Below are 56,610 nucleotides of genomic sequence, written 5' to 3'. Positions count from 1 at the left end.
GTACGCGCGTCCGTGCCCGCCTCCGCACCCTCGCCGGTGCCGCCGGCCGGTGCCGGTGCCGGTGCCGGGTTCGGTGTTCGCTGTCCCGGAACGCGCGGCCCGTTCTCACGGTCCATAAGTCCCCCTGCCCGTACCGCTGGTTTCGCCCAAGACAGTCTGCCTTGTCCGGAGGGCGCGCGTCAGCATCGGGTCCGTCGATCCGGAGCGGTGCGCACCGGCCGTCGAAGGGCCGCCCGCACCAGTTTACTGACGGATCGTCAGATCGGCGCTACCGTGAGACGCATGGAGAGCTTCCCCAAGATCATCTCGGTGGACGACCACACCGTGGAGCCCCCGCACGTCTGGCAGGACCGGCTCCCGTCCCGGTATCGCGACTCCGCCCCCCGGATCGTCCGTGCCCCGCTGAAGGAAATGACCTTTCTGGGTGGAAAGTTCGCCCCTGTGATGGGCGCCAAAGGGGACGAAGGCCCCATCGGTGACTGGTGGGTCTACGAGGATCTGCACCGCCCGCTCACCCGGCTCGACACCGCCGTCGGCCACGACCGGGACGAGATACGGCTGGAGATCATCACGTACGAGCAGATGCGGCCGGGCTCGTACAGCGTCCCCGACCGCCTCGCCGACATGGACGTCAACCACGTCCAGTCCGCGCTCTGTTTCCCGACCTTCCCCCGGTTCTGTGGACAGACCTTCACCGAAGCTTCCGATCGTGAACTCGGTCTCCTCGGCGTCCAGGCCTACAACGACTGGATGGTCGAGGAGTGGTGCGGGCCCGAGGCGCGGGGCCGGCTGATCCCGCTGACCCTGATCCCGCTGTGGGACCCCGAGCTCGCCGCCGCCGAGGTGCGGCGCAACGCGGCGCGCGGCGTGCGGGCGGTGGCCTTCTCCGAGATCCCGCCGCATCTCGGGCTCCCCTCGGTCCACACCGACCACTGGGACCCCTTCCTGCGCGCCTGCGACGAGACCGGCACCGTGATCGCGATGCACATCGGCTCGTCCAGCCGCATGCCGTCCACCTCGGCCGACGCGCCGCCGGCGGTCGGCTCCACCATCACCTTCGCCAACTGCTGCTTCTCGATGGTCGACTGGCTGATGAGCGGAAAGTTCGAGCGCTTCCCGAACCTGCGGATCATGTACGCGGAGGGCCAGATCGGCTGGATCCCGTACATCCTCGAACGCGCGGACGTCGTGTGGGAGGAGAACCGCGGCTGGGGCGGGGTCGCCGAGAAGGTGCTGCGGCCGCCGTCGGAGCTGTTCGCCGAACACGTCTACGGCTGCTTCTTCGACGACGCCTTCGGGCTGCGCAACCTCGACGCGATCGGCGTGGGCAACGTGCTGTACGAGACGGACTACCCGCACTCGGACTCCACCTGGCCCAGGTCGAGGGAGGTCGGCGAGGCGCAGATGGGGCACCTGGCGCCGGATGTGGTGGAGCGGATCGTGCGGGGCAACGCGATCGAGCTGCTCGGGCTGACGGAGGACGGCCTCTGGGCGCCGTGAGCGGGGTGGGGGCTCGTCCGGGCCCCGGGCGAGCCCCCGGCCGGCCCCCTCCGTCACCCGGTCGGCCCCCTCCGTCACCCGGTCGGCCCTCTCCGTCACCCGGCCGGTCCGGTACGCCCCGGCTCGCGCGCCCACCGCGCGGCGGTGTGGGCGCGGTCCTCGTCGTCCTGGGAGCCGGCGAGGGCCGCGTACCCCACGGCGTCACGGACGGACCGCTTCTCGGTTTGATGCCGGAGCCCGGCGTCCTCGACCGCTTGCCACTGGCGTGCGCGCTCGAAGTGACCGTCGATGCGTGCCGCGCGCTCCAGCGGCTCCGGCTCCTCGTCCCTGTCGATCCGGGCCACCGTCGCTCAGATCTTGATCACGCGGATGCCGGACCCGCACAGAGCGGCCAGGTCCTCCGGGTCGGAGGTCAGGACCGTCACCGGAGCCGGAGAGGACAGCGCCGTCGCGGCCACGAGGGCGTCGAGGGCGTAGTCGTGGCCGTGCAGGCCGGCGCCCGCCAGGAGTTTGCAGGCCAGGCGGGCGATGGCCTCGCTGGGGGGAATCACGTTCACGCGCGAGATGGCGTAGTCGAAGCGGGCCTGGGGAACCCGGGCGTCCCGGGCCTCGACGAGGGTGACGGAACTGGTCACGACCCGGATGTCCTCGGCCTCGGCCGCCACGAGCCATTCGAGGAGGTCCGTGGAGCGCCGTACCAGCAGGGACAGGCCCTCGCAGTCCAGGACGAGTGTCCCGTTCACGCGGCGTCCGCCGGCCTCGCACTCTGGCCGCGGAGCATCGCGCGCTTCGTCTCGACGGCGGCGGCGTCGGCCGGGCCGAGTTCCGCCTCGGCGTCCTCGATCAGCTCGCGCAGCCGCTCCCGCTCCAGCTGACGCTGGATGAGGGACTCGATGTACGCGGACATGCCGCGCCTGCCGGTGCGCTCCTTGAGCGCGGCGATCGTCCCCTCGTGCAGGGAGACGGAGACGGGTCGGGTCGGGCCCTCGCCGGGGCCGGGCAGCTCGCTCACGGAGTGAATGATAGCAGCCGATTAACAATCCGATTGTTATTTTCCGTCGCTTCTGCCCGACCCCTTGCCTGACGGCGCGCCGGCGGACAGCATGACCCCTCGACCAGAACTGACGGAACGTCAGATAGGGGAGTCCCATGAGTCCCACGGTGGTCTACGGGATCCAGCTGCCCGTCCAGTCCCAGAGCACCCTCTACGCCGAATCCTGGGAGGCCGCCGCCGGCCCCGCCGACCTGCTCGCCGTCGCCCGTACCGCCGACGCCCACGGCTACGACTACGTCGCCTGCTGCGACCACGTCGCCATCCCGCGCCGGCTCGCCGCCGCGATGAGCACCGTCTGGTACGACCCGGTGGCCACGCTCGCGTACCTCGCCGCCGCCACCGAGCGGGTCCGGCTGCTCTCGCACGTCGCCGTCGTGGGGCTGCGCCACCCGCTGGTCACGGCCAAGGCGTACGCGACGCTCGACCATCTTTCCGGGGGCCGGCTCGTCCTCGGGGTCGGGGCCGGGCATGTGCGGGAGGAGTTCGAGGCGGTCGGGGCGGACTTCGCCGGGCGCGGCGGGGTGCTCGACGAGACGATCGACGCGCTGCGGGCGGCCCTCGGGCCCGAGGAGTTCCCGGAGCACGGCGGCGAGCGCTTCGCCTTCCGTGACCTCGGCCAGCGGCCCCGGCCCGCGCAGCCCCGCGTCCCCGTCTGGGTGGGCGGCTCCTCGCCGGCCGCCGTGCGGCGGGCCGCGCTCAAGGGCGACGGCTGGCTGCCGCAGGGCGACCCGCGCGACCGGCTTCCCGCCCAGATCGCGACGCTGCGGCGGCTGCGCGCCGAGGCCGGGATCGAGGCCCCGGTCACGGTCGGCGCGATCACCGAGGCGCTGTACGTCGGCGAGCCCGCCTGGGACACCGGCCGCCGCACTTTGAGCGGCAAGCCGCAGGCCCTCGCCGAGTCCCTGCGCGCCTACGGCGCGATGGGCGTGCAGCAGATCCAGGTGCGCTTCCGCTCCCGGAGCCGTACCGAACTCACCGACCAGATGGCCGCGTTCGCGACCGAGGTCGCCCCCCACCTCTAGGAGGACCGCCGCATGGGCAAGCTGGACGGACGCGTCGTCGTCATCACGGGCGCGGCGCGCGGACAGGGCGAGCAGGAGGCGCGGCTCTTCGCCGCCGAGGGGGCGCGGGTGGTGCTCGGCGACGTCCTGGACGCCCCGGGCGAGGCGCTCGCCAAGGAGCTGGAGGAGGAGCTGGGGGAGGGGCGGGCCGCGTACGTCCACCTCGACGTGACGAGCGAGGCGGACTGGACGGCGGCCGTCGCGGCGGCCAAGGAGCGCTTCGGGCGGATCGACGGCCTGGTGAACAACGCGGGCATCCTGCGCTTCAACGAGCTGGTGTCGACGCCGCTGGCGGAGTTCCAGGCCCTGGTCCAGGTCAACCAGGTCGGCTGCTTCCTGGGCATCAGGACGGTCGCGCCCGAGATCGCGGCGGCCGGCGGCGGCACGATCGTCAACACCGCCTCGTACACGGGCGTCACGGGCATGGCGGGGGTCGGGGCGTACGCGGCGACCAAGCACGCCGTCCTCGGGCTCACCCGGGTCGCGGCGCTGGAGCTGGCGGGGAAGGGCATCCGGGTCAACGCGGTCTGCCCGGGCGCGATCGACACCGCGATGAGCAGTCCGGAGGGCGTGGACCCGGCGGCCACCGCCGAGCTCTACCGCAGCCTCGTGCCGCTGGGCCGGATCGGGCGGCCCGAGGAGGTGGCGGCCCTCGCGCTGTTCCTGACGGGCGGGGAGTCGTCGTACATCACGGGGCAGCCGTTCGTGATCGACGGCGGCTGGCTGGCGGGCGTGAGCCTGTTCTGACGTATAGATCTGACGCATCGTCAGGTATTGACACGACCGGACCGCATCCAAGAATCTGACGACACGTCAGAAACAGGGTGGCAGAAACTCACAAGGGCGGTGAACTTCCTTGGAATTCGGGATCTTCGTACAGGGATACGTCGGCAAGCGCGCCGAGACCGATCCCGAGGCCGAGCACAAGGCACTCATGGAGGAGACCGAGTACGTCATCCAGGCGGACCGGTCGAACTTCAAGTACGCCTGGGCCTCCGAGCACCACTTCCTGGAGGAGTACTCCCACCTCTCCGCCAACGACGTCTACCTCGGCTACCTCGCCCACGCCACCGAGCGCATCCACCTCGGCTCCGGCATCTTCAACCCGCTCGCCCAGGTCAACCACCCGGTGAAGGTGGCCGAGAAGGTCGCCATGCTCGACCATCTCTCCGGCGGCCGCTTCGAGTTCGGCTCCGGCCGCGGCGCCGGCTCCCACGAGATCCTCGGCTTCTTCCCGGGCATCACGGACATGAACCACACCAAGGAGGTGTGGGAGGAGACCATCGCCGAGTTCCCCAAGATGTGGCTCCAGGAGGAGTACGAGGGCTTCCAGGGCAAGCACTGGTCGCTCCCGCCGCGCAAGATCCTGCCCAAGCCGTACGGCAGGTCCCACCCGGCGATGTGGTACGCGGCCGGGTCCCCGTCCTCGTACGCCATGGCGGGGCGGAAGGGGCTCGGCGTCCTCGGCTTCAGCGTGCAGAAGGTCTCCGACATGGAGTGGGTCGTCGAGTCCTACAAGACCGCGGTCAAGGAGGCGAAGGCGGTCGGCGACTTCGTCAACGACAACGTCATGGTGACGTCCACGGCGATCTGCGCCGAGACCCACGACAAGGCCGTCGAGATCGCGGTGGGCGGCGGGCTCAACTACCTCCAGTCGTTGCTGTTCCGCTACCACGACACCTTCCCGCGGCCCGAGGGCATCCCGGAGTGGCCCGAACTCCTCCCCGAGTACTCCGCGGAGATCATCGAACTCCTCATCGCCGAGGAACTGATGATCTGCGGCGACCCGGGCGAGGTGCTGGCCCAGTGCAGGCGGTGGGAGCAGGCGGGGGCGGACCAGCTGTCCTTCGGGCTGCCGATCGGCATCTCCTACGAGGACACGATGAACACGATCAAGCTGATCGGCGAGCACGTGATCCCGCGGATCGACACGGACCCGATCCACCGCACCACCCGCTTCCGGCAGTCCGCGGGGAGCTGACGCACAGCGCGGGGCGGTGTCTTCCCGGACCGCCGTCCCGTATCGGCCCCGGCCGGAGGCCGTTCCGCGGCGGCCCCGGGCCGGGGCGCACCCGTGTACGGACGTGCGGAAGTCCACGTACAGGCACGTACAGGCACGTACAGGCACGTACAGAAAGGGACCGCCATGCTCGACCACCTGATCAAGGGAGCCACCGTCGTGGACGGCACCGGCGCCCCCGCCCGTACCGCCGACGTCGGGATCAAGGACGGGCGCCTCACCTTCCCCGGGCCGGGCGCGGCCGCCCGTACCACCGAGGACGCCGGCGGGCTCGTCCTCGCGCCCGGGTTCGTCGACCCGCACACCCACTACGACGCGCAGTTGTTCTGGGACCCGTACGCCACCCCGTCCATGAACCACGGCGTCACCACCGTCTCCGGCGGCAACTGCGGCTTCACGCTCGCGCCGCTCCACCCGGACCGGCCCGCGGACGCCGACTACACGCGCCGGATGATGTCCAAGGTCGAGGGGATGGCGCTGGCCGCGCTGGAGGAGGGCGTCGACTGGTCGTGGTCGTCCTTCGCCGAGTACCTGGACGCGCTCGAAGGGCGGATCGCGGTCAACGCCGGCTTCATGGTCGGGCACTGCGCCCTGCGCCGCTATGTGATGGGCGCGGACGCGGTCGGCGGGCAGCCCACGGAGGAGCAGCTCGGCGAGATGACCGGCCTCCTCAAGGACGCCATGCGCGCCGGCGCCTGGGGCCTGTCCACCACCCAGTCGTCCACCCACTCCGACGGCGACGGCGCCCCCGTCGCGTCCCGCCACGCCGGCCCCGCCGAACTGATCGCCCTGTCGAAGGCCGTCGGCGAGCACGAGGGCACGCAGATCGAGGCGATCGTCGCCGGCTGTCTCGACCAGTTCTCGGACACCGAGATCGATCTCCTCGTGGAGATGAGCGCCGCCGCGGGCCGCCCCCTCAACTGGAACGTCCTCACCATCGACGCCGCCGTCCCCGAACGCGTCCCGCGCCAGCTCCTCGCCTCCGAGCGGGCCCGCAAGTCCGGCGGCAGGATCGTCGCGCTCACCATGCCGATCCTCACGCCCATGAACATGTCGCTCGGCACCTTCTGCGCCCTCAACCTCATCCCGGGCTGGGGCGAGATCCTCTCCCTCCCCCTCCCCGAGCGGATCGCGAGGCTCCGCGACCCGGCCGTACGGGCCGAGATGCTGCGCCGCGCCGACTCCAGGGAGGCCGGCGTCTTCCGGCGCCTGGCGAACTTCGGCCGGTACGTCATCGGCGACACGTACACCCCCGAGAACGAGGGCCTGACCGGGCGCGTCGTCCGCGACATCGCCGCCGAGCGCGGCCAGGACCCCTTCCAGGCCCTCGTCGAGATCTGCGCCAACGACGACCTGCGCACGGTCCTGTGGCCGATGCCCACCGACAACGACCCGGCGTCCTGGGCGCTGCGCGCCGAGACCTGGAGTCACGAGGACGTGCTGCTCGGCGGCTCCGACGCGGGCGCGCATCTGGACCGGATGTGCGGGGCGCCGTACACGACCCGTTTCCTCGGCGACTGTCTGCGCGGGCGGAAGCTGGTGCCCCTGGAGCAGGCCGTGAAGATGCTGAGCGACGACCCGGCCCGGCTGTTCGGGCTGCGCGAGCGCGGCCGGATCGCCGAGGGCCACCACGCCGACCTGGTGCTCTTCGACCCCGAGCGGATCGACGCGGGCCCGGCGACCCTGGTGCACGACCTGCCGGGCGACAGCCCGCGCCTGGACTCGCGGGCCGTCGGCATCGTGTCGGTGCGGGTCAACGGCGTGGAGACGGTACGGGACGACGAGGTGACGGGCGCGATCCCGGGGCGGGTGCTGCGCTCGGGCCGGGACACGAGGACGGTGAGCACGCGATGAGCATCACGGAGCGGCTGTATATAGGGGGCGAGTGGGTCGAGCCCGACGGCGGGCACTACGAGGTGATCGACCCCGCCACCGAGGAGGTCGTCGGGCTCGCTCCGGAGGCGAGCAGGCGCCAGGTGTACGAGGCCGCCGAGGCCGCCCGTACCGCCTTCGCCGCCTGGTCCCGTACGCGCCCCGAGGAGCGCGCCGCGATCCTCGACCGGGCCGCCGGCCTGATGGCCCGCGACGCCGAGGCGAACACCCTGCTCGCCCGCGCCGAGACCGGCGCCACGACCGCGACGGCCCGCGGCATGCAGGTGGCGGTCGGCGCCTCCCGCTTCCGGCGGTACGCGCGCGGCGCCCTGGAGCCGGTCGAGCAGGCGCTGCCGCCGCAGATCAACGAGGCCGGGCCGATGGGGAGGGCGGGGGTGTTCGGGGCCGTGGCGGTACGGCGCCCGGTGGGGGTGGTCACCTGCATCACCTCGTACAACAACCCCTGGGCGAACCCGGCGGGCAAGATCGCCCCGGCGCTCGCCATGGGCAACACGGTCGTGGTGAAGCCCGCCCCGCAGGACCCGCTGTCCGTCTTCGCGATGACCCGGGCCCTGGCGGAGGCCGGGGTCCCGGCCGGGGTGGTCAACGTGGTCACCGGCTCGGCGCCCGCCGTGGGCGAGGCGGCCGTGGACTCGCCGGCGGTCGACATGGTCTCCTTCACCGGCTCGACGGGCGTCGGCCAGGCGATCGGCGAGGTGTGCGGGCGCGCCCTGAAGCGGCAGCTGATGGAGCTGGGCGGCAAGGGCGCGGCGCTGGTGTTCGACGACGCCGACCTGGACGCGGCCGTGGCGGGCATCGGCACCACCTTCTCCTTCTACAGCGGCCAGATCTGTACGGCCCCGACCCGGGTGATCGCCCAGCGCGGGATCTACGAGCGCCTGGTCGAGAGGCTGGCCGCCTACGCCGGGCAGCTGAAGGTCGGCGATCCGGCGGAGCGCGGCACGGTGGTCGGCCCGGTGATCTCGGCGGCCCACCGCGACCGGGTGGAGGCGTACGTGGAGCTCGGCCGGAAGGAGGGCGCGCGGGTGGTCACGGGCGGCGAGCGGCCTCACCTGGGGCAGGGTTTCTACGTGGCGCCGACGCTGCTCGCCGACTGCACGAGTGAGATGCGGGTGGTCCGGGAGGAGATCTTCGGCCCGGTGGTGGTCGTGGTGCCCTTCGACGACGAGGAGGAGGGTGTCGCACTCGCGAACGACAGCGACTACGGACTGATCGACTACGTCTGGTCCGGGGACGTGGCCTGCGCCTTCCGTGTCGCGGGCCGGCTGCGGGCCGGCGGGGTCGGCGTGAACACGATCGGCCGGAACATGGAGGCGCCGTTCGGCGGCTTCAAGAAGAGCGGTGTGGGGCGGGACGTCGGCTCGTACGCGCTGCACGCGTACAGCGAGCTGCAGGCGGTCGTCTGGCCGGGGTGACGCACGCCACAGGGAAACCGGGAAGCGGGCGATTCTGGGCGCGGCTGCGGTTTCCGCATATCGGACACCCGGTTCCGTCCGGATGCTTGGTCGGTTCAGCTTGTCAGTCGATCTTTCAATCATCGGCATGCGTCCGATTCGACCCGCTCAATGCAAGGCTATGATCGCTCAGGTGAGCGGATTCCGGTCTTCCAGATGTGGAAATCGCAGCATTTAACGTCGAGTTCATGACTCAGGTGGAAGTGCGGCCCCTGGCCGGAGACACGGTGAGGGGCGTCCCGGCGCAGGGCGGCACCGACGGCGTGCGCGGCAAGGGCCTCGGCGGCAACTCCGTCGGCCTGCTCGGCAGCGCCGTCATCGGCATCTCCACCGTCGCCCCCGTCTACTGCCTGACCTCCACGCTCGGCTCCACCGCCGGCGAGGTGGGCCTGCAGATGCCCGCCGTCTTCCTGGCGGGCTTCCTGCCGATGCTGCTCGTCGCATTCGCGTACCGCGAGCTCAACAAGGTCATGCCGGACTGCGGCACCTCCTTCACCTGGACGGTGAAGGCCTTCGGTCCCAAGCTCGGCTGGATGTGCGGCTGGGGCCTGGTGATCGCCACGATCATCGTGCTGTCCAACCTGGCCGGCGTCGCCACTTCGTACTTCTGGCTGCTCGCCGGGGAGATCACCGGCAACCCCGCTGTCGCGGCCCTGGACGACGACAAGGCCGTCCACATCGTCACCTGCCTCGCCCTGATCGCCGCGGCGACCGCGATCAGCTACCGCGGCATGACCGCCACCAAGGGCGTGCAGTACGCCCTCGTCGGCCTCCAGCTCCTCGTCCTCGCCGTCTTCGTCGGGATGGCGCTGTCGAAGGCCGGCTCCTTCGGGGCCCCCGAGACCTCGGTCGACTTCTCCTGGTCCTGGATGAACCCCTTCGCGGTGCAGTCCTTCGCCGCGTTCACCGCCGGGCTCTCGCTGTCGATCTTCATGTACTGGGGCTGGGACACCTGCCTGACCACCAACGAGGAGACCATCGGGAGCGCGAAGACCCCCGGCCGCGCCGCCCTCATCGCCATGGGCGTCCTGGTCGGCTCGTACCTCGCCACCGGCATCGCCGCGCAGATGGTCGTCGGCTCCGGCGGGCAGGGCCTCGGCCTCGCCAACCCGGAGACCTCCGACAACGTCTTCGCCGCCCTGGCCGGCCCCGTCATGGGCCCCGCCCTCGGCATCCTGCTCTTCGTCGCGGTGCTCGCCTCGGCCGCCGCCAGCCTCCAGACCACCTTCATCCCGGTGGCCCGCACGGTCCTGGCCATGTCCGCGTACGAGGCCCTGCCCGCCTCGTACGCCAGGGTCCACCCGCGCTTCAAGACCCCCGGCCGGGCGACGATCGTGGCCGGTGTCGCCACCGGCGCGTTCTACACGGTGATGACGCTGGTCAGCGAGCACGTCCTGGTCGACACGATCTACGCGCTCGGCCTGATGATCTGCTTCTACTACGCCCTGACCGCCTTCGCCTGCGTCCGGTACTTCCGCCGCGAGCTGACCTCGTCCCTCCGGGACCTGGTCTTCAAGGGCCTGTTCCCGCTGCTCGGCGGGCTGCTCCTGTCGGCGGTCTTCGGCAAGACGCTGTACGACATGTGGGACCCGGCCTACGGCTCCGGCTCCGGCTCCGCGGTCCTCGGCGTCGGGTCGGTGTTCGTGATCGGCGTCGGGCTGCTGCTGCTCGGCGTGGTGATCATGCTGGTGATGCGCGCGAAGAGCCCGGCGTTCTTCCGGGGCGAGGTGCTCACCAAGGAGACCCCGTCGCTGGTGGTCGAGGACTGATGGACTCCTCGGCCGTCCGGTGACGGAAACGACGAGGTGGCGGGCCCGTGGGGGGTCCCGCCACCTTCGTCGTCCGTGCCCGTGGCTCAGTGCTGCCCGGGGAGCAGGCCCTCCACCAGCTTGTTGGCGCCCGGCATCTGGTCGGCGGAGGCCGGCTTCGCCTTGGGCATGAGGACGCCGCTCAGCGGCACCACGGAGGGCAGGTTGGCCCCGCCGGTGTCGGCGGCGGCCGTCCCGGCGGCGGCGAGGCCACCGGCCACGGCACCGGTCACGGCGAAGGAGGTCAGGGCGACGGCGGTGAGGATCTTCTTCATGCCGCGTGAACGTGGTTCGGGCGGCTCGGGTTACGCACCGCGGCCCTGTGCCCGACGAGATCCGGGAGTGGGCGCGCGCGGTGTTCGACGAGGTCTTCGCGGAGGCGGACGCGGAGGACGGTGGGCGGCCCGCCGCAGATTGACCGCCGGGTGGGCTACCCGGCCTGCTCCGCAGGTTCCGCGATCAGCGCCGTGCCCACCGTGCGGAAGCCCACGCGGGCGTAGAGGCGGGCCACCGTCGCGTCCGTGGCGGAGAGGAAGACCGTCTCGGCGCCGTGGGCACGGGCGTCGGCGACGAGGGCGGCGGTGACCGCGAGGCCCAGGCCGCGGCGGCGGGCGTCCGGGCGGGTGCCGACGCCGACGACCTCGGTGACCGGGCCCACGGGCTGGTGCTGGCCCGCCGCGAGGGCGGCGCCGGAGGCGTCGAAGGCGGCCGCGAGGCGGGTGAGGCCGGCCTCGATCCGGGCCGCGACCTGGGCGGCCGCACCCGGGGTGGGGGTGGCGCCGAAGGCGGCGTACGGGGCGGCGACCGCGCTCTCCAGGCCCGGGTCGGCCGGGCCGACCATGCGGACGGTGACGTCCGTCGGCGGGGCCGGGACGGTGTCCGCGTCCGCCTCCGCCGTCAGGACCATCAGCGGATGCTCGTGCACCACGAGCCCGCTCGCCTCGACCGCCGCCCGCAGCCCCGGCGTCGTCTCCGCGACCCACTCGAACGCCTCCGGCACCCCCAGCTCCCGCTGCCGTGCCCGCACCTTCTCCACCACCGCCGCCGTCAGCTCGCCGCCGTGCCCGAGCGCGGGCCGCGCGTAGTACGGCCACCCCGCCCCCTCCCGTACGAACAGGGTCAGCGGCCCGAAATCCTCGGCGCGGGCGGCGGACCTGGGCACGGAGTCGTAGTAGCTCTCAAGGCGCTTCAGCATGCGGGCTACCGTACGCAGACCGACAACGGGGGGACACATGAATTCGACGAGCCACACCTGCCCGGGCTGCGGGCGGGACGACCTGGTGCAGGCGGTGCCCGCCGCGTACCTGGCCGGCCGGGACGCGGTCACCAGCCGCGAGCGGAACAGCGACGGGGACATGCGGACGGTGACGCGGCGGGTGACGACCGCACTGTCCGAGGCGCTGGCGCCGATGCCGGAGGCGCCGACGTACGGGCTCGGCTGCCTTGGCGTGTTCGCCGGCCTGGTCGCCGTCGGCACCTTCCTGGGCTGGGTGTTCGCGGGGAGGGCGTTCGAGGAGGTGCCCGACGGGGCGTACGGGTACTTCGGGGGACCGCCGCCCCGTCTCGGCCCCGATCCCGATCTCGCGTTCCTGGGATGGGTCTCGGGGCTCGCCCTGTGCGCCGCCCTCCTCGTGACCGGCGTCCTGGTCCGCCGCCGGGCGGCGTTCGTCCATCAGACCCGCGGCCGCCACCGGGCCGAGGAGCTGTGGTCGCACGGCTGGTACTGCCACCGCTGCGGCACCGTCCACCTCCGGGACGTCCCCGGCGAGGACGTCCGGCCGCTCACGCTGCAGGCCTTCCGGGAGCGCGTGTGGGAGCGGGGCGGCTACGGGGACCTGGCCGCGCACCAGCGTGCCACGGGATGATGGGGGGATGACCGAGATCCTCACGCCCCGCCTGCTGCTGCGTCGCTGGAGCGACGACGACCTCGTGCCGATGGCCGAGATCAACGCCGACCCCGAGGTCATGCAGTGGATCGGCGACGGTTCCGTACGCGACCTGGAGCAGACCGCCGAGGCCATCGAGCAGATCGAGGAGCACTGGGACGAGGAGGGCTTCGGGCTCTTCGCCGTCGAGCTGCTCGGGTCCGGGGAGCTGATCGGGTTCACCGGGCTCGCCGTGCCGGAGTTCCTGCCCGAGGTGCTGCCCGCCGTCGAGATCGGCTGGCGGCTCGGACGGCCCTACTGGGGCCAGGGGTACGCCTCCGAGGCCGCGCACGCGGCCCTGGAGTTCGGGCTCCAGGACCGCGGGCTCGACCGGGTGATCAGCATCGCGCGGATCGGGAACACCCGCTCGGAGAACGTGATGCGCAAGCTCGGCATGGTCCCGGAGCGGGAGACCGTCCACCCGGTGTACGGGCACCCGCTGCGGGTTCACGCCATCGACCTCACCGAGTACCAGGCGTGACCGCTCAGGCGACTCCGGAGGCGTCCAGGAAGACCGGGTTCGTGAAGGCCGCGAGCGCGCCCGGGAACGGCGGCGCCGTCACCGGGTGGCGGACCTCCGCCCGTACATAGGTCGCGTACGCGGCCGTGGTCGTCCACTCCGTGGTGTCCACGCCCTGCGCGGTGTGCAGGACGCCCTGGTCCGTGACCAGGCGGAGGGTCCCGCCGGCGGGCGCGCCGGTGACCCGCAGCCGCGCCGTCACCGGCTCGTCCGCCGGGACGGTGAGGCGCTCGCCGAGCCCGGCCGAGCGCCCGCGCGCGTCCGTCAGCGTGAAGTCCACGGACACCGCCGCCGACTCGGCGACGTACGACCGACCCGCCCGCAGCCCGTCGAGGATCGCCTCCCGGCTCAGCTCGTCGGCCAGGACCACGGTCTGCGGGGTACCGACCCGGTCCGGGTCCCGGTGCGCGTCGCTGTTCCCCATCGCCGGCGTCCAGCGCCCCCGGACGAGGGCCCCGTCCCAGCCCGCCAGGGCGACCTCGTCGTCCGGCGTGTAGGGGCCGTTCCAGACCTCCACCGCGTCCGCGTCGCCGAAGCCGAACTTCCAGGCGCAGCCGATGCAGGTGGCCTGCGGATGCGCGGGCACGACCAGACCGCCCGCCCGGCGGATCTCGCGGGCGAAGCGGCCGAAGCGGTTCTCGCGGGCCCGGTAGCGCCAGTCGACGAAGGTGCCGGGGTCGGTGCCGAGGGCGAGGACGTGCCCGTTGCGGGTGGTGACCTCCTCGCCGAGCAGGATCAGCAGGTCGTCGCCGGCGAGGTCGGCCCACGCGCCGTGCGCGGCATGCGTGTTGTGCTCCGTCGTGGCCAGGAAGTCGAGCCCGGCGGCGCGGGCGAGGGCGGCGACCTCGGCGGGGGTGCGGCGCCCGTCGGAGTACACCGTGTGCAGATGGCAGTCGCCCCGGTACCAGGTCCGGCCCCGGCCCCGCGCCCGCTCGGGCGGGTACACCGGGCGTACGGCGGGCGCGGCCGGCCCGAGGCGGAGGGTGATCGTCACCGTGTACGCGAGCCCCTGCGGCGCCACGGTGTACGGGCCGAGGGCCACGTACCAGGTCCCGGCCCGCAGCGGCCCCGCCACATACCCGGGCGTGGCGTCGTCGGCGCGGACGAAGAACTCCTTGCGGGCGCCGCCCGACCAGCCCCGGAAGCCCTTGCCGCCGAGGTCGGTGCCGCGCTGGTCGAAGAGGCCGATGTCGAGGGCGTTGCCCTGGGTGCCGGCGGGCACGGCGGGCCGCTCGTAGGCGTAGGCGACGTGCAGTTCGCGTACGCCGTGCGGCAGTTCCACGGGGAGGTACACGAAGTCGGGGGAGCCGGGCGGCAGGGTGCCGCGCACGGTGCGGGTGAGGACACCGTCGGTCGCGGGATCGGTGTCGCCGTCGGCGGCATGGGCGAAGCTCACGGTGCCCAACGTAAACGCGGTCGCCGCGCCCGTCATGAGGAGCGCGCGTCGAGTCGTATCCGTCATGCCCATGACTGTCCCGCGGGCGCGTGAACGCCGGAACAACACGAGCGGCACCTCCGTGGGGGAGCGGCGGAATCCGGCCGTACGCAGCTCGCGCCCGCACGCCCCTCGGAATTCCGCGCCCCACCCCCTACCGTGCCCCCCATGCGGATCTCGACCACGATCTTCCTGACCGACGAGACCATCTCCCCCGTACGCCTCGCCCGCGCCCTCGAAGAGCGCGGCTTCGGCGGGCTCTACCTCCCGGAGCACACCCACATCCCCGTCTCCCGGGAGTCCGACTACCCGTTCGGCGGCGAACTGCCCCGCGAGTACGGCCGCACCCTCGACCCCTTCGTGGCGCTCGCCCAGGCCGCCGCCGTCACCGAGGAGCTGCGCCTGGGCACCGGCATCACGCTGGTCGCCGAGCACGACCCGGTCGCCCTCGCCAAGACCGTCGCGAGCCTCGACCACCTCTCCGGCGGGCGCTTCACCCTCGGCGTCGGCTTCGGCTGGAACCGGGAGGAGGCCGCCGACCACGGCGTCGAGTGGGCGACCCGCCGCGAACGGACCCGGGACGCCGTGCACCTGATGCGCGCGCTGTGGGCCGCCGAACCCACGGCGTACGAGGGCGGCTTCGGGCACTCCGTACGGGCCTCGGAGGCCTGGCCGAAGCCGGCGGGCGGCGCGCCGCGCACACTGGTCGGCGGGGCGGCGGGGCCGAAGCTGTTCTCGCACGTCACGGAGTACGCCGACGGCTGGATGCCCATCGGCGGCCGCGGCCTCTCCGCGAACCTGCCCTTGCTGCGGCAGGCCTGGGAGCGTGCGGGCCGCGCCCCGGAGTCACTCCAGGTCGTCCCGTACGCGGTCCACCCGAACCCCGGCAAGCTCGCCCACTACGAGGAGCTGGGGTGCGAGGAGGTGGTCCTCCAGTTGCCGCCGGGCGGCGAGAAGGAGGTGCTGGACGTCCTCGACGCATACGCCCGGTACCTCTGAGGCGCTCGCTCGTATGCTCGGTCCATGACGGATCACCAGGCAGGACGACCCACCGAGAACGCCATGCGTCGTGCCCTCAAGCGGGCACGGGACGGGGTCGCGCTCGATGTCGCCGAGGCCGCCGTGCTGTTGCGGGCGCGGGGGAGCGATCTGGACGACCTGGTCGCCTCCGCCGGGCGGGTGCGGGACGCGGGCCTTGAGGCCGCCGGGCGGCCGGGGGTCATCACGTACTCGAAGAGCGTCTTCATACCGCTCACCCGGCTGTGCCGGGACAAGTGCCACTACTGCACCTTCGTGACCGTGCCGGGCAAGCTGCGCCGCGCCGGGCACGGCATGTTCATGTCGCCGGACGAGGTCCTCGACATCGCCCGGCGCGGCGCCGCGCTCGGCTGCAAGGAAGCCCTCATCACCCTCGGCGACAAGCCCGAGGACCGCTGGCCCGAGGCCCGCGAGTGGCTGGACGCGCACGGCTACGACGACACCATCGCGTACGTACGGGCCATGTCGATCCGCATCCTGGAGGAGACCGGGCTCCTGCCGCACCTCAACCCCGGGGTGCTCTCCTGGACCGACCTCCAGCGGCTCAAGCCCGTCGCGCCCTCGATGGGCATGATGCTGGAGACCACCGCGACCCGCCTGTGGTCCGAGCCCGGCGGCCCGCACCACGGTTCCCCGGACAAGGAACCCGCCGTCCGGCTGCGGGTCCTGGAGGACGCGGGACGTTCCTCCGTCCCCTTCACCTCCGGCCTGCTGCTCGGCATCGGCGAGACGCCGGAGGAGCGCGCCGAGTCGCTGTTCGCGCTGCGCCGGATCGCCCGCGCCTACCACGGCATCCAGGAACTGATCATCCAGAACTTCCGTGCCAAGCCGGACACGGCGATGCGCGGCATGCCGGACGCCGAACTCGACGACCTGGTCGCCACGGTGGCCGTCGCCCGCCTCATCATGGGCCCCGCCGCCTGCCTCCAGGCCCCGCCCAACCTCGTCGACGCCGAGTACGAGCGCCTCATCGCCGCCGGCATCGACGACTGGGGCGGGGTCTCCCCGCTCACCATCGACCACGTCAACCCCGAACGCCCCTGGCCGAAGATCGAGGAGCTCGCCGGGCGCTCGCGCGCCGCCGGCTTCGAGCTGCGCGAACGCCTCTGCGTCTACCCGGAGTTCGTACGGCGCGGCGAGCCGTGGCTGGATCCGCGGATCGTGCCGCACGTGCGGGCCCTCGCCGACCCGGACACCGGCCTCGCCCGCCCCGACGCGCCGGTCCACGGCCTGCCCTGGCAGGAGCCCGACGAGGCGTTCCAGGCCGAGGGCGGAACCGGCCGCACCGACCTGCACCGCACCATCGACACGACCGGCCGCACCGCCGACCGCCGCGAGGACTTCGACCACGTCTACGGGGACTGGGAAGCTCTCCGCGAGGCCGCCGCCCCCGGCATGGTGCCCGACGCCCGCGCGCCCGAGCGCATCGACAGCGACCTGCGGGAAGCGCTCGGCACGGCCGCCGACGACCCGACCCGCCTCACCGACGCACAGGCCCTCACCCTGTTCCACGCCGACGGACCGGCCCTCGACGCCCTGTGCGCGGTCGCGGACGACGTCCGCAGGTCCGCCGTCGGCGACGACGTCACGTACATCGTCACGCGCAACATCAACTTCACCAACGTCTGCTACACCGGCTGCCGCTTCTGCGCCTTCGCCCAGCGCCGCACCGACGCCGACGCCTACACCCTCTCCCTCGACCAGGTCGCCGACCGGGCCGCCCAGGCCTGGGACGTCGGCGCCGTCGAGGTCTGCATGCAGGGCGGCATCCACCCCGACCTGCCCGGCACGGCCTACTTCGACATCGCGAAGGCCGTGAAGGAGCGCGTGCCCGGCATGCATGTGCACGCCTTCTCACCGATGGAGGTCGTCAACGGCGCCGCCCGCACCGGCCTCTCGATCCGCGAGTGGCTGACCGCCGCCAAGGAGGCCGGCCTCGACTCGATCCCGGGCACGGCGGCGGAGATCCTGGACGACGAGGTCCGCTGGGTGCTCACCAAGGGCAAACTGCCCACCGCCACCTGGATCGAGGTCGTCAGCACCGCCCACGAGCTCGGTCTCCGCTCCTCCTCGACCATGATGTACGGGCATGTCGACCAGCCCCGGCACTGGCTCGGCCATCTGCGCACCCTGGCCGGCATCCAGCAACGGACCGGCGGCTTCACGGAGTTCGTGACCCTCCCCTTCATCCACACCAACGCGCCCGTCTACCTGGCCGGCATCTCCCGCCCCGGCCCGACCACCCGCGACAACCGCGCGGTCACCGCCATGGCCCGGCTGCTCCTCTACCCGTACATCCCGAACATCCAGACCAGTTGGGTGAAACTGGGCACGGAGGGCGCCGCCGCGATGCTGCGCTCGGGTGCCAATGACCTCGGCGGCACCCTGATGGAGGAGACCATCTCCCGGATGGCGGGCTCCGGTTACGGCTCGTACCGCTCGATCCGCGACCTGGAGGCCATCGCCGAGGCGGCCGGCCGCCCCGCCAGGCCGCGCACCACGCTGTACGGCGAGGTCCCGGAGGAGCGGCAGCGCACGGCCCGCGCCTCGGACGGGCACCTGCCGGAGCTGCTTCCGCTGCTGCCGGTGCCGCCCTCGGAGTAAACCTGGTCAAAAACGGCCTGAAGGGCGCCAGATCACATAACGTTCCCGCCCCCGAACGCGCGCATCCGGTCTATTACAGTGCTGAGAGTGCCGAACAGACCGGTCGGTAACGCGGGGGAGGGCACGTCGTGACCACCACAGCCGCGGTCGTGTGGGGCCGCACCGAACAGCAGGACTTCCGCTCACGGGTCCGCGGCTGCCTCCTCGGCGGCGCCGTCGGCGACGCGCTCGGCGCCGGGTCCGCTGCCCGCACCCTCGCCGAGCTGCGGGCCGCGCACGGCCCCGAGGGCCTGGCGGAGCCCGCCCCCGCCTACGGGCGCCGGGGCGCCGTCACCGCCGCCACCCAGATGTCCCTGTTCACCGTCGACGGCCTGATCCGCGCCCAGGTCCGCCGCGACACCGGCCACTGGCACCCGCCCAGCGACGTGCACCGGGCGCATCTGCGCTGGGCCGCGACCCAGCGCGAGTGGGGCCCCGACGAGCGGCGCACCGACCTCGGCTGGCTGGCCCGCGAGGAGTGGCTCTACGCCCGCCGGGACCCGGCCAGGGCCTGCCTCACCGGCCTCGGCGACGAGACGCTCGGCACCCTGGACCGGCCCAAGAACCCGCGGGCCGCCGACAGCGGCGCCCTGGTCCGCTCGGCGCCCTTCGGGCTGCTCGTCGGCTGGGAGCCGCAGCTGGTGTGCCAGCTCGCGGTGGAGTGCGCGGCGCAGACGCACGGCGACCCCGCCGCGTATCTCGCGGCCGGCGCGCTCGCGGTCGTCGTGCACGGCCTGGCCCGGGGCGGCAGCGTCGACGCGGCCGTCACCACCGCGCTCGCCCAGCTCGCCCCGCGCCCCGGCCACGAGCCGGTGACCGCGGCACTGCGGGCCGCGCTCGACGCCGTACGCCAGGGGACGCCGGACGCGGAGCGGGTGACCGCGCTCGGGGCGGCCGAGGACCGCGCCGAGGGACAGCTGGCGGCCGCCGTGTACTGCGCGCTCGTCGGCGAGGACGTCCGGCACGGGCTGCGCCTCGCGGTCAACCACGACGGCCCGTCGGCGGCCACCGGCAGCGTCACCGGGGCCCTGCTCGGCGCCCTGCACGGCGAGACGGCCCTCCCGCCGGCCTGGGTGGCCGAACTGGAGGGCCGCGCGACGGTCCTGGCGCTCGCGGACGACTTCGCGATGGAGATGACGCAGGGGGCGGCCCTGCACAACCCGGCCGACCTGTCGTCGGCCTGGCTGACCCGCTACCCGAGGGGCTGACCCGCCCGGTCGCCGGACCCCTGAGTCGGCAGGGCCACGGAACCGTCTCCGCCGCCTCCGCCGTCTCCGCCGCCGATCCGGTCGAGCAGCGCGTCGCGCTCCGGCGTCGCCTCGGGCTTCACGTACCCGATCAGGACGTACAGGACGAGCGAGGTGGCGAGCGGCGCGACGATCTGGATCTGCAGCTCGACGCCGTCCAGGCCGTAGTTGGTGAGCCAGAAGGCGAAGAGGCCGGCCGCCCAGGAGACGAGCGCCGCCGTCGGGCCCGACTTACGGAAGGCGCGCAGCAGGCCGAGCATGAAGGGGATCGCGATCGGCCCCATGAGTCCGGCGACCCACTTGATGACGACGGTGATGATGTCCTTGAAGGTGGGGGAGTTGACCTGGGTGGCGACCGCCATCGACAGGCCGAGGAAGGCGATCGTCGACCAGCGGGCGGCGACCAGGCCGGCCCGCTGGGTCCAGCTCCGGGCCGCCTTGCTCAGCACGGGCGCGATGTCGCGGGTGAAGACGGCCGCGATGGCGTTGGCGTCGGAGGAGCACATGGCCATGGTGTGCGAGAAGAAGCCGACGACGACCAGCCCGAGCAGGCCGTGCGGGAGGAGTTGTACGGTCATCAGCGCGTACGCGTCGGAGGCGTCCGGCTTCGTCGGGTGGACGAGCAGCGGCGCGCACCACATGGGGAAGAAGAGGACGAGCGGCCAGATCAGCCAGAGGACGGCGGAGAGCCGGCCGGAGCGGGTGGCGGCGCGGGCGTCGGGCGTGGCCATGTAGCGCTGGGCCTGGTTCCACATGCCGCCGTTGTACTCGAAGGTCTTGATGAAGAGGTACGCGAGGAGGAAGGTCAGCGTGTACGGGCCGGCCGTCGGCGCGGTGTGCCCCTGGAGCTCGGGCCGGTCCCACACGGTCCACAGCGCGTCGATCCCGCCGAGCTTGCCGAGCACGGCGACCAGCATCGCGATCCCGGCGAGGAACTGGATGGCGAACTGGCCGAGTTCGGTGAGCGCGTCGGCCCACAGGCCGCCGACCGTGCAGTAGATGCCGGTGATGACCCCGGTGATGAGGATGCCCTGGTCGAGGGAGATCCCGGTGAAGACGGAGAGCAGGGTGGCGATGGCGGCCCACTTGGCGCCCACGTCCACGATCTTGAGCAGCACGCCGGACCAGGCGAGGGCCTGCTGGGTGGGCAGGTTGTAGCGGCTCTTCAGGTACTCCAGCGGGGAGGCCACATGGAGCCGGGAGCGGAGCCGGTTGAGGCGGGGCGCGAAGAGGTGGGCGCCGACGGCGATGCCGAGGGCGATGGGGAAGGACCAGGTGACGTAGGAGGTGATGCCGTAGGTGTAGGCGATGCCCGCGTAGCCGGTGAACATCACCGCGCTGTAGCCCGACATGTGGTGCGAGATGCCGGACAGCCACCAGGGCATGCGCCCGCCGGCGGTGAAGAAGTCCGAGACGTCGTCCACGCGCTTGTGGGACCAGACTCCGATCGCGACCATGACGCCGAAATAGCCGATGAGTACGGCCCAGTCGAGGCTGTTCATTGCGCGCCCTCCATGAGGTCCGGTCCACCTTGTGAACGCCGTTCATCGTGTGGGGAGTTGGAGGGCGGGGACAATGCGGGGGAAGGTCAAGGGGTGGTAAAATCGTTCTGTTTGCTGACCTCTGTTCATGTCCGTGAATGCGTGAGTCCGTACCTCCTGCAAGCCGAAGGCCCCGGCCCGGCGTGAGGTCACGCCGGGCCGGGGCCTTCGGTCATCGGATCAGGCGATGGAGGTGGGCCAGTTGTTGGGCAGGTCGCTGTACTCGCGCGTGGCGAAGGGGGCGCTCCAGCTGCCCGTTCCCTTGTACAGGTACGCGGAGGTGTCGCGGGCGTTGGCGGCGTACAGGTCCGGGCGTCCGTCGCGGTCGGCGTCGCCGATGCCGACGAGGTGGCTGTAACCGCCCCAGCCGGCGCCGATCTTGATGCGCGGCGCGAAGGTGCCGTCGCCCTTGCCGAGGTAGAGCCAGAGGACGCCGGACGTGTCGCGGGCGACGAGGTCGCCGGCGGCGGCGCCGGCGATGTTGCCGGTGGCGGTGATCTGGTTGTAGCCGTTCCAGCCCGTGCCGATCTTCACCCGCTGCGCGTAGGGGGCGCTCCAGCTGCCGGTGCCCTTGTAGAGCCACATGGCTCCCGCGGTGTCGGTGGCGACGAGGTCGGCCTTGCCGTCGCCGTTGAGGTCGCTGCCGGCGGCGATCTTGTTGTAACCGCCCCAGCCCGTACCGATCTTGTAGCGGCCGGCGAAGGTGCCGTCGCCCTTGCCGAGGTAGTGCCACAGGACGCCGGACGTGTCGCGGGCGACGATGTCCGCGTGAGCGGCTCCGGCGATGTTGCCGGCGGACTCGATCAGGTTGTAACCGCCCCAGCCCGTGCCGATGAGCTTCTGCTCCCCGGACGACAGACGGTGGTTGATGCGGTCGTACCAGGTGTCCACGCGCCACAGCCCGCCCTTGCTGTCGCGCATGAGCACGTCCGGGGAGCCGTTGTCGTTGAAGTCGTGCGGCGCGGCCTTGCGGACGACCTTGAACGTGCCGGAGGCGACCAGGTTCGGGCCGATGCCGTTCATCGGCTCGGCGTTGACCTCCCAGGTGTAGTCGCCGTTGTAGGCGCTCTCGAACCTGCCGTCGTTGAGGAGGCCGTCCCAGTCGAGGCGTACGACCCCGTTCTCCGGCTGGGTGAAGGTGAAGCTGAAGATCTTGCCGGTGCGGACGTGGCGCAGGGTGATCCGGGCGTGCACGTTGTACCGGGAAAGCGTCCACTCGAGCTGCGCGTGCCCCCGGTTCTGGTCGAGGTCGATCACGGCGGGGACCTTGGAGCCCAGCAGGGCGACCTTGGTGGACTCGCCGCTGCTCGCCACGAGTGTGACGGTCGGGGCGGCGCCGTCGGTGCCGGGGGTGATCCGGTAGAGGCCCTCGCCCTGCTCGACCGTGCCACCGCGCACGATCTGGGCGCCGTCGGGGGCGACGGCGGCCGTGAGGGTGTGGTCGAGGAGCTTACGGGTGGTGGTGCCGTCCTTCAGGCTGCGCGCCGTCAGGGCGTGCAGCGGGTTCTTCTCGATGTCGTCGAGGCCGCTGCGCGTGCCGTACGTGACCCAGTCGCCGACCAGGCCGACCTCGATGTCGCGCCGCCAGGCCTTGCCGATCGGCGTCTTCCGGGTCTCCTTGGTGGCGCGGTCGACGGTCACCACCGTGGCGACGCGCTCCGCGTCGTACTCGACCCAGGCGAGGTGCGTCGCCGAGAGGGCCATGTCGCCCTGGTCGGAGGCCTGGTACGTCTCGGTCACCGTGTTCGTGGCGAGGTCGATCGTGGCCGCCATGAACTTCTGGTCCGCCGTACCCGAGCCGGTGGTGTAGGTCAGCAGCGCGTGCTCGGCCGTGCCGGGCTGGACGTGGACCTTCGTGGCGTCTCCCGGCATGCCGACGGTCATCTTGCCCGTCGCGCCGACGGCGTTCATGTGGAGGATCCGGTCCCCGTACGCGTTGAACATCGTCGTGAACAGGGCCTTGCCCGCCGCCCCCGCGTACGTGACGTCGCCGCTCAGCTGCACCGAGCGCAGCTTCTGCCCGGTCCCCATGTCGATGAGGTCGGCTCCGGCGCTCCCGGCGAGGTTCCAGCTGTGGGCCACGATGTCGCCCGAGCCGGTGCTCTCGACCGTGCCGATCCAGTTCAGCTCCTGCGGGGCGGAGCCGTCCGCCGGAACCCAGTACCGGGTCTCGGAGTAGGCCTCCTCGCCGTAGGGCGGGGTCCGGGTGAGGGTCAGGTAGCCGTGGGCGCCCGCGCCGAAGATGGTGCTCTTCTTCGGGAACGGCGCGACGTCGGTCGTCGTCGCGGCCGCTTCCGTCGTGCCCTCGGCGGCGGGGGCGGCGATCGCCGGGGCGGTCAGCGCGCTCGCGCCGACGGTGACGGCGAGCACGGTGACGACGGCTGCGGTGAGCCGGCGGCGGGCAGGACGCGCGTGGGACAAAGTGTGTTCTCCTCCGGAAGACCAGGCACAGCACAGCATGGGGGGCGCCGGGTCAGACTCTTGATCACCGGAAGGGGTTGTACACGCGTTCGACGCTTCCGGCGAGTCCTTTTATCACACGAGGGCGCGTTCCGGTGGCTGCGGCGGTGTTCCGGGCAAGGCGGAGCCCCCTCGGCCAGGACGGCGGACCGGTCGAGAGGGCTCGTTCCTCCGCGCTGCACGGAGGGGGTGCAGCGGGTGCTGCGGGTGGTGCGAGGGCGGCGCGGGGTCACAGGGCCCCGGCGCTCACCTCGCCCACGAACGCGTTCCACGAGCCCGGTCCGAAAGAAATCGAAGGGCCCTCGGGGGCCTTCGAGTCCCGCACGTCGATCGCGCTCACGACGGGGGACTTGACCTCGACGCAGGCGCCGTTGCCGCCGGAATACGAGGACTTCGTCCAGCTGTCCGTGCCGCCCTGAATAATCGCCATTCTTCTCAACTCCGGTTCATCGAGTGCGAATACTGCCAGTAGGTGATGCGCCAAGGTTCTTGCTTGCTTTGGCGTGATCGACGCTACTCGCCCGGCCCCGTCGTACGGGACCGTCGTTCACTCGACCGGATGGCATATTCCACGTGGACTTCCGCCGAGGTGAGTCGGGGGTGTACGGTGCCTTCCCCTCCTCCCGTGCCTCCCCCGCACCCCCGTCGAATGGCGGCATTCAGCGGCGTTCAGCGGTATTCGGCCGGTGTCGCCCGTGACGCCCTATTTTCCGTCGGCGTACTCCTTGGCAATCTTCGTGACGAACTCCCGGGTGTCCTCCGCATTCAGCGCCTGTGCCCTCAAGTGCTCGTACATCACGCTGTACTTCCCGACATCCTGCGCCTTCTCCAGATAGAGGTCGCTCGTCACGCCCTCGATGTAGACGACGGAGGAGTCCGAGGTGTCCGGGAATTCCAGAATCGCGTAATGCCCGCTGATGCCCGGATGCGCACCCATGTGGAACGGCAGCACCTGCACGGTCACGTGCGGCAGGAGCGACTGCTCGACGAGGTGCTCCAACTGCTCCACCATCAGCTGTCTGTTGCCGACCACGCGGCGCAGCGCGCCCTCGTCGATGACCGCCCACAGGCGCAGCGGCCGCTCCTCGTCCTTGATGCGGTCCTGGCGGCGGGTGCGCACGGTGACCCGCTTCTCGATGTCCGCCGGGGTCGACTCGGGCAGCGCGCCGGCGATCACCGCCTCGGCGTACGTGTGGGTCTGCAGCAGACCCGGGATGATCTGCGGCTCGTACACCCGCAGGCTCTCCGCGTCCGTCTCCAGACCGATGTAGACGCTGTACGGGATGTCGCCGAAGGCGTGCCACCAGCCCTGCTGGCGCGAGTCCTTGGCCATCTGCATGAGCGAGTCGACCACCCGCTCGTCCTCGACCTCGTACACCCCGCACAGATCGCGGACGTCGCGCTGGCTGATGGACCGCCGGCCGTTCTCGAGACGGCTGATCTTCGACTGGGAGACGAGCAGGCGCTCGGCGACCTGCTCGGCCGTCATGTTCTTCGCCTCCCGGAGCCGGCGCAGCTCCTGGCCCAATCGGCGTCGCCTGACGGTGGGGTTGACATTGGACGCCACGGAAACAGCACCTCCGGCACTCGGCTGCGTAGCTGTGAGTATCTACCGCTTGGCAGACTGCCACCAAAGGTGCTGTGTGCGCTGGCGAATGACCAGACGTGAGGGTGCGCTTCCGTATGCGTGTACGTCCGCACGCGCGTACGGGACGCCTGTCCTCGACAGACGTCCCGTACACGCGGGTGCGGTGCGGAGCGGTGTGGCGCGGTGCTCTTGGGCGTGCGGGTGCGTCACATGGCGGCGCGCGCCATGGGACTGCGGCGCGGCTGGGACGGCACTCCGCCCGCGCCCGCCGCGGCGCTCCGGCGGGGCTGGGCGCCCGCGCCGTTCTGGACGTCCATGACGGCGTGCGCCACCAGACCGCCCATCGGGTCGTGCCGGATCAGGTCGCGCAGCCGGGACCGCGACGACCGTCCTTCGTTGCCGGGGTACAGGTGCTTGCCGAGACCGACCGCGTGGGCCAGTGCGGCGAGCGCCGCGGTCCGCGGGTCCGGCGGTACGCCGGTGCGGATCGCACTGTCCAGCCGGGTTCTGATCTCCCGGCTGATGGCCGTGTCCGTCGCCTGGTAGCGAGTCGTCGGCAGCACCCCGCACATCTGGCCCTCCACGGCATGCACCATGCCGCAGCGCTCCAGATGCGAGAGATACGTCTGGCGCAGCCCCAGCCGGGGCCCGCCGATCCAGTGGACTGCCCGGACCGGACTGCCGCGCCTGCGCAGCAGTTCCAGTGCGGAGTCCAGAGTCGGATCTCCGGTCGGCCGTGGCATCACCACGGCGATACGATCCCCGTCAGGGGCTATCCGTCCTGCCAGAGCCAGCTCCACTAGCTGTGCTCCGGCCAGGCCGAGGTCGAGCGACTGCGGCTGCGCTGTGGTACCCGTGGCCGGGTCCAGAGCGAGCAACAGAAGCTCCTCCGGAAGTGTTCTGCGGCTCCTGCCCATCCATGCCTCCCCGCGTGGATGAATGACAGGGTGACCCCTCTCACATTCATCTGTCGAGAGCGCCTGTGCGGTTCGTACGGGAACCGGCAGGTATGTCGTTCTCGTCTAGCACGGGAGCCAAGGGGTTCACACAGGACACTGGTAGATGGTTCGGACGTAGGCCGGACCCAGGTCGGACGTAGGCATGAGCGCATGAGCGATGGAGGAGGCACGGTGGCGGGCGAGTCCCCCGACAAGGCGGAGCAGCGGGAGAGCGCGGTCGGCGGCGACGGCAAGGACCCCCGACTGTCCGTCCTCCAGGGCCGCGTGGACGAGCCGACGGCCGTCTTCCGGACCCTGGCCCCGCGGACGGCGCCGGAGGACCAGCCGGAGGCGGACGCTTCGGAGGCCGAGCCGTCGGACGACGCCGAGCCTTCCGGGGTGGAGGACGCGGCCGTCGACGAGACGGTTGCGGACGAGGACGCGGCTGAGGCTCAGGACGCGGAGGCGGACGCGGAGGGCGGCGAGCCGCGCGAGGAGGCTCCGGAGGGCGAGGCCGAGCCGGAGACGGACGACAGGCCCGAGGCGGACGGCAAGGCCGGGGCGAAGGCCGAGGGCGAGTCGTGGTTCGCCGCGCGCAAGCCGGCCGCGCCGAAGGCGGAGGAGAAGCCCGAGCCCGAGCCCGAGCCCGAGGTCCGGCCCGAGGCCCGGCCCGAGGCGAAGGCCGAGAAGCCGGTCGACCAGCCCACCGCGGTCTTCAAGGCGTTCACGCCGCCCGCGGCGAAGGAGGAGCCGAAGGCGGACGAGCCCGCGGCCGCGGCGAAGCCCGTGGACCAGCCGACGGCCGTCTTCAAGGCGTTCACGCCGCCCGCCGCCAAGGAGGAGCCGAAGGCGGACAAGCCCGCGGCGAAGCCCGCTCCCCAGCCCGTCGACCAGCCCACCACCGCGCTGAAGCTGCCCCCGTCGACCTTCCGCCCGCTCAAGGGCGACATCACCCAGGAGCAGCCGAAGCCGGAGCCGAAGGCGCAGCCGGCCGCGCCCGCGCCCAAGCCCGCGGCCGCCGCCACCCCCGTACCGCCGTCGCCGTCGTCGTCGGCGCCGTCGGCGTCCCTCAGCGAGCCGGAGCGGACCCGGCAGCAGCCGCTGCCGCCCCGCCCGCCGCTGGAGATCCTGGCGGAGCTGACCAACACCCCGCCGCCGCCGGAGACGCCGCTGCGGACCACCTTCCGGCGACTGAAGATCTGGACCCCGCTGGTCATCCTGCTTCTGGTCGTCTTTGCGGTCGTACAGATCGTGCGCCCGCTGCCGGACCCCAAGCTGGTGCTGTCCGCGGCCCCGACCTTCACGTTCGAGGGCGGCGCGCTGCAGATGCCGTGGCCGGGCGAGGGCCAGGGCGCGGCCGAGGTCGAGGGCGTCGGTTCGCTCGGTACGTACGGCCCGCAGAAGCCGGCCCCGATCGCGAGCGTGGCCAAGACCATGACCGCGTACGTGATCCTCCGCGACCACCCGATCAAGGGGAAGGCGAGCGGTCCGGAGATCGAGGTCGACAAGACCGCCGGCGAGCAGGCGAAGGCGAAGGACGAGTCGACGGCCCCCATCAAGAAGGGCCAGACCTACTCGCAGAAGGAGCTCCTCCAGCTCCTGATGATCCCGTCCGGCAACAACGTGGCGCGGCTGCTCGCCCGCTGGGACGCCGGTTCGGAGGCCGCGTTCGTCGACAAGATGAACGCCGCCGCCAAGGAGCTGGGCATGACGGGCTCGACGTACACGGACCCGTCCGGTCTGCAGGCGACCACCGTCTCGACCCCGCTCGACCAGCTGAAGCTGGCGAAGGCGGTCATGCAGTACGACGTGTTCCGCGCGATCGTGGACATGCCGAACGTGACCATCGACGGCATCCCGACCCGGATCGAGAACAACAACACGATCCTGCTGGAGCCGGGTGTGACCGGCATCAAGACCGGTTCCTCGACCCCGGCGGGCGGCAATCTGCTGTGGGCGGCGAACACCGTCGTCGACGGCCAGAAGCGCCGCATCCTCGGCATCGTCATGGGCGCCAAGGACGCGCCGCAGCTCTGGCAGAAGCTGGATCTGGCGATCGCCAACAGCCTCAAGCTCATCCAGAAGGCGCAGGCGGACGTCACCTCCGCCGCCGTGGTGAAGAAGGGGCAGGTCGTCGGGTACGTGGACGACGGGCTCGGCGGCCGTACGCCGGTGGTGTCGACCAAGGACCTCAAGGCGGTCGGCTGGCCGGGCCTGAAGGTGGACCTGCGGCTCGACGGCGACGGGAAGAAGCTGCCGCACTCCGCCAAGGCCGGGGACGTCGTCGGCCAGGTGTCGATCGGCACCGGCACGGGCGCGGTCAGCGCGCCGGTGGCCCTGCAGAAGGACCTGGTGGAGCCGGGCTTCGGTGAGAAGCTGACCCGACTGGGGTGACCCGGTCGGGGTGACCCGGTCGGGGTGACCCCACCGGGGTGACCCGACTGGGCTGATCGGCCGGGGGGGGGGGGGGGGGCCCCCCCCGCCCCCCCGCCTGTTAGCGTTCCCTGGGGGAACGAGGAGAAGGGCAGCACGGGAGAGGGCCGCATTGAGCACCGCCGAGGGGACCCGTGAGGCCGGAGGCAAACCCGACGTGTCTTCACCTTCGCGAATAGACCTTCCCGCGCAGCGCCCGGCCGCCGACCAGCAGCCCACCACGGACTCCGAGTCGTCCACGCCTGGCAGTCGTCCCCGCCCCTGGCGGAGCAAGCGCCGCTACCCGGTGCTCGTCGCGACCGCCGCGGCCGCGCTCACCCACGTCCTGTGGTTCTTCTTCTTCGCCAACAGCGGCGGGGACCTGGCGGCGCAGGACGCCTGGGCGGAGTTCGTCGGGCGGCACCCGGACTCGGCGTACAACCTCGCCTGGTACGGCGGGATGCACCCGGTCTCGTACAGCGTCGTCTCGCCGTACGTCATGTCCGTGCTCGGCGTGCGCAGCACCATGATGATCGCGGGCACGCTGTCGGCGGCCCTGACCGCGCTGATCCTGGTGCGGGTGCGGGCGGTGCGCAATCCGATGGCGTGCGCGCTCGCCGGTGTCTTCGCCTTCCTCTGCAACGCGCTCTCCGGCCGGGTCACCTTCGGCCTCGGGATGATGTTCGCGATCGGCTCGGTCGCGGCGGTGTTCTGCTGGCCGCACCGCTGGCGCTACCACCGCTGGGCGAAGGCGGCCGTGGCCGCGCCGCTCGCCGCGCTGGCCACGGCGTGCAGCCCGGTCGCGGGTCTGTTCCTCGGCGTCGTCGCGGCGGCGCTCTTCCTCAACAAGCGGCGCCCGGGCGCGTACGCGGTCGGCCTCGCGCCGGTCGCGGTGGTGGCCCTGTCGGCGTGGCTCTTCCCGTTCTCCGGCACCCAGCCCATGTCGCTGGCGTCGACCTCGCTCCCCTTCGCCTTCGGTGTCCTGGTCTTCCTCCTGGTGCCGAAGGACTGGCGCACGGTGCGCACCGCCGCCGCCGTCTACTCGGCCGGGACCCTGCTGACCTGGCTGATCGACTCCCAGATCGGGTCGAACGTCAGCCGGCTCGTCATGCTCTTCGCGGGCGTGGCGCTGCTCGCCGCCCTCCCGTACACCCGCCCGCGGTCGCGCTGCTGGTACGCGCTGCTGCTCGCGTTCGCCGGCCTGAACGTGTGGATCGGCTTCAAGGGCGTCGACGACGTGATCCGTACGGCCCCGGACGCGTCCTGGGCGCGCGAGGTGGCGCCGCTGATCAACCAGCTCCAGGTACGGGGCGCCGAGCAGGCCCGGGTGGAGGTCGTGCCGGCCTCCAGCCACCGCGAGTCCTCCGCCCTCGCCCCGTACATCAACCTGGCCCGCGGCTGGAACCGGCAGGCGGACCTCAAGCGCAATCCGCTCTTCTACGACGACACCCTCGACGCCACGAGCTACCGGGACTGGCTCGGCCGCTGGGCCGTCCACTACGTGGTGCTGCCGACCGGCGCCCCCGATTCGGGCGCGGAGCGCGAGGCCGAACTGGTCGACGGCGGACTGCCGTACCTCAAGCAGATCTGGTCCGACGCGAACTGGCGCCTGTACGCGGTCGGCGACCCGACCCCGCTGGCCGACGCGCCCGCCCAGGTGCAGCGCGCCGAGTCCGACGAGGTCGTGCTGCGGCTCGACCGCCCGGCCCGGATCAGGATCCGCGTCCCGTACTCGCCGTGGCTGGCCCTCCTCGACGAGAACGGCGGCAAGATCGAGCCGCCGCAGGAGACGGAGGCGTCGAAGAAGGCCCGCGAGGAGGCCGACGCCTCCGGGTCCGACGTGGAGATCCCGAAGGTCTTCGCCAACGAGGAGGGCTGCCTTCTGAAGGCCGAGCCGGACGCGGAGGGCGACGAGTGGACCGAACTCGTCGCCCCGAAGGCCGGCACCTACCGCCTGGGCGCCCCGTACAAGCTCTTCCCGCGCGGCACGACCTGCCCGGAGGAGCTCCGCTGACGTCACGTCGGCGTCACTCGTACGGGGTGTTCGACGCGGGAGCGGCCCGGCCGGGGCGTCGGCGGGCATAGGGTCCGGTGCGTACGGATGGACGTGTGGACTTGGCGAGTCGGCGGTGACAGCGGTGGGCGACATGGTGGTGGACGCGCGATCGGGCGCGGAGGACGGGACGGCTGCTCCCCAGGGCAAGGGAGAGCGGCGGAAGCGCCCGATGTGGATCGAGATCCCGGTCCTGGTCGCCGTGGCGCTCGTCCTCGCCTTCCTGATCAAGACCTTCCTGCTCCAGGCGTTCCTGATCCCCTCGGGCTCGATGCAGAACACCCTCCAGCTGAACGACCGGGTCCTCGTCGACAAGCTCACCCCGTGGTTCGGCTCCGAGCCCGAGCGCGGCGAGGTCGTGGTCTTCCGCGACCCGGCCGACTGGCTGGCGAACAGCCCGGTGCCGGAGCCGAACGCCTTCCAGAACGTCCTCGGCTTCATCGGCCTGATGCCGGCGGCCGGTGAGAAGCACCTGATCAAGCGCGTCATCGGCGTCGCCGGCGACACCGTCGAGTGCACCGGTACGGGCCCCCTGAAGGTCAACGGCCACCCCCTCGACGAGCCCTACGTCTACCCCGGCAACACCCCGTGCAGCCCGGACCCGGCGGGCCAGTTCAAGGTCACCGTCCCGCCCGGCAGCCTCTGGGTGATGGGCGACCACCGCCAGGCCTCCCTGGACTCCCGCTACCACCAGAACGACCCCCACGCGGGCATGGTCCCCCTGACGGACGTCGTCGGCCGCGCGGTCGTCATCGCCTGGCCGGTCCCCCACTGGTCCACCCTCCCGGTCCCGGACACCTTCGAGCAGCCGTCCCTGACGCCCTGAACTCCCGACCCGACGACAGACAAGGGCATCCTCATGGCCATCATCGTCACCTTCGACCTCCCCGGCGCCGGCACCGAGCTCTACGACGAGGTCATCGACCGCGTCACCGGCGGCCGCGGCTTCACGACCTTCGCGGACGTCCAGAACCCGGGCCTCATCTCCCACGCGGCGGGCCCGGTCGACGGCGGCTTCCGCGTCACCGAGGTCTGGGAGAGCCCCGAGGCCCTCGAGGCCCACGCGAAGACCTTCGCCCCCCTCCTCGCCGCCCTCGGCCACGCCGACCTCCAGCCCACGATCATCCCGGCCCACAACGTCGTCGTCCGCTAGGCCGCCGAGGGTGGCCCCGCGTATCGACGGTCATTCAAAGAAGGAAGACCTCGGGGAGGGCAACTCCAACCCTCCCCCCCCCCCGAGCCCGAGGCGGAGATCCCCGAAGAGGCCCGCGCCCTCGTCGGCGCCCTGCCCCTCCTCTCGCCCGCCACGCCGCCGCCTGGCTCGACGCCGGGCACACCTCCGCCGACGTCCACGCCCGCGTCCTGCGCGGCCTGCCCGGCGGCGACACGCCCGTACACCGGCCCGGCGGGCTCGTACGGTATCTGCTGCGCGAGGTCCCACCCGTGGCACCGGAAGTACCCCGCAGCCCCCACCCCCCACCGGACCACGCCTCTCCGCTCGCATCGCCTCTGCCCGCGAATGCCACGGCAACGGGCACACCCACACCATGCTGTTCCGGCCCATTGCGGACGAGACACTGTGCCCCCAGTGCACCCCCGACCCAGCCATGCCGTCCGCGGACGCGTGACACCCGCGGGCGTACCGCCCACGCGTTTCGCCACACCCTCTCGGGCCGTGGCGAGGCATCCGGTCATCCGTACGTGGCGGAGAACAGTCGGCAGCCTCTGCCTGGGCGTCATCGGGACGTAGGGTCCGTTCGTACGCCAGGAAGTCGAGGAAGTCGGGAGTGGACGTGGGGGACTCGGCGATCGATGTGAGGTCCGACTCGGGGGACCCGGAGGACAGTCCTCGCGATGAGGCTGCACCTGCCTCCGGAAGCGGTCCGAAGCGACGTCGCTCCTTCTGGATGGAGTTACCGGTTCTCGCCGGAATCGCTCTGGTGCTGGCCTTTCTGATCAAGACGTTTCTGCTCCAGGCGTTCCTGATCCCCTCGGGCTCGATGCAGAACACCCTGCAGAAGGACGACCGGGTCCTGGTCGACAAGCTCACCCCGTGGTTCGGCTCGGAACCCGGCAGGGGTGAGGTCGTGGTCTTCCGCGATCCCGGCGGCTGGCTGGTGGGGCATCCGGTGGAGGAGCCCAACGCGGCACAGAAGTTCCTGAGCTTCATCGGACTGATGCCTGCGGCTGGGGAGCAACACCTGATCAAGCGGGTGATCGGCGTTGCCGGCGACACGGTCGAATGCGCGGGTACGGGACCGCTGAAGGTGAACGGCAAGCCGCTCACCGAGCCGTACGTGTTCCCCGGGAACACGGCCTGCAGCACGGATGCGGGCGGTCAGTTCAAGGTCACGGTGCCCAGCGGCCGTCTCTGGGTGATGGGCGACCACCGGCAGAGCTCGCAGGACTCCCGGTACCACCAGGGCGATCCCCGCGGCGGCATGGTGCCTCTGACGGACGTGGTGGGCCGTGCCGTAGTGCTCGCCTGGCCGGTAAGTCGCTGGACGACCTTGCCTGTGCCGGGCACTTTTGATCAGCCGGGTTTTGCTCCCACGCCGTGACCCCCAGGCTTGTCGCATGCAGCCGGTGCTCGTGACGCGTGCCGTTTCGACGAAGGGGAAGTGCACCGGTGAGTACATGACTCGCTGATCCCACGGGCGGCGGACCACTCCGGTGGTCCGCCGCTGCCTCTCTTTCGCGCAGCCGGAACGAACGGAAACAGCATGCTTGTCGCGGAGAACGTCAGCCACGCCTACCAGACCGCCACTGTCCTGTCCGAAGTCGACGTGACGGTGGGGGAGGGAGAGAAGGTCGCCCTCGTGGGCCCGAGTGGATCAGGGAAGACCACCCTGCTGTACTGCCTCGCGGGACTGATCCAGCCCTCCAGTGGCCGAATCTCTTTCCAGGGGAAGGACCTCGGCGCAATCGGAGACGCCCAGCGGTCCGAGGTGAGACAGCGTTCGTTCGGGTTCGTCTTCCAGTCGGCGGAGCTCGTCCCCGAACTCACTCTGCGGGAGAACGTCCTGCTGCCGCTGGAGCTCCAGAAGGTCCCGGTCCGGGAGCGCACCCGCAGAGTCGACGAGCTGTTGGAGCGGCTCGGGCTGGCCGAGCAGGCGAAGAAGCGCCCTGCCAAGGTGTCCGGCGGTCAGGCGCAGCGCGCGGCGGTGGCGCGCGCTGTGGTGCACCGGCCGGCCGTTGTCTTCGCGGACGAGCCGACCGGGGCCCTGGACCGCGCGAACGGCGCCGTCGTGGTCGACGTGCTGTGGGAGCTCGCCAAGGAACAGGGAACGGCGGTGGTGATGGTCACCCACGACCGGGACCTTTCGCTCCGGGCGGACCGCTCGGTCGAACTGCTCGACGGCAGGATCGTCCCGCAGACGCCGGAGAGCCGCTCATGAGCGACGTGCGTCTTCTGATCAGGGTGCTGCGCGGCGGCGGTGCCGCCGGATTGGCCCGCCTCGCACTGATGGTTGCGGGTATTGCCATGGGCGTGGTGGTCGTCGTACTCCTCGCGACCATGCCGGGAGCACTCGGGAAGCGTGCTGAGATCAGCTCCGCGCGTGTACCGCTGCCGGCCACGGCGCAGACCGGCGCGTCCGGAGCCCAGTTCACGTACCAGGTCCTTCACGGCTCGTGGGGTGGTGAGCGGTTCACCCGGATCATGGTCGCCCTCGACACCGACGGGGCGAACCTGCCGCCCGGAGTGTCGGCGCTGCCGCGGCCGGGGCAGGTCGTGCTCTCCCCCGCGGCCCACACCAAGGCCGAAGCCGACACGTCCTTCGCCAAGCTCGTGCCTGGAGTCCCCACAGGGGAGATCGCTCCGGCGGGCCTTCTCGGTCCCGACGAGTTGTACGCCTATGTCGGCGTTCCGGCCGATCAGATCGCCGAAGCGCGCACCGCCCGGGGCTGGGGCGGTATGAACGCGGATGTCGACGTGCGCGAGCGCTTCTCCCAGGTACCCCTTGAGCTCGCTCTGATCACCGCGGCGCCGGCGATCATCTACCTCAACGTCTGCGCCCGCCTGTCGGCCGTGACACGGACCCGCCGCTACGCCGCTCTGCGGCTCGTCGGGATGAGCCGTCGTCAGGTGCTGCGTCTCGCGGCCCTGGAGTCCGCGACCGCCGGTTTCCTGGGGGCCCTGCTCGGGCTCGCCCTTTACTCGGCCGCGAACCGCTTCATCGGCCCGTCCGGGACGGTGGGGTTCAGCTGGTACGCGGACACCTCGCGCGTGTCGGCACCCATCGCCGTCGCCACCGTGGTCGTCGTGACGCTCGCCGCCGGATTCGTCGGCTCCAAGAACACGTCGAAGGCGTTGGCGAAGCCGCTTCAGGCCCGCTTCGAGGGGGCCGAGAAGCCTCCCAGGTGGTGGCACGCGCTGCCGTTCGCGCTCGGGCTCGGGCTCATCGCCTACCCCGTCATGAGTGCGGGTGCCCCTCGCGGCGCGGCGGCGGCAGTGGAAGGCATTCTGCTCATTCTCGGCGTCGTCCTGGCCTCGGTCGGCATGCTGTTCGCGCTGCGCCCCGTACTCGTCGGACTGGCCCAGTGGGTCGGCGGCACCCGGATTCCGCTCGCCGGCCGACTCGCGGCGCGCAAGGTCGAGTACGAGTCGCAGGGCCTCACCTGGCACCTCTCCGGTCTGGTGCTCCTGGTCCTGGTGGCCTGCATCGGGGCCGGGGTACTGCGCCAGGTCGAACTGACCTCGAGCCCTGCCACCGGACCGACCGCGGTCGCCGTCGAGGCCCGTGAGGTCCCCGCGTCGACGCGTGAGCAGCTTCTCTCCCTCCCGGCCACCACCCGCTGGTCATGGCAGCAGAGCGTGACCCCCGAGCAGCCCTCCAGCACAGCCCCGAAGACCGTCGAGGACGAGGTACGAACCTTCGGGGCCACGCTGATCACAGCCGACTGTGCCACGGTGCGCCGACTGACAGGAGAGGCTCTGCCCGACTGCCGAAACGGCACGCGCTACCGGGTCGCCGCCGGACCACAGCAGCCGATCCCGTCGGGAATGCCGATCGAGTTCCGCGATCGGAAGGGAGCGGGGACCCGGGTCATTGCACCCGACCCGCTGCTGAAGCTCACCATGGCCTCCACCTTCGCGGCCGGCCCGACACTGCTCGACACCACTCCGCAGCCTGCCCTCGGCGTCACAGCCGACACGAGGCTCTGGTACCAACTCCCCTCGGACATCACCGTCATCGACCAGTTCGCGTCCCGACTCGCCACGGTCGCCCCGGCCGCGCTGCTGCGGGCCGGAGACCTCGACCTGGACGGCCTGGAGGACTTCCGGGTGCACCGCGGGACCGTCGACACGGGCATCACCATCGCCTTCCTGCTCGGCCTCACGGCCTTCCTGGTGAGCGCCATCGGCCGCTCACTGGAACGCCGCAAGGACATCACCGCGCTCGTGGTGGTCGGTGTCCCCGGCCGCACGCTCAGGACCGTGCAGTGGCTTCAACTCCTCGCCCCGCTCTGCCTGGCCCTCGGCCTCGCCGCCCTCACCGGAGTCCTGGCGGGGAACGCCGTCCTGCTCCTCCAAGGACAGCAGAACGGCTGGTACGCGGGAACGTTCGATGCGGCGGGCCCCCTCGTGCTCACAGCCCTGGCATGCGCGGCGGTGGTGGGCGCGTTCACCGTGGGAGCCCGACCGCGGCCGGAGGATCTGCGTCGTGAATAGTAGAAAGGGAGAGGACATGGCGATGGGCGAGTCCGCGGAGACCACGGAAGCCGGCGAGGAATCGCCCCGCTCATCACGCCGCAGAGGTGTGACGGGCGTTCTGGGAGTCGTACTCCTGCTCGCCGGCGGCCTCTTCCTCGGGCTCGGGTACGACCAGCACAAGGTCGGTACGGAGGTGATGGCTCCCTCCTTCGACGGAGACCACACGGCTCTCGTCGACGCGTCCTCGGACGGGGGGAGCGGCATCCGGCGCGGAGACGTCGTCGTCATCCGGGGCGGCTGGCCCGGTGCCCCGGCTGACCACCTCTACACCCTCAGGGTCATCGGCCTCGCGGGTGACAAGGTGAGCCACGCCCCCGGCAGCGGGGTCTCGGTGAACGGTGAGGCACTCAGCGAGCCGTATGCCCACGGGGACGACAACACCTTCGGCGCGTATGACATCACCGTCCCTGTGGGCCGTGTCTTCCTCCTCGGAGACTCTCGCAGCATTGCGGTCGATTCACGCGCCTACCTGGCCGCGGACTCGGGAACCCTGCCCGTCAGCCACATCCAGGGACGGGTCGCCGGAACGGCATGGCCGCTGTGGAATCTTGCCGACGATCCCGGTGTGGAGGCCCGCTTCCCGACGCGCGTGATCGTGTCGGCGGCAACCGCACTCGGTGCGGCCCTGCTGCTCGTCGCCGCCTGGCCGCGGATCCGCAAGGTCGCGGCCGCTGCCAGGGAGCGGCTGCCACGCAGGGGCACAAAGGATTCCTGGTAAGCGCACCCTTCCCTGGGGAGAAGTCCCAGGCCGGAGCCGTAATGCGTTGTGCCCCCAGCAGGATTCGAACCTGCCACACCCGCTTGAGGAGTGGGATCGAATCCGTGCGCGGCACGGGCCTGAACCTGCGTGTGACGCCTGCTGCTAACCCGTCTGCTCACGCATCGCGCACGCAGGGCAGCAGGTGAATGATGCATGAGGTTCATTCGTCATCGATGCGTTCGATATCTGGAGATCGCTTGATGCCGAACGTCTCGGCTGCGGCCACGCCGGCTTCGAAGCGGCTGTTGGCCCCCATCTCTTCCATGAGGTCGGCGATGTGTCGGCGGCAGGTGCGTACCGAAACCCCGAGGCGGCGGGCCACGACGTCATCCGTGTAGCCCATGGCCATCAGCCGTAGGACGGACAGCTTCACGTCGTCGATGGCTTCCTGGTAGCCGACGGCTGTGGGCCACCAGCGGACGGCCTTCGACCAGTTGCTCTCGAAGACCGAGTACAGGAAGGCGACGACCGGGGGGTTCGTGATGAAGACGGCTCCCGGAACCTTGCTGATCGCACGGCGGTCCGGAATGACCGCCAGCCGACGGTCGAAGATGAAGAGCCGTTCGGGAAGCTCTTCGATGGTGCGGACTTCCGCTCCGGCCTGCGTGAGCGCGCGCACGTATGAGCCCGTGGGAATGCTTCCGCGCGCCGTGTGCTGGTAGAGGATGCGGAAGTCGACGCCGCGCTCCAGCATGCTCAGGTCGCGCTCCTTGGCGGCGTCCAGTGTGGCCGCGCTGCGTCCTCCGCCGGGCTGTACGGTCAGTACGTCGGTGACACAGTTGGCTGCCTCCTGTCGAAGGCGCTCCATGACTTCCACAGGATCCATCACCACGGTGATGTCGCTGCGATCGGGCTCCGTCCTGGCGCTTTCGAAGGCGGGCTGGAGGAGGGCCAGGTCCTGCTGGAGCCGTTCCCTGGCGTCTGAGAGCGCCTCGATGCGCCGTGCAAGAGGCGCCGACGACTGCCGGAATGCCGTTTCGGGGTCCACGGCCGTGTAGGTGTCCTCGTCCGTGTCCAGGGGGCGCAGCGCTTGGAGGCGGACCAGGTTCTTGATTGCCCGCTCGACCTCCACGTCGGTCAAGCGACCGCCAAGGGTGTCCTGCCTGTGGAAGCGCCCATTGCGGACCGCGTGGACGTACACGGCGATCACCGCATCGTCGACATGCGGTGGCTCCTGTTCGTTCATCGGGTCTCGCATACCATGATCATAGAGGTCAAATCGGCCACGTCTGCAACATCCTGCCAGTTGAAGGCAGGGAGTTGTCACTGGCTGGATCTAGGCTCCGGGCTTCCGGGAGCGTGAAGCTGATGCAGCGCGGACGTGCACGGGTCGTGAATATCTCATGGACTCCGTCGGGGAGGCACCCGCGTGTTCATGCAGAAACGAGGCACAAAATGCGCAAACTCACCCTTACTCTGCTCGCTCTGGCGGCCCTCGCTTCGGCCATCGACGTGGCCGCGGAGACCGCACGCGACGAACCGGCCGTGAAGGCCGCGTCGGTGAGCCGGATCCAGGTGGGCACCGGCACGTCCCTTCAGTCGGACACGGGGTGGGACTAGGGCCTGGTCGAACTCTCCGTCGCTGGCGGGCACCTCTGCCCTGCGTGGCGGCCCGTTCCGCCTGTGCCGTGCACCTTTTCAGCCGAAGGATACCTATGAACCTGCAGTCCGTGGTTGCCCCTCTCAGCAAGAAGGAATTCCTGGACGACTACTGGCCTCGACGCCCGCTGACCGTGCCGGGGGGTAGGGAGCGCGTGGCCAAGATCAAGAACCTTCCCCTCATGGCATCAGGGGAAACGGTTCTTCAGTCCTATCCGGACCGCGTTTCGCTCATGCGGCCGGACGGATTCTGGTCGGATGCCGCCAGTGGCCCCGCCGCGGTCGAGCACTACCGCACCGGGCACACCTGCTACCTCCGTCGTGTGGAGCGCTACGTACCCGAGATCGCAGAGCTCGTCGCCTCGGTCACCGCGGAGCTCGGCATGCCCGAGGGTTCCTTCACGGGGGAGCTCTTCTGCTCCACCACGGAGAGCGGCGTCGGAATGCACAGCGACTACGACGTCAATTTCGCCATGCTGCTCAAGGGGACCAAGCACTGGCGCTTCATGCCCAACGAGCACATCCGCAACCAGACGAACATCTGTCTGCCCAGCACGCTCGACCAGGTCGACGACACCCAGCTGGAACTCGCCGACAAGTTGCCGTTCCCCAGCGCCATGGCTGAGGACGCGGCGGAGATCGAGATGACTCCGGGGGGACTCGTCTTCATCCCGCGCGGCCAGTGGCACCAGACGAGGGCGGTCGGCGAGTGCATCCAGCTCAACATCGTCATGAAGGGCCCCCACTGGGTCCAGGTGCTCACGCGTGCTCTGGAGAAGCGCCTGATCAAGGACCCTGCGTGGCGTGACTACGCCTACGGAGTGGCTGGCGACGCTGATCAGCGGCAGTCTGCCGAGGCCGTTTTCGCAGGGCTTCTCGACGCGCTGCGCGCCGACCTCGCCACCGGCGGCCCGATGGAGCTGGCGCAGTCGCTCATCGCTGACGCGCGCCTCCGCGGTGAGACGGACGGCTCCTGACCCGGGCGAGCCCGAGAAATCTGTTCGACAACTGGAGGGGGACAACCATGACCACCGTGACGGATCCGGCGCACTCCAAGGCCGGACACCTGTCGACCGTCGGCGACGAGCTCGCCTACGTTGACCTGCTGTCTCTGGTACGAGAGACGAACCGCTGCCCCGGAGGGAAGCGGACCATCCGGCGCATCGCCACACGGCTCGGCATCGGGCCCCACACACGTGTCCTGGAGATCGGCTCCAACACCGGCTTCACCTCGATGGAACTCGCGAAGATCACCGGGTGCACCGCGGTCGGGATCGACGTCAACGCGGCTGCCGTGGCCGAGGCGAACCGGAAGCGGTCCCAGCTGCCGCCGCGCATCGCTGACCGGGTTTCCTTCTCGGTGGGCGACGCCTGCGCCATCCCCTTCGGCGACGCCGAATTCGACGTGATCGTCTGTGGCGGAGCCAACACCTTCGTCCAGGACCGCGCGACCGCGCTGAGTGAGTACCTCCGGGTGCTGCGCCCGTACGGATTCGTCTCGGTCACCAATCTCTACTACCGCAAGGCCCCGAGCGAGCAGCTGCTCACGGACCTGCACGACGTACTCGGCTTCGATGTCCCGCCGTATGGTCTGCAGGACTGGCTGAAGGTTCTGGCGCCCGCGGAGTGGGAGCTGTACGACCTGGAGACGACCGATCTGGTGGCCCGGCCCGACCAGGTCGTGGAGGCATACGCCGACGCCCTCTGCTCGTCCGACCGACTCCCGCAGCTGAGCGAGTCCGACCGTCTTCGAGTCCGGAACCGGTGGCACGAGGTCATCTCGGTCTTCAACCGCAACCACGCACATCTGGGCTTCATGGAGCTGACCCTGCGCCGGCCCATGCCGGGCGATGAGGAGCAGCCCGAGCTCTTCCTGACGCCTGGTAGCTGGGATCCCTACTTCGAGAAGGCGTTCGTGCAGGGGGACTGAAGGAATACGGCGACGGGCGTCGCCCGTCGCCGTATTCGGCCCCCTCCACGCAACACCTCGACACGCGACACGCGACACGCGAAACAAGGAATCGGCACGGATGATCACCGCGAATCTCTCCACCCCGCAGACCCTTACCGCACCGCCGGCCCAGTGGTTCGACCCCGAGCGCTATCTCAAGCTCATGGCCTCCCCCTGGGGGCGTGCCCTGATCGAGCTGCAGAACGCCATCACCGTCACCTCGACGGCGTTCTGGGCCGAGCGTTCCGTACGGGCCGTCCATCTGCCCGTCACGACGGGGTCGGTCTCGTCTCCGATGGGGCTGGGCAGCGACTCCAAGCCCGTTCCGGTCGACCTGCTCGGCGCCCGGACCTATCTCGCCGACTCCATGCAGTTCCTGCTCGAGTTCGGAACCCGGATGACTCCCGAGGGCTGTTACTACCTCATGCCCTCGTTCCGTGGCGAAAGCGCCGATGAGACGCATTTGTGCCAGTTCTACCACAGCGAGGCGGAGATCCCCGGAGACCTTAACCGGGTGACCGCCACCGTCGAGGAGTACATGCGCGCCCTGTGCCGTGGGGTCCTCGACCTGTGCCCGGACGTGGTGCGCGCCGCGGCCGGCACGACCGCCCACCTTGAAGAGGTCGCCGGCCAGGGGGCCGTCTTCGAGCGGATGACGTTCGACGAGGCAGCCGCGTTCCTGGGCACCGATCCCCGCTACATCCAGGTGGAGAAGCAGGACGGGCGCCAGTGGCGCACCCTGACCCGCGCCGGAGAGCGGCGGCTGATCGAGCACTGCGGCGGCTATGTGTGGGTCACCCACTACGACCACCTGGCGGTCCCCTTCTACCAGGCGTTCGAGGACGGCCAGCGGCTGGCGCGCAACGGCGACCTCCTGTTCGGCATGGGTGAGGTGGTCGGTGCCGGTGAGCGGCACGTCACTGCGGATCAGGTGCGCAGCGCCCTGCGACTGCATCAGGTCGCGGAGGAGGACTATGCCTGGTACGTGGCGATGCGTGAGCAGGACCCGAAACTGACCTCGGGCTTTGGTCTCGGCGTGGAGCGCTTCATGATGTGGGTGCTCCAGCACTGGGACATCCGGGACATGCAGCTGCTCAACCGCGCGAACGGCCAGGTGTGCAACCCGTGACCGCCGAGGAAGCTCCTGTACTGATCATCGGTTGGCGCAATCACCTCGTCGACGCCGCCCGCCGACTGGGACTGTCGCCCGTCGTGGTGTACGGCCCCGGCGACAAGGACTGGGCTATGCCCCAGTTCGCGCCCGACGTCCGCGCGGTGTTCGCCGAGCGTCCCTCCGACGCGGAGAGTATCCTCACGGCCCTCGCGCGCGCGGGGCTGAGTGACCTGCCCTATCAGGGCGTCTGCCCCGGCGGCGAGAGCTCCGTGGTGGTCTGCGCCCTCATCGCGCGGGCCCTGGGTGCCCCAGGGCTGCCGCTGGACACCGCCGTCCGGGCCCGCGACAAGTTCCTGCAGAAGGAACGCATGCGAGCCGAGGGGCATCTCACCGCCGACAGTCGAGTGATCGATGACATGGAGGACGTCCACTTCGGTACGGAGGGACTCCCCGCCGTGGGCTTTCCCGCCGTCCTCAAGCCGATCGACGGCGTGGGCACCTCGTACACACGGGTGGCCCGTGGCGAGGGCGAACTCGTCGACTGCGCGACCGACCTCGCGCTCCGGTCCGGCCGTCACACCTTCGTTCTGGAGGAGTTCGTCCCCGGCGACGAGTGGGAGATCGACGGGGTGGTTCGCGACGGCGTCGTGGAGTTCTTCTCGGTCGCCACGTACGAGAAGCCGGTCTGGCACATCCAGAAGGGCACCGCCATCCGCATCCTGGTCCTCGACCCGGAGCACGAGGCGTGGGCGTACGCCCTGATGGAGCGCTACCTGGCCGACTGTCTGCCTGCACTGGGCATCCAGGACGGGGTGTTCCACCTGGAGGTCTTCCACCAGCCGGAGACGGGCCGGCTCGTCTTCAGCGAGTGCGCCGTCCGGCCCGGTGGTGGGCTGATCCCGGAGACGGTTGCGGCCAAGTTCGGCGTGGACCTCACCGAGGAGCATCTCCGCGCCTGGTGCGGTCTGCCCGTGGGCTGCCGGAAGTGGGAGCCTCGGCCCGGTTACTTCGGCAGTGTGTTCTTCCCGTCGGTCGGCGGAACACTGGTCGGCTGCCCGTCCACGAAGGAGCTCCGGCGGCAGCCCGGCGTGGTGGACGCCATTGTCCAGACACCCGTCGGGTTCGGCATGGGCCCCAGCGCCGCGAACGTGAACATGCGGATGGGCCTGGCTGTCCAGCACGCGCCCACCCTGGAAGAGCTGCGGGTTGAGCAGACCCGAATTCTGACGTGGTTCGCCGAGCGAGTGGTGACCAGCGACCAGGCGCCGTCCGCCCTGCCTCCGCGGTTCCTGCGCGCGGCCGAGGGCGAGGTCTCATGAGTCCGGTGGACTGGCGTGATCCCCTCTTCCCGGCGAGCAATGAGCGGATGCTGCCCTACCTCTCGCGCGACGCGGAGGGCGTGCTCGGCATTCTCGGGCACGACGCGGAGAAGTTGCTGGCCGATCACGGCTCGCCGTTGCTGCTGCTTCTGCCCGAGCGCGCTGCGGACAACGTGCGCAGCGTCCGCGCGGCCTTCGGCGCGTTCTTCCCGGACGTGTCCGTGCACTACGCCCTCAAGTCCTGCTACTACGCCCCCATCGCCTGTGCGGCACTCGAAGCGGGCGCGGGCGTGGAAGTGATGAGCGACGCGGAGATGCAGATCGCGGAGCAGGCCGGCTTCCCTGACCACCTCTTGGTGGTCAACGGGCTCGGAAGAGACCGGAACTATCTGCGCCGGGGGGTATCAGCATCGGGAGCACTGCACGTCCTGGACTTCTGGGACGACTTCGAGGCCCTCGCCGCCGAGGCAGCGCGTCAGCGCCGACAGGTGGATGTCGCCGTCCGGGTCGTGCCCTGCATGCCACACGGGCTGGACAACGCGATGCCGCTGGACTCCAAGCTCGGCAACCACGTCGACGACGGCGAGTTCTGGCGATTGTGCGACGCGGTGTCCGAGCACCCCTGGATGAACCTTCGCGGGCTGCACGGGCACCAGTTCACCCGAGCGGCCTCGCCGGCGGACTACGGCCTGTTCGTCGCCGGTCTCGCCGCGGTGGTTCAGGAGGCGTACGAACAGCGGAACATCCGGTTCGAGATCCTGGACATCGGCGGAGGCTTCGACACCCGGTCGGTGCTGGAGGCGCGTGGCCTTCCGCTGTCGACGTTCGCCGAGGTCGCCGCGCGGGAGTTGGCGGTGGTGCCGTATCCCTTCCGGCTGGTTGTCGAACCGGGCCGCTACGTGTCAGCCGATGCCGCTGTCGGCCTGTCGCGAGTGCGCGCGCGAAGGCAGCGGGGGCAGGTCACCTGGCAGGTGGTGGACTTGGCGACCAACACGTTGATCCCTGTGCCGGGTGCGGAGTATCTGCCCGTCCCGGTGCGTGACGGCGAGCGCCGGCAGCTCTCCCGGATCGGTGACGGAACATGCGCTCCCTCGGTCATGTGCGGTGATGTTGCGCTTCCCGCGACCGAGCCGGGCACACCGCTGGCTCTCCTGCACTGTGGGGCGTACACGACCGTGTTTGCCCATGTGTGGGGACCCAGGCCGCCGACGGTCATGGCCCTGAAAGCGAGCCGGATGCCCGAACTCGTGACGGGTCCCGAGGAGTTCGGTGCCGCGGCAAAGGCCGTGTACGGCTACGAGCTCAGCTTGACCCCGGACGCCTGAGCGCTGTTCGGCCGGGCACCCGGCCCGACCGAACAGCGGCGGAGTTCCGGGTGGCCGATCAGCCGCGGGACTCGGCACGCAGTGCCTGCGCGGCACGGATGCTCTGCTTCGTCCACGCCGGGCAGGCTGCATCGGCTTCCAGCTCGGCCAGGGTGCGCGTCACCACGGCTGCCACCTCGTCCGGGGCCTTCACCACCGGCTTCTGATCGCCAAGGGGAGACATGAAGACGACGTTGAGAACCCGATCGCCCGAGTCGCTGACGAAGAACGTGGACTCCACGTACTGCAGAGGGCCGGTCAGCTCGACACCGATTTCCTCGGCCACCTCGCGGCGTGCGGTCGCCTCAAGCGCTTCGGAGACCGGGTTCGTCTCGTCGAAGGTCCCACCGACCAGCGACAGCATGCCTGCAGCGTGCTCTTCCTTTTCACTCCGGACGATAAGGATCCAGTCGTCGCCATCGTGGAGGGCGACATCTACATTGATGAACGTTTCCATGGGCGCATCCTAGATCGATCCAAGAAGCCTTAGCAAGAGGTGCATTCAGTGGGAATTCTCAAGAAGCCCTATCAGCCGGAGTACTTCAATTTCGACGAATCGCTGCTGGCTCAACTAGCTCACGAGTACGGCGTCTCGCGCAGCCTTCGACTCTGCCCCATCCTGCTGGACGGCGATTACTGCACACTCGTGGACGTTCGCTCCGCCACGAGTAAGAAGATGATTCTCGAAGCCGACGGGAGATGGCTCTTCCTCAAGCAGATGCCGTGGTACTGCGACGACGCGACCGTCGAGTTCGCCGTCGACTGGCAGAACGCGCTGTCGGCGGCATCCTTCAGCGTGCCCGGCATACTGCGTACCGCAGAGGGCCGCCAGATCCTGCGGTCGGGAGGCGCCCGGCTCATGCTCTTCGAGTACGTGCGGGGCGCCCGTTACCAGGCACGACCAGAGGAGTACCGGGCGGCGGCGGCTACGCTCGCGACCCTGCACTCCCTGCCGGGACCCGATGAGGGCCCACGCTCCGACGCCTTTCAGGATGCCGTCGAACACGCTCGGTTGGCGTGTGAATCCCTCCCGGGCGCCCCCGCCCTCTCGGAAGCAATGGACGAGGCCGAGGCAGTTCTGAGGTCCTGGGAAATGCAGGCGGCACGTCTGGGGTGGGAAGAGCTGCCGCGTCGCGCCGTTCACGGTGATTACAGCCCCTGGAACCTCGTGTTCAGTGAAACGGGCGAAGTCATGGCTGTCCTGGACTTCGACAATGCCCATATGGGGCCCGTGATCAGGGACGTCATGGAGGCCGTCCTCACTTTCTGCTGTGTGCGCTACGCCAGTGACTCCACCACCTTCTCCGCCGACATTCCCGACCCGCTTCCGCAGGCTCGCGCGCAAGAGATGCTGGCCTCCTACGAATCCGTCCGTTCCCTGAGCGCCCGAGAAAGGGAGTGCGCCGCATTCGCGGCCGGCGCGGTGGCCTTGGAAATCGTGTGTCTCGGTCTGATCCGGGGCGACTACGAGCCCGGTTCGGCCGGGCGGCTGCTCGCCTGGGCGAAGGGCGTCCAGGAGGACGTACAGCACCTGCTCTCCCGCACCGCAGGAGGCACTCGATGAGCGCCGGCACCGACCTCGTGCCCTCGACCGTGGCGCCGTGGCGCCGTCCGCTGACGCTGCTCTCGGCTGCCACGCTCCTCAACTCCGTCGGCACCGGGGCCTGGCTCACGGTGCAGGCGGTCTATCTGGTCCGCAGCGCCGGTCTCTCCCCGGACCAGGTGGGTCTCGGGCTCGCCCTGTCGGGGCTCGTCGGGATGGTGGCCGCGGCTCCCGTGGGGCGTCTGGCCGACCGGCACAACGCCCGACGGGTGACGATCTGGGTCCTGTGCCTGGAAGCGCTCGCGACGGCCCTGTTCCTGTTCGCGCACAACTTCTGGCTCTTCCTCGGCATCACCTCGGCCGTCATGGTCCTGGAGCGCGGCGGCAGCGCGGTCAGAGGCGCCATGCTGGCGGGACTGTTCCAGGGCGCCGAGCGGGTCCGCGCCCGTGCGGCTGTACGGCGGGCGTTCAACCTGGGCGCGGCGGCTGGTGCAGGTCTCGGCGCCCTGGCTCTGAACGAAGCCACCCCGCGTACCTATGCCGTGTGCATCCTCCTGAACGCGGCCACGTACGTGGTGGCCGCCGTCCTCAATCTGCTGATGCCGGCGGTCAAGACCGCCTCCGCGAGCCGTGAGCGGACGAAGATGAAGGCGCTGCGTGATCGCCCGTTCTGGGCCATGACCGTACTCAACGGCCTGGTGACGCTGCACTATCCCGTCCTCACCTTGGCGCTTCCGCTGTGGCTGACCCAGCAGACCGGGCTGCCCAGGTGGGCCAGCGGAGCGGCCTTCGCTCTCAACACCGTGCTGGTCGCAGCGCTTCAGCTGCGGGCCGCGAAGGGGACCGAGGACGTGACCGTGGCCGCGAGGCGCATGCGCCATGCCGGGTTCGCCGTGGGCGCCGGATGTCTGCTCTTCGCCGCCACGGCCAGTGTCCCGCTTCTCCCGGGAGCACTGGTCCTCCTGCTCGCCCTCGTGGTGTACACCGTCGGCGAACTGTGGCACTCCGCCGGCGCCTCCGGGCTCGCCTTCGGCCTGGCTCCCGACAGCGATCAAGGCGAGTACCAGGGGATCTTCGGCATCGGCACCAGCCTGGCCCAGATCCTCGCCCCACCACTCGTCCTGCTGTGCGCGATGCGCTGGGGAGTACCTGGCTGGTTCCTGCTCGCCGCGATCACCACTCTGTCCGGCGCGGCGGTTCCGGTCGTGCTGCGAACCATGTACCGAGAACGGCTCACCGACCCCCAGATCGGCTCACCGGCCCCCTGAAAGGAGCCCGGACATGAAGGATGTGACTCCCCTTCCCCCCGCGGTGATCGTGTGGAGCGGCAAGGGAGGCGTCGGCAAGTCGACCGTCGCCGCGCAGACCGCCCGCGGACTGGCCGCCCTCGGCGTCCGCACCGGCTATCTCGACGCAGATCTGCACGGTCCCAGTGCGGCGACTCTCTTCGGTGTCGAGGAGCGCCTCGCCGTCCGCGGACGCCGCATCGTTCCGACAGTCCGGGACGGAGTCGCGATCGCATCGACGAGCATGATCGCGGATCCCGACCACGCCTATGTATGGCGTGGACCGCTCATGCGCGGAGTGCTCTCGCAGCTCTTCCACGACACCGACTGGACCTGCGTGGACGTACTCGTGGTTGACATGCCTCCGGGCACCGGTGAGATCCAGATGCAGGTGCTCTCCGACCTCACGTGTCTGGGCGCCGTCGTAGTGACGACGCCACAGGACCTTTCCCTCGCCGACGTACGCCGGTCGGCCCGGATGCTGCTCGACGCGGACGTTCCGGTCACCGCGGTAGTGGAGAACATGGCGTCAGTCGCCTGTCCCTCATGCGCCTGCTCCTTCCCACCACTGCCCGGCGACGCGGGACAGCACGTGCATGCGATCTTCCCCGAGGCGGAATTCGTCCGCCTGCCCATGAGTCGGCCCTCCGGCCACACGGATCCCCTGGCCCAGGCGTTGCGACCGCTGGTCGAGAAGATCGCCGACAGCCTTCGGCTCCGCCCCCTGTCCCCCTGCTGACCTCCTGTCCCGAGCAAAGGAACATGTGCATGGACATCCTGTCCGCCCGCCCTGCGGCGCTTCTCTGCGATGTCGACGGAGTCGTCAGGCTGCGCGACACCGGGCACGCGGCCCGGCTCGAAGAGGAACACGGCATCCCGAAAGGCCGTATTGCCGCGGCGGCTCTCGATCCCGAGCTGTTGCACCGGGTGGTGACTGGTGAGATCACCGCCGAGGGATGGTGCGTAGAGGCCGCCGGCCGGCTGGCCGCCGACCTCGGCGTGCCCGGCCCGGCCGAGCAGGTCATGTGTGCCTGGATGGATCCCCTGGGAACGGTGGACGAGACCGTCGTCCAGCTGCTCGCGGCCGCCGCCGAGTCCGTTCCGGTGGTGCTGGTCAGCAACGGCACCGACCGGCTGGAGCGTGACCTGAGCCTCCTCGGTGTCACCGAGCGCCTGCCCCTGCTGGTCAACTCGGCCAGGATCGGCTACGCCAAACCTTCCGCCGAGATCTACAGGGCGGCGGCCGAACGGGCCGGGGTGAGTTTCGAGCGGTGCCTGCTCATCGACGATACCCAGGACTACGTCGACGGGGCACGCCGTCTCGGCATGCCCGCGGTCCTGTACCACGGGCACGAGTCCCTCCGCAGGGCGCTGGCCGCGATCCCGTCATCGGCTGGTCATCAGAAGGTGGCACCGTGACGCGAGCCCACGCGCGCATTTCGCCCCCGGCGCTTCGCCCCGGCGGCACGATCGGGATCTTCGCCCCCTCGTCCGACGAAGCGGGACGTTTCCCGTCGCGCGCAGATCGCGCGGCGCGGTTCCTCCGAGCAGAGGGATTCCGAGTCAAAGCAGCGCCCAACGCCTTCGCCACGGGCCTCTTTACGGCAGGCCCCGCGCGGCAACGCGTCGAGGACCTGCACAGCCTCTGGGCGGACCCCGAGGTGGATGTCGTTCTGGCGACGGTCGGCGGCAACAACACGAACGAGTTGCTGGACCTCGTCGACTACGACTTCATCGCGTCGTGCCCCAAGATCCTTGTTGGGTACAGCGACACGACGGCACTGCTCACCGCGGTCTGGTCACGCACGGGCCTCACCACCTTCATGGGACCGCAGCTCATGCCCCAGTTCGGCGAGGTGGGCGGGTGCCTCCCGTACACACTGGCTTCCTTCCGGAAGGTCCTGGGCGAGGCACGGCCCGCCGGCCCGATCGCCCCGTCCACTCAGTGGACCGACGTACGCGGTGACTGGTCAGGCCCCGACGACGAACCGCGCGGCCTCGTTGCGACGAGCGGCCCTCGGGTGGTGAAGCCGGGCGCGGCCACGGGGCCGGTATTCGCGGCGAACCTGGACACCCTGTTGCGGCTCGCCGGCACCCGCTACTGGCCGGACCTGAAAGGACACGTCGTCCTGCTGGAATCCGGAGATTCGTCGCCCTCCCGGCTCGCCGCCCAGCTCACCCAACTGCGGCATGCCGGCGTACTGGCGGGGGCCGTCGGCCTCGGGTTGGGGCGGTTCCCGGCAGCGGGGGAGTCCTCCGCCCTTCTCGCAGACACGCTCCGCGACGCCTTCCGGGATTTTCCGGGACCGGTCGTCGCGGACCTGGACATCGGTCACACCGATCCCATGATCTGCGTCCCCAACGGCATCGCCGTCAGTCTCGAAGCCTCTGAGGGCTCCGCCGATTCCCCGGACTCCCCCCACGCGCTTCTCTCCTTCGAAGAACCAGCAGTGATCCCTCATCACCGGAGCCACTCGTGAACCGCACAGCGAAGAAGTCCATCCTCCTCATCGGCGCGGACAAGCACGTCCTGCGCGCCTGTGGGGAACTCTCCGTCGACGTGACGGTCGTCTACGGGCGCTCGGCGAAGGAATTCGGGCTGCACCCCATCGCCCCGGAGGTCACGCAGCTCTTCGTCGAGGACCAGCACAGCGTCGAGGCGATCCTGTCGGCCCTGGTGCGGGCGGGAATCGACGGACGCGCCTTCGACAGTGTGTACACCAGTGACGAAGGGGCGATTGTCACGGCCTCCGCGCTGGCGCTTCACTTCGGCATACGGTCCATGGCCATGGATACCGCGATCAATTTCCGTGACAAGGCGGTCCAGAAGTCGATTCTTCGGGCGGCGGGAATTCCGGTGGCGGACTATCGCGTCGTCGACGACATCAGCGAGCTGCGCGAGGATTTCGACCTCCCGTTCTCCGAAGCGGTGATCAAGCCGGTTGCCGGCGCGGGCGCCAGCGCCACGGCGAAGGTGTGCTCGACGAGTGAACTCCTACGGTTCGCCGAGAAGTTCCGCCCGGGAGGGAGCCCTGAGCGCAGCTTCGTCCTGGAGGAGTTCATGCCGGGCCAGGAGTGGCAGATCAACGGTGTGGTGCACGATGGTCATGTGGTCTTCATGAGCGTGAGCACGTACGGCGAGACCTGTCTGACAGCGCTCACCGGCAACCGCCCGATGCGGGTGTCCGTCCTCGATCCGGTCGTGGATTCCTGGGCGTACGAGCGGTCTGCCTCCCTCGTCCAGGAGTCGCTGCGGGCCCTCGGTCTTGAATCCGGCGTCTTCCACATGGAGCTCTTCTACGACCGGGATTCCGACCGGCTCGTCTTCGGAGAATGCGCGGCGCGGCGGGGCGGAGCGATCACACAGGAGGAGGTGGCGTACAAGTTTGGGGTCAGCCTTGCCGCATGCGCGGTGCAGTCCGCGCTTGGTGAAGTCCCGGACATCCGCCAGCAGGTCCGCCCCGGGTCGGTCGGCAGTGTGTTCCTCCCGGTTGTCCCGGGGACGCTCTTCGCCTGCCCGACCGTGGAGGAGCTGCAGGATCTGCCGGACGTACGGTTCGCACGCATCGATCTGCCCATCGGTTTCCGCATGTCGAAGTCCCTCGGCAGCACGCTGATCAAGGCTGGCCAAGTGATGATCCACGCGGAATCCGATGAGTCCGTGGAAAAGCGGATCGAGTATGTCCTCGACTGGTTCCTCTCGCGGATTATCGCCATTCCTCATGACGCATCTCCCGCAGAACTTCGTTCGTGGAGTGAGGGTCTGGCATCGGCGATCTGACCGCTTCATCAGCAACGTAGCGTTCCCCCGGCCTGAGGGATACGCGCCGTACTGACCGAGCCTCCGGACGAGCGTTCTCTGTGATCGCATGGTGGGCACCTTGCAGCTGGTCCACTCGGCGACCAAAGCCACAGCGACCGCGGCGCACATGCTGGCAGAGCGCGGCTTGCCCGACCTCGACGCAACCGTGGCGAAGTACTGGCCGGGGTTCGCGGCGAACGGCGAGGCGGACAAGTCCGGGGCTTCCTTTGATCTCATTCCTCTAATGAGCGGCGGAAGGTGTCAAAAGTAGATCTACTCGAGGGCTCCCGCGCATACTCTTTCCCTTTTCGGTCAAGCGCCATGCGTATTGGGATCGGATCCGGCCTGGATAGCGCAGGCCGAGAGCGTGTGCGCGCATGTCGTCCAGGACCCGCAGAGCGAGGCGATCAGCCACATGGACCGGCTGCTCAGGAGGCGGCCCGGCCGTGAGTGATCGCCGCCGTTGATGTCAGCTGTGGATGTCAAAGGGCACCTACCAAAATTGGTAGGTGCCCTTTTCCCTTGTGCCCCCGGCAGGATTCGAACCTGCGACACCCGCTTTAGGAGAGCGGTGCTCTATCCCCTGAGCTACGAAGGCGAAGGCGGGGAGTCGGCCGTCGGGACGGTCGGCTCGCCGCCGTCAGTGTAGCGGGTGGTGGGGGCGGCGTACGGAGGACCGGCGGGGCACGGGTGGGGGGTCAGGTGGTGGAGGAGGGTGTGGAGGGTCGGGTCGTGCGGGGCGGGCGGGGTGGTGGTCAGCTGGGCGAGCAGGGTCGCGAAGCGGTTGTCCGGCTGGCGGAGGAAGGGTTCGGCGCCCTCCCACAGGGCACTGCGGAGGCGTTCCGGGGTGAGGTGGCCGTCGCCGGCCGAGGCGGTGGCCAGGAGCTCGGCGACGCGGCGGTCCAGGGCGGTCGGGGTCCAGTGGCCGGCGGTGAGGTCGTCCGTCAGGTCGCGGGCCAGGTCGGGCGTCGTGGGCGTCATGGGCGTCATATCGGCGGAGCCGTGGCTTTCCGGGAGGAACGGATGCGGGAAAAGGGGTGTGGGCGCGTGCTCCGGTCGGCGACGACGGAGTACGCGCCCACGGCACCGGAGGCGGGTGGACCGTCACGGCGGGGGAAACTCGTGAGGTCCGTGCGCTCCGGTGGTAGGAGGGGCCGGGTCAGCTCGCCGGGGTGGTCCGGCGGCCGGTGACGGCGCGGAGGAGCACGGCGAGGGCGACCAGGACGATGCCGAGCCAGACCGGGCTGGAGACGCCCGCGTGGTCGGCGAACAGGCCGCCGATGAGGGCGCCCAGGGCGATGCAGGTGTTGTACGCCATGGTGTTCAGCGACATCGCGGCCTCGAAGGTCTCGGGCGCGGCCGCGAGCGTCATGTTGATCTGGCTGAGCTGGACGACACCGAAGGCGATGCCCCACAGGACCATCGCGACGATCACGCCGACCTTGCCGGTGCCGATGGTCAGCAGCATGACGAGCGAGGCGATCAGCAGCAGGCCGCCCACGACGAAGCTGCCGCGCAGGCTCTTGTTGACGGTCTGACCGCCGATGAAGTTGCCGATCGCGCCGCCGATTCCGTACACGATGAGGACGACGGTGATGAAGCCGACCGAGGCCGACGTGCTGTCCTCCAGGTACGGGCGCACGAAGGTGTACGCGCCGAAGTGGCCGAGGACGAAGAACACGACCATGACCAGGACCACGCGCAGCTGCACGTTCCTGACGGGCAGTCCGAAGACCTCGCGCACGGAGACCGCGTTCGCCGACGGCAGCGACGGGATGGCGACGGCGACGGCGAGGAACACCAGGGCGCTGAGGCCGGACCAGATCAGGAAGGTCGTACGCCAGTCGCTGGCGCTCTCGAGCAGGGTGCCGAGCGGGATGCCGACGACGGTGGCGATCGAGATGCCGGACATCACCACGGCGGCGGCCCGGTTGGCGTGCTTCTCCGGGACGATGCGCATGGCCATGCTGACGCCGATGGCCCAGAACACGCCGCTGGCGAAGCCCATGATCAGACGAGTGCCCAGGATCAGCGGGTAGTTCGGGGCGATCGAGGTGATCAGGTTGCCGACCGCCAGGACGGCGAGCAGCGTGCTCAGCAGCTTGCGCCGGTTCACGCGGCGGGTCCACGCCACGATGAACGGCACACCCAGGCCGGCCGCGACGCCCTGCGCCGTGACCATGAGGCCGGCCACGCCCACGGAGACCTTGAGGCTGTCGCTGAGCGGGGTGAGCAGGCCGATCGGCATCAGCTCGGTGGTGAGGAAGACGAACAGGCTGGCGGTGATCGCGGCCACGCCCAGCCATCCCCGGGCCGGGGAGATCTGCTGCTGTGGCGTGACGGGGGCTTGGGTGGTGGTCTCTTCTTGGATGCTCATGTCATCTCCGAGCGGGATGGTCGGGGAGGTGGTGCGGGGTGGTCGTACCGGCACCGGAGTCGGGTGCGGCCGAGGGGATCTCTCCGGCGCCGGCGGTCTCCGGCCCGGGCTCCGGATCCGGCTGCTTCTTCGGCGGGCGCGGCTGGCCCAGCAGCACCGCCAGGAAGATCACGCCGATGCCCACGAGCTGGAGCACCGACAGCGTCTGGTCCTTGAAGAGGTAGCCGAGGAGCGCCGCCACGACCGGGCTGCCGAGCGCCAGGAAGGAGACCGCCACGGCCGGCAGGCGCTCGATGCCCCGGAACCAGACGATGTAGCTGAGGACCGCGCCCAGGGTGATGAGGTAGGCGAAGCCGAAGACGTTGGAGCCGGTGAGTCCGTCGGGGAGGTCTTCGAGCGACAGCCAGAACGGCAGCAGGACCAGGCCGCCCGCGGTGAGCTGCCACCCGGTGAAGGTGAGCAGGCCGACCCCCTCGGGCCGGCCCCACCGCTTGGTCAGCGTGATGCCGGACGCCATGCACAGCGCCCCGCCGACGGCCGCGAGGACACCCACCGTGTCGAGGGACACCGCGCCCTTGAAGACCAGGAGCGCCACACCTCCGGCGCCCATCACGCAGGCCAGGGCGTGTACGGCTCTGATCCGCTCGCCGAGGAAGAGTGCGGCGAGGATCACGACGAACATGGGCTGGGCCGACATGATCACCGCGGCGATGCCGCCGGGCAGCCGGTAGGCGGCGACGAAGAGCAGGAAGTTGAAGGCGCCGATGTTCAGCACACCGAGCACCAGCGCGCGCCACCACCAGATGCCGGCGGGCAGCCGTCGCCCGAGGGCGAGCAGGAACAGGCCGCCGGGCAGGGCCCGCATGGTGGTCGCGAGGAGCGGCCGGTCCGGCGGCAGCAGTTCGGTGGTCACGAGGTAGGTGCTGCCCCAGACCGCCGGCGCGAGGCCGGTCAGGGCCGCCGTGAGTACGTTCTGTCGGCTCTTCATCTCGTCATCTCTTCATCTCGCCATCTCGTCTCGCGTCTCGCGTCTCGCGTCTCGCGTCCTGCGTCTCGCGTCCGGCGTTCCGCGGGAATCACCGTGGGTCGCTTCCGGCATCCGGCCGACGGGCTCAGTCGAAGATCGGGTCGCGGTCGCGGCCGCGCTTCAGCTCGAAGAAGCCGTCGGTGCTCGCGACCGCGAGCACGGCGTCCCAGAGCTTTCCGGCCGCCTCGCCCCGCGGCGCGGGGGTGAGCACGGGGCCGAAGAACGCCAGCGGCGTCCCGTCCGGGCCGGGTACGTGGATGACGGGGGTGCCGACCTCGGAGCCGACCGGGTCCATCCCCTCGTGGTGCTCGGCCCGCAGCTTCTCGTCCCAGCCGGTGTCCTCCGCGGCCTCGATGAGACCGGCGGGCAGACCCGCCTCCGCCAGGGCGGCGCTGATCATGTCGTGGCCGAGCCCGGCCTTCTCGATGTGGATCAGCCGGCCCATGGCCTCGTAGAGGGGGCGCAGCACCTCGTTGCCGTGCTCGTGCTGGGCCGCGATGCACACGCGTACGCAGGCCCAGCCGTCGATCATGCCCTGGCGGTACTTCTCCGGGACCTCGCGGCCCTCGTTGAGGACCGACAGGCTCATGATGTGGAAACGCATCTCCACGGACCGGACCTGCTCGACCTCCGCCATCCAGCGGGAGGTGATCCAGGCCCAGGGGCAGCGGGGGTCCACCCACATGTCGGCGATCGTGGTGCTCATGGCGGTTGCTCGTCCTTTCGGTGTTCGGGCAGGTCTTCCGAGTCGGTGCCGTGCGCGCGCGGGCATGCCGCGGCCGGTGCGCCCAGGTGCGGGATAGGGAGGAGAGGGAGGGGAGGCGTACGGGGACGTACAGGGGCGTGCGGGGACGTACAGGGACGTACGGGAGGAGCGGCGGCGGCGCGGCGTCCGGGCACGCCGGAAGGGCCCCGATCACGGGCCCGCCCGGCGGAGCCGGCCCGAGGGCGCGCCTGCCGTGTGCGGTCGCCACCAGTGTCGGGCCGAGGGCATCGATGAGTCCAACACATGCTTGTCACGTGATGCATCTCGAATCACGATGGATTCGCGAGGGATCGAGCGGCCGTGGGGCCCTGGCTCCATGGACCACCATGGGTCCATGGAGCTTCAGCAGATGCGGTACGTGATCGCCGTCGCCGAGACGAACAGCTTCACGCGCGCCGCCCAGCGCTGCCTGGTGGTGCAGTCCGCGCTCAGCCATCAGATCGCGCGCCTGGAGAAGGAGTTGGGTGCGCGGCTCTTCGAACGCACCAGCCGCCGGGTCCGGCTGACCGCGGCCGGCGCGGCCTTCCTGCCCGCGGCCCGGCAGTGCCTGGACGCGGCGGAACGGGCCGCCGCCGAGGTCGCGGCGGCGGTGGGGGAGGTGCGCGGACGCCTGGCGGTGGGGCTGATCCCCAGCGTGGGCGCCGTGGACGTCCCCACCGTCCTCAGGGAGTTCCACCAGCGGCATCCGAAGGCCCGGATCAGCCTCAGCGTGGGCGCGAGCGACGAGCTGGTCGAGCGGGTCAGGCTGGGTGAGATCGAGGTGGCCTTCCTCGGCATCCCGGTCTCGGCCCGCCCTCAGGGCGTGATGGCCCGGGAACTGGCCCGTGAACGCCTTGTCGCCGTGGTCGCCCCGGACCACCCGCTCGCCGGCGAGGCCTCGGTCGACCTCCGCCGGCTGTCCTCGGAGGTGTTCGTGGACCTTCCGGCGAAGACGGCCGGCCGGGCCCAGTCCGACCTGGCCTTCGCCGCCGCCGGACTCACCCGCGAGGTCGCCTTCGAGGTGACCAACGCGGACTATCTGGCCCGTCTGATCGGCGCGGGCCTGGGCGTGGCCCTGCTCCCGCCGGCGTACGTCGCGGGCCTCGCCGGTCTGGCCACCGGCCTGGCCACGATCGAGGTCACGGACGCGCCGTCGCGCGCCGAGTACGTCATCTGGGGCCGGGAGGGCCGCACTCCGGCCGCCGCCGCGTTCCTTGAGCTCCTCGGCATCGGGGACTGACTGCGGAGGAGCGGCTGCCGCAGCGCGGAGGCGTACCCGCGGCCGTGGGGTACGCAGAAAGCCCGTTTCCGTACGGTACGGGGACGGGGGCCCGCGCCGGGGGGGCGGGGCGGGCCGGCGGGGTAAGGGGGGCCGGGGGGCCGGGGGCCCCCGGCGGGGGTGCGCCCGGGGCCGCGG

51 protein-coding genes, 1 tRNA gene and 1 pseudogene (1 of these 53 only partly in view) are annotated in these 56,610 nt (G+C 70.6%); 34 read left to right on the top strand and 19 right to left on the bottom strand.

Annotated features, from left to right (window positions below):
• Positions 1–116, bottom strand: the 5' portion of a protein-coding gene (locus AB0C73_RS26010; protein WP_362534537.1) for a BTAD domain-containing putative transcriptional regulator. Its footprint begins 2,974 nt before the window's first position; 116 of the gene's 3,090 nt are visible here — the first part of the coding sequence; it begins with the start codon at positions 114–116; its stop codon lies beyond the left edge, outside the window.
• A 166-nt stretch (positions 117–282) separates the two neighbouring features.
• Between AB0C73_RS26010 and AB0C73_RS26005 the strand changes: the two genes are divergently transcribed.
• A complete protein-coding gene (locus AB0C73_RS26005; protein WP_362534534.1) occupies positions 283–1,500 on the top strand; it encodes an amidohydrolase family protein in 1,218 nt (405 codons plus the stop codon).
• Positions 1,501–1,595: 95 nt separating this feature from the next.
• Here the strand turns inward: AB0C73_RS26005 and AB0C73_RS26000 are convergent, their stop codons facing one another.
• The 3 genes from AB0C73_RS26000 to AB0C73_RS25990 are packed head-to-tail and all read right to left on the bottom strand — an operon-like array spanning position 1,596 to position 2,512.
• Complete coding sequence (locus AB0C73_RS26000) at positions 1,596–1,844, bottom strand: hypothetical protein (protein WP_362534532.1); 249 nt, start codon at positions 1,842–1,844, stop codon at positions 1,596–1,598.
• A gap of 6 nt (positions 1,845–1,850) precedes the next feature.
• Positions 1,851–2,243 carry a DNA-binding protein gene (locus AB0C73_RS25995; protein WP_362534530.1) on the bottom strand — a complete coding sequence of 131 codons (393 nt, stop codon included), beginning with the start codon at positions 2,241–2,243 and terminating at the stop codon, positions 1,851–1,853.
• The gene (locus tag AB0C73_RS25990) at positions 2,240–2,512 is read right to left on the bottom strand and encodes a hypothetical protein (protein ID WP_362534527.1); all 273 of its coding nucleotides are present in this window, start codon (positions 2,510–2,512) and stop codon (positions 2,240–2,242) included. Before AB0C73_RS25990 ends, AB0C73_RS25995 begins: the two co-directional genes overlap by 4 nt.
• A gap of 137 nt (positions 2,513–2,649) precedes the next feature.
• Between AB0C73_RS25990 and AB0C73_RS25985 the strand changes: the two genes are divergently transcribed.
• The 6 genes from AB0C73_RS25985 (at position 2,650) to AB0C73_RS25960 (ending at position 10,751) form a co-directional block, all read left to right on the top strand.
• A complete protein-coding gene (locus tag AB0C73_RS25985; protein ID WP_362534526.1) occupies positions 2,650–3,576 on the top strand; it encodes a TIGR03619 family F420-dependent LLM class oxidoreductase in 927 nt (308 codons plus the stop codon).
• A gap of 12 nt (positions 3,577–3,588) precedes the next feature.
• Positions 3,589–4,362, top strand: coding sequence for a glucose 1-dehydrogenase (locus AB0C73_RS25980; protein WP_362534523.1), 774 nt, complete (start codon positions 3,589–3,591; stop codon positions 4,360–4,362).
• Positions 4,363–4,471: 109 nt separating this feature from the next.
• Positions 4,472–5,596, top strand: coding sequence for an LLM class flavin-dependent oxidoreductase (locus tag AB0C73_RS25975; protein ID WP_362534520.1), 1,125 nt, complete (start codon positions 4,472–4,474; stop codon positions 5,594–5,596).
• 165 nt (positions 5,597–5,761) lie between these two features.
• A complete protein-coding gene (locus AB0C73_RS25970) occupies positions 5,762–7,489 on the top strand; it encodes a D-aminoacylase (protein ID WP_362534517.1) in 1,728 nt (575 codons plus the stop codon).
• Positions 7,486–8,943, top strand: coding sequence for an aldehyde dehydrogenase family protein (locus AB0C73_RS25965; RefSeq protein WP_362534516.1), 1,458 nt, complete (start codon positions 7,486–7,488; stop codon positions 8,941–8,943). Before AB0C73_RS25970 ends, AB0C73_RS25965 begins: the two co-directional genes overlap by 4 nt.
• A gap of 227 nt (positions 8,944–9,170) precedes the next feature.
• Positions 9,171–10,751 (top strand): APC family permease, encoded by a 1,581-nt coding sequence (locus AB0C73_RS25960; RefSeq protein WP_362534513.1) that lies wholly within the window; start codon positions 9,171–9,173, stop codon positions 10,749–10,751.
• A gap of 86 nt (positions 10,752–10,837) precedes the next feature.
• On the opposite strand, the gene AB0C73_RS25955 is transcribed toward AB0C73_RS25960, so the two are convergent.
• Together AB0C73_RS25955 and AB0C73_RS25950 are read right to left on the bottom strand one after the other, a co-directional pair.
• The gene (locus tag AB0C73_RS25955) at positions 10,838–11,065 is read right to left on the bottom strand and encodes a hypothetical protein (RefSeq protein WP_362534510.1); all 228 of its coding nucleotides are present in this window, start codon (positions 11,063–11,065) and stop codon (positions 10,838–10,840) included.
• A gap of 155 nt (positions 11,066–11,220) precedes the next feature.
• A complete protein-coding gene (locus AB0C73_RS25950) occupies positions 11,221–11,985 on the bottom strand; it encodes a GNAT family N-acetyltransferase (RefSeq protein ID WP_362534508.1) in 765 nt (254 codons plus the stop codon).
• 37 nt (positions 11,986–12,022) lie between these two features.
• Between AB0C73_RS25950 and AB0C73_RS25945 the strand changes: the two genes are divergently transcribed.
• The gene (locus AB0C73_RS25945; protein WP_362534506.1) at positions 12,023–12,655 is read left to right on the top strand and encodes a hypothetical protein; all 633 of its coding nucleotides are present in this window, start codon (positions 12,023–12,025) and stop codon (positions 12,653–12,655) included.
• Positions 12,656–12,662: 7 nt separating this feature from the next.
• A complete protein-coding gene (locus tag AB0C73_RS25940) occupies positions 12,663–13,196 on the top strand; it encodes a GNAT family N-acetyltransferase (RefSeq protein WP_362534503.1) in 534 nt (177 codons plus the stop codon).
• 4 nt (positions 13,197–13,200) lie between these two features.
• Here the strand turns inward: AB0C73_RS25940 and AB0C73_RS25935 are convergent, their stop codons facing one another.
• Positions 13,201–14,703, bottom strand: a complete 1,503-nt coding sequence (locus AB0C73_RS25935; protein ID WP_362534502.1) for a CehA/McbA family metallohydrolase — start codon at positions 14,701–14,703, stop codon at positions 13,201–13,203.
• Positions 14,704–14,838: 135 nt separating this feature from the next.
• Between AB0C73_RS25935 and AB0C73_RS25930 the strand changes: the two genes are divergently transcribed.
• The 3 genes from AB0C73_RS25930 to AB0C73_RS25920 all read left to right on the top strand — a co-directional run bounded on the left by AB0C73_RS25930 (position 14,839) and on the right by AB0C73_RS25920 (position 19,559).
• The gene (locus AB0C73_RS25930) at positions 14,839–15,669 is read left to right on the top strand and encodes an LLM class F420-dependent oxidoreductase (protein WP_362534499.1); all 831 of its coding nucleotides are present in this window, start codon (positions 14,839–14,841) and stop codon (positions 15,667–15,669) included.
• A 24-nt stretch (positions 15,670–15,693) separates the two neighbouring features.
• Positions 15,694–18,312, top strand: coding sequence for a bifunctional FO biosynthesis protein CofGH (locus tag AB0C73_RS25925; RefSeq protein WP_362534496.1), 2,619 nt, complete (start codon positions 15,694–15,696; stop codon positions 18,310–18,312).
• 128 nt (positions 18,313–18,440) lie between these two features.
• Positions 18,441–19,559: an ADP-ribosylglycohydrolase family protein gene (locus AB0C73_RS25920; protein ID WP_362534493.1), complete on the top strand. Its 1,119-nt coding sequence runs from the start codon at positions 18,441–18,443 to the stop codon at positions 19,557–19,559.
• Here AB0C73_RS25920 and AB0C73_RS25915 read toward each other — a convergent pair.
• From AB0C73_RS25915 to AB0C73_RS25895, 5 genes are all read right to left on the bottom strand, one after another.
• Positions 19,544–21,100 (bottom strand): sodium:solute symporter family protein, encoded by a 1,557-nt coding sequence (locus tag AB0C73_RS25915; protein WP_362534490.1) that lies wholly within the window; start codon positions 21,098–21,100, stop codon positions 19,544–19,546. The two genes, AB0C73_RS25920 and AB0C73_RS25915, sit on opposite strands and share 16 nt — an antisense overlap.
• 219 nt (positions 21,101–21,319) lie before the next feature.
• The gene (locus AB0C73_RS25910) at positions 21,320–23,560 is read right to left on the bottom strand and encodes a VCBS repeat-containing protein (protein ID WP_362534488.1); all 2,241 of its coding nucleotides are present in this window, start codon (positions 23,558–23,560) and stop codon (positions 21,320–21,322) included.
• Between the two features lie 268 nt (positions 23,561–23,828).
• Positions 23,829–24,029, bottom strand: coding sequence for a DUF397 domain-containing protein (locus AB0C73_RS25905; RefSeq protein WP_362534485.1), 201 nt, complete (start codon positions 24,027–24,029; stop codon positions 23,829–23,831).
• Positions 24,030–24,302: 273 nt separating this feature from the next.
• Positions 24,303–25,166, bottom strand: a complete 864-nt coding sequence (locus AB0C73_RS25900) for a helix-turn-helix transcriptional regulator (protein ID WP_362534483.1) — start codon at positions 25,164–25,166, stop codon at positions 24,303–24,305.
• A 227-nt stretch (positions 25,167–25,393) separates the two neighbouring features.
• Complete coding sequence (locus tag AB0C73_RS25895) at positions 25,394–26,104, bottom strand: GPP34 family phosphoprotein (protein WP_362534481.1); 711 nt, start codon at positions 26,102–26,104, stop codon at positions 25,394–25,396.
• A 192-nt stretch (positions 26,105–26,296) separates the two neighbouring features.
• Between AB0C73_RS25895 and AB0C73_RS25890 the strand changes: the two genes are divergently transcribed.
• The 8 genes from AB0C73_RS25890 (at position 26,297) to lepB (AB0C73_RS25855) (ending at position 37,024) form a co-directional block, all read left to right on the top strand.
• Positions 26,297–28,519, top strand: a complete 2,223-nt coding sequence (locus AB0C73_RS25890; RefSeq protein ID WP_362534479.1) for a serine hydrolase — start codon at positions 26,297–26,299, stop codon at positions 28,517–28,519.
• Between the two features lie 325 nt (positions 28,520–28,844).
• Complete coding sequence (locus AB0C73_RS25885; RefSeq protein ID WP_362534770.1) at positions 28,845–30,551, top strand: MFS transporter; 1,707 nt, start codon at positions 28,845–28,847, stop codon at positions 30,549–30,551.
• A gap of 133 nt (positions 30,552–30,684) precedes the next feature.
• On the top strand, positions 30,685–31,416 hold the full coding sequence (lepB, locus tag AB0C73_RS25880; RefSeq protein WP_362534767.1) for a signal peptidase I: 732 nt from the start codon (positions 30,685–30,687) through the stop codon (positions 31,414–31,416).
• A gap of 33 nt (positions 31,417–31,449) precedes the next feature.
• The gene (locus tag AB0C73_RS25875) at positions 31,450–31,743 is read left to right on the top strand and encodes a hypothetical protein (protein WP_362534476.1); all 294 of its coding nucleotides are present in this window, start codon (positions 31,450–31,452) and stop codon (positions 31,741–31,743) included.
• A 661-nt stretch (positions 31,744–32,404) separates the two neighbouring features.
• Entirely contained in the window at positions 32,405–33,151 is a 747-nt protein-coding gene (gene lepB / locus AB0C73_RS25870; protein ID WP_362534765.1) for a signal peptidase I, read from the top strand.
• Positions 33,152–33,313: 162 nt separating this feature from the next.
• Positions 33,314–33,988: an ABC transporter ATP-binding protein gene (locus AB0C73_RS25865; protein WP_362534473.1), complete on the top strand. Its 675-nt coding sequence runs from the start codon at positions 33,314–33,316 to the stop codon at positions 33,986–33,988.
• On the top strand, positions 33,985–36,264 hold the full coding sequence (locus AB0C73_RS25860; protein ID WP_362534470.1) for an FtsX-like permease family protein: 2,280 nt from the start codon (positions 33,985–33,987) through the stop codon (positions 36,262–36,264). The genes AB0C73_RS25865 and AB0C73_RS25860 overlap by 4 nt, the downstream gene beginning before the upstream one ends.
• Positions 36,257–37,024: a signal peptidase I gene (lepB, locus tag AB0C73_RS25855; protein WP_362534468.1), complete on the top strand. Its 768-nt coding sequence runs from the start codon at positions 36,257–36,259 to the stop codon at positions 37,022–37,024. The genes AB0C73_RS25860 and lepB (AB0C73_RS25855) overlap by 8 nt, the downstream gene beginning before the upstream one ends.
• Before the next feature lie 202 nt (positions 37,025–37,226).
• On the opposite strand, the gene AB0C73_RS25850 is transcribed toward lepB (AB0C73_RS25855), so the two are convergent.
• Positions 37,227–38,264, bottom strand: a complete 1,038-nt coding sequence (locus tag AB0C73_RS25850) for a LuxR C-terminal-related transcriptional regulator (RefSeq protein ID WP_362534466.1) — start codon at positions 38,262–38,264, stop codon at positions 37,227–37,229.
• A gap of 197 nt (positions 38,265–38,461) precedes the next feature.
• Here AB0C73_RS25850 and AB0C73_RS25845 point away from each other — a divergent pair, with 197 nt between their 5' ends.
• The 6 genes from AB0C73_RS25845 to AB0C73_RS25820 all read left to right on the top strand — a co-directional run bounded on the left by AB0C73_RS25845 (position 38,462) and on the right by AB0C73_RS25820 (position 44,374).
• Positions 38,462–38,626 (top strand): hypothetical protein, encoded by a 165-nt coding sequence (locus AB0C73_RS25845; RefSeq protein WP_362534464.1) that lies wholly within the window; start codon positions 38,462–38,464, stop codon positions 38,624–38,626.
• 221 nt (positions 38,627–38,847) lie between these two features.
• Positions 38,848–39,642, top strand: a complete 795-nt coding sequence (locus tag AB0C73_RS25840) for a cupin domain-containing protein (protein WP_362534461.1) — start codon at positions 38,848–38,850, stop codon at positions 39,640–39,642.
• Positions 39,643–39,689: 47 nt separating this feature from the next.
• Positions 39,690–40,595, top strand: a complete 906-nt coding sequence (locus tag AB0C73_RS25835; protein WP_362534458.1) for a class I SAM-dependent methyltransferase — start codon at positions 39,690–39,692, stop codon at positions 40,593–40,595.
• Positions 40,596–40,695: 100 nt separating this feature from the next.
• Positions 40,696–41,745, top strand: coding sequence for an amino acid--tRNA ligase-related protein (locus AB0C73_RS25830; RefSeq protein WP_362534455.1), 1,050 nt, complete (start codon positions 40,696–40,698; stop codon positions 41,743–41,745).
• A complete protein-coding gene (locus AB0C73_RS25825) occupies positions 41,742–43,049 on the top strand; it encodes a hypothetical protein (RefSeq protein ID WP_362534453.1) in 1,308 nt (435 codons plus the stop codon). The genes AB0C73_RS25830 and AB0C73_RS25825 overlap by 4 nt, the downstream gene beginning before the upstream one ends.
• A gap of 5 nt (positions 43,050–43,054) precedes the next feature.
• Positions 43,055–44,374, top strand: a complete 1,320-nt coding sequence (locus tag AB0C73_RS25820; protein WP_362534450.1) for a hypothetical protein — start codon at positions 43,055–43,057, stop codon at positions 44,372–44,374.
• Between the two features lie 58 nt (positions 44,375–44,432).
• On the opposite strand, the gene AB0C73_RS25815 is transcribed toward AB0C73_RS25820, so the two are convergent.
• On the bottom strand, positions 44,433–44,870 hold the full coding sequence (locus tag AB0C73_RS25815) for an NUDIX domain-containing protein (RefSeq protein ID WP_362534449.1): 438 nt from the start codon (positions 44,868–44,870) through the stop codon (positions 44,433–44,435).
• A gap of 48 nt (positions 44,871–44,918) precedes the next feature.
• Between AB0C73_RS25815 and AB0C73_RS25810 the strand changes: the two genes are divergently transcribed.
• From AB0C73_RS25810 to AB0C73_RS25780, 7 genes and pseudogenes are all read left to right on the top strand, one after another.
• Entirely contained in the window at positions 44,919–45,977 is a 1,059-nt protein-coding gene (locus AB0C73_RS25810) for a phosphotransferase (protein ID WP_362534447.1), read from the top strand.
• Positions 45,974–47,224, top strand: a complete 1,251-nt coding sequence (locus tag AB0C73_RS25805; protein ID WP_362534444.1) for an MFS transporter — start codon at positions 45,974–45,976, stop codon at positions 47,222–47,224. Before AB0C73_RS25810 ends, AB0C73_RS25805 begins: the two co-directional genes overlap by 4 nt.
• A gap of 13 nt (positions 47,225–47,237) precedes the next feature.
• Positions 47,238–47,981: an Mrp/NBP35 family ATP-binding protein gene (locus AB0C73_RS25800; protein WP_362534441.1), complete on the top strand. Its 744-nt coding sequence runs from the start codon at positions 47,238–47,240 to the stop codon at positions 47,979–47,981.
• 29 nt (positions 47,982–48,010) lie between these two features.
• Positions 48,011–48,661 (top strand): HAD-IA family hydrolase, encoded by a 651-nt coding sequence (locus tag AB0C73_RS25795; protein WP_362534440.1) that lies wholly within the window; start codon positions 48,011–48,013, stop codon positions 48,659–48,661.
• Positions 48,658–49,722: a S66 peptidase family protein gene (locus AB0C73_RS25790; protein WP_362534437.1), complete on the top strand. Its 1,065-nt coding sequence runs from the start codon at positions 48,658–48,660 to the stop codon at positions 49,720–49,722. Before AB0C73_RS25795 ends, AB0C73_RS25790 begins: the two co-directional genes overlap by 4 nt.
• On the top strand, positions 49,719–51,023 hold the full coding sequence (locus tag AB0C73_RS25785) for a hypothetical protein (protein ID WP_362534434.1): 1,305 nt from the start codon (positions 49,719–49,721) through the stop codon (positions 51,021–51,023). The genes AB0C73_RS25790 and AB0C73_RS25785 overlap by 4 nt, the downstream gene beginning before the upstream one ends.
• 97 nt (positions 51,024–51,120) lie before the next feature.
• A pseudogene (locus AB0C73_RS25780) lies at positions 51,121–51,255 on the top strand (serine hydrolase); the annotation flags it as partial.
• A gap of 314 nt (positions 51,256–51,569) precedes the next feature.
• Here AB0C73_RS25780 and AB0C73_RS25775 read toward each other — a convergent pair.
• From AB0C73_RS25775 to AB0C73_RS25755, 5 genes are all read right to left on the bottom strand, one after another.
• Positions 51,570–51,642: transfer RNA gene (locus AB0C73_RS25775), tRNA-Arg, on the bottom strand.
• The gene (locus tag AB0C73_RS25770; RefSeq protein ID WP_362534431.1) at positions 51,633–52,025 is read right to left on the bottom strand and encodes a hypothetical protein; all 393 of its coding nucleotides are present in this window, start codon (positions 52,023–52,025) and stop codon (positions 51,633–51,635) included. The genes AB0C73_RS25775 and AB0C73_RS25770 overlap by 10 nt, the downstream gene beginning before the upstream one ends.
• A 178-nt stretch (positions 52,026–52,203) precedes the next feature.
• Positions 52,204–53,421, bottom strand: coding sequence for an MFS transporter (locus tag AB0C73_RS25765; protein WP_362534428.1), 1,218 nt, complete (start codon positions 53,419–53,421; stop codon positions 52,204–52,206).
• Between the two features lies 1 nt (position 53,422).
• Positions 53,423–54,409 carry a DMT family transporter gene (locus AB0C73_RS25760; RefSeq protein WP_362534426.1) on the bottom strand — a complete coding sequence of 329 codons (987 nt, stop codon included), beginning with the start codon at positions 54,407–54,409 and terminating at the stop codon, positions 53,423–53,425.
• A 124-nt stretch (positions 54,410–54,533) separates the two neighbouring features.
• Positions 54,534–55,154 carry a disulfide bond formation protein DsbA gene (locus AB0C73_RS25755; RefSeq protein WP_362534424.1) on the bottom strand — a complete coding sequence of 207 codons (621 nt, stop codon included), beginning with the start codon at positions 55,152–55,154 and terminating at the stop codon, positions 54,534–54,536.
• A 394-nt stretch (positions 55,155–55,548) separates the two neighbouring features.
• Here AB0C73_RS25755 and AB0C73_RS25750 point away from each other — a divergent pair, with 394 nt between their 5' ends.
• Positions 55,549–56,433, top strand: coding sequence for a LysR family transcriptional regulator (locus tag AB0C73_RS25750; protein WP_362534421.1), 885 nt, complete (start codon positions 55,549–55,551; stop codon positions 56,431–56,433).
• Positions 56,434–56,610: the final 177 nt, after the last annotated feature.

Source organism: Streptomyces sp. NPDC048623 (assembly GCF_040650755.1).
Classification (GTDB): domain Bacteria; phylum Actinomycetota; class Actinomycetes; order Streptomycetales; family Streptomycetaceae; genus Streptomyces.
This window is presented reverse-complemented; position numbering and strand designations above follow the sequence as displayed.

What these genes read in the sequence shown, in the direction of transcription:
- AB0C73_RS26005 (WP_362534534.1), top strand. Translation starts at nt 283, where the DNA reads ATGGAGAGCTTCCCCAAGATCATCTCGGTGGACGACCACACCGTGGAG.
- AB0C73_RS25985 (WP_362534526.1), top strand. Translation starts at nt 2,650, where the DNA reads ATGAGTCCCACGGTGGTCTACGGGATCCAGCTGCCCGTCCAGTCCCAG.
- AB0C73_RS25980 (WP_362534523.1), top strand. Translation starts at nt 3,589, where the DNA reads ATGGGCAAGCTGGACGGACGCGTCGTCGTCATCACGGGCGCGGCGCGC.
- AB0C73_RS25970 (WP_362534517.1), top strand. Translation starts at nt 5,762, where the DNA reads ATGCTCGACCACCTGATCAAGGGAGCCACCGTCGTGGACGGCACCGGC.
- AB0C73_RS25965 (WP_362534516.1), top strand. Translation starts at nt 7,486, where the DNA reads ATGAGCATCACGGAGCGGCTGTATATAGGGGGCGAGTGGGTCGAGCCC.
- AB0C73_RS25960 (WP_362534513.1), top strand. Translation starts at nt 9,171, where the DNA reads ATGACTCAGGTGGAAGTGCGGCCCCTGGCCGGAGACACGGTGAGGGGC.
- AB0C73_RS25955 (WP_362534510.1), bottom strand. Translation starts at nt 11,065, where the DNA reads ATGAAGAAGATCCTCACCGCCGTCGCCCTGACCTCCTTCGCCGTGACC.
- AB0C73_RS25950 (WP_362534508.1), bottom strand. Translation starts at nt 11,985, where the DNA reads ATGCTGAAGCGCCTTGAGAGCTACTACGACTCCGTGCCCAGGTCCGCC.
- AB0C73_RS25945 (WP_362534506.1), top strand. Translation starts at nt 12,023, where the DNA reads ATGAATTCGACGAGCCACACCTGCCCGGGCTGCGGGCGGGACGACCTG.
- AB0C73_RS25940 (WP_362534503.1), top strand. Translation starts at nt 12,663, where the DNA reads ATGACCGAGATCCTCACGCCCCGCCTGCTGCTGCGTCGCTGGAGCGAC.
- AB0C73_RS25935 (WP_362534502.1), bottom strand. Translation starts at nt 14,703, where the DNA reads ATGGGCATGACGGATACGACTCGACGCGCGCTCCTCATGACGGGCGCG.
- AB0C73_RS25930 (WP_362534499.1), top strand. Translation starts at nt 14,839, where the DNA reads ATGCGGATCTCGACCACGATCTTCCTGACCGACGAGACCATCTCCCCC.
- AB0C73_RS25925 (WP_362534496.1), top strand. Translation starts at nt 15,694, where the DNA reads ATGACGGATCACCAGGCAGGACGACCCACCGAGAACGCCATGCGTCGT.
- AB0C73_RS25915 (WP_362534490.1), bottom strand. Translation starts at nt 21,100, where the DNA reads ATGAACAGCCTCGACTGGGCCGTACTCATCGGCTATTTCGGCGTCATG.
- AB0C73_RS25905 (WP_362534485.1), bottom strand. Translation starts at nt 24,029, where the DNA reads ATGGCGATTATTCAGGGCGGCACGGACAGCTGGACGAAGTCCTCGTAT.
- AB0C73_RS25895 (WP_362534481.1), bottom strand. Translation starts at nt 26,104, where the DNA reads ATGGGCAGGAGCCGCAGAACACTTCCGGAGGAGCTTCTGTTGCTCGCT.
- AB0C73_RS25890 (WP_362534479.1), top strand. Translation starts at nt 26,297, where the DNA reads ATGAGCGATGGAGGAGGCACGGTGGCGGGCGAGTCCCCCGACAAGGCG.
- lepB (WP_362534767.1), top strand. Translation starts at nt 30,685, where the DNA reads ATGGTGGTGGACGCGCGATCGGGCGCGGAGGACGGGACGGCTGCTCCC.
- AB0C73_RS25875 (WP_362534476.1), top strand. Translation starts at nt 31,450, where the DNA reads ATGGCCATCATCGTCACCTTCGACCTCCCCGGCGCCGGCACCGAGCTC.
- AB0C73_RS25865 (WP_362534473.1), top strand. Translation starts at nt 33,314, where the DNA reads ATGCTTGTCGCGGAGAACGTCAGCCACGCCTACCAGACCGCCACTGTC.
- AB0C73_RS25860 (WP_362534470.1), top strand. Translation starts at nt 33,985, where the DNA reads ATGAGCGACGTGCGTCTTCTGATCAGGGTGCTGCGCGGCGGCGGTGCC.
- AB0C73_RS25850 (WP_362534466.1), bottom strand. Translation starts at nt 38,264, where the DNA reads ATGCGAGACCCGATGAACGAACAGGAGCCACCGCATGTCGACGATGCG.
- AB0C73_RS25845 (WP_362534464.1), top strand. Translation starts at nt 38,462, where the DNA reads ATGCGCAAACTCACCCTTACTCTGCTCGCTCTGGCGGCCCTCGCTTCG.
- AB0C73_RS25840 (WP_362534461.1), top strand. Translation starts at nt 38,848, where the DNA reads ATGGCATCAGGGGAAACGGTTCTTCAGTCCTATCCGGACCGCGTTTCG.
- AB0C73_RS25835 (WP_362534458.1), top strand. Translation starts at nt 39,690, where the DNA reads ATGACCACCGTGACGGATCCGGCGCACTCCAAGGCCGGACACCTGTCG.
- AB0C73_RS25830 (WP_362534455.1), top strand. Translation starts at nt 40,696, where the DNA reads ATGATCACCGCGAATCTCTCCACCCCGCAGACCCTTACCGCACCGCCG.
- AB0C73_RS25815 (WP_362534449.1), bottom strand. Translation starts at nt 44,870, where the DNA reads ATGGAAACGTTCATCAATGTAGATGTCGCCCTCCACGATGGCGACGAC.
- AB0C73_RS25805 (WP_362534444.1), top strand. Translation starts at nt 45,974, where the DNA reads ATGAGCGCCGGCACCGACCTCGTGCCCTCGACCGTGGCGCCGTGGCGC.
- AB0C73_RS25800 (WP_362534441.1), top strand. Translation starts at nt 47,238, where the DNA reads ATGAAGGATGTGACTCCCCTTCCCCCCGCGGTGATCGTGTGGAGCGGC.
- AB0C73_RS25795 (WP_362534440.1), top strand. Translation starts at nt 48,011, where the DNA reads ATGGACATCCTGTCCGCCCGCCCTGCGGCGCTTCTCTGCGATGTCGAC.
- AB0C73_RS25770 (WP_362534431.1), bottom strand. Translation starts at nt 52,025, where the DNA reads ATGACGCCCACGACGCCCGACCTGGCCCGCGACCTGACGGACGACCTC.
- AB0C73_RS25765 (WP_362534428.1), bottom strand. Translation starts at nt 53,421, where the DNA reads ATGAGCATCCAAGAAGAGACCACCACCCAAGCCCCCGTCACGCCACAG.
- AB0C73_RS25760 (WP_362534426.1), bottom strand. Translation starts at nt 54,409, where the DNA reads ATGAAGAGCCGACAGAACGTACTCACGGCGGCCCTGACCGGCCTCGCG.
- AB0C73_RS25755 (WP_362534424.1), bottom strand. Translation starts at nt 55,154, where the DNA reads ATGAGCACCACGATCGCCGACATGTGGGTGGACCCCCGCTGCCCCTGG.
- AB0C73_RS25750 (WP_362534421.1), top strand. Translation starts at nt 55,549, where the DNA reads ATGGAGCTTCAGCAGATGCGGTACGTGATCGCCGTCGCCGAGACGAAC.